The sequence below is a fragment of the Phocaeicola sp. ICN-14070 genome, assembly GCF_037892625.1.
GTDB classification, from domain to species: domain Bacteria; phylum Bacteroidota; class Bacteroidia; order Bacteroidales; family Bacteroidaceae; genus Phocaeicola; species Phocaeicola plebeius.
The window spans coordinates 1-57,671 of record NZ_JBBKBF010000007.1; the positions used below are offsets into that span (position 1 = coordinate 1).

General features: G+C 46.5%; 48 protein-coding genes and 3 pseudogenes (1 of these 51 running past the window's edge). 21 read left to right on the forward strand and 30 right to left on the reverse strand.

Going from position 1 to position 57,671, the window contains the following annotated elements:
• The first annotated feature begins 281 nt into the window (after positions 1–281).
• On the forward strand, positions 282–2,870 hold the full coding sequence (clpB, locus tag WKT20_RS03415; RefSeq protein WP_007561753.1) for an ATP-dependent chaperone ClpB: 2,589 nt from the start codon (positions 282–284) through the stop codon (positions 2,868–2,870).
• Positions 2,871–2,983: 113 nt separating this feature from the next.
• On the opposite strand, the gene WKT20_RS03420 is transcribed toward clpB, so the two are convergent.
• The 4 genes from WKT20_RS03420 to tamL all read right to left on the reverse strand — a co-directional run bounded on the left by WKT20_RS03420 (position 2,984) and on the right by tamL (position 8,370).
• Positions 2,984–3,898: a glycoside hydrolase family 25 protein gene (locus WKT20_RS03420; RefSeq protein WP_040312857.1), complete on the reverse strand. Its 915-nt coding sequence runs from the start codon at positions 3,896–3,898 to the stop codon at positions 2,984–2,986.
• Between the two features lie 161 nt (positions 3,899–4,059).
• Positions 4,060–5,703, reverse strand: a complete 1,644-nt coding sequence (locus tag WKT20_RS03425) for a diphosphate--fructose-6-phosphate 1-phosphotransferase (protein WP_007561750.1) — start codon at positions 5,701–5,703, stop codon at positions 4,060–4,062.
• A gap of 104 nt (positions 5,704–5,807) precedes the next feature.
• A complete protein-coding gene (locus WKT20_RS03430; protein ID WP_117700579.1) occupies positions 5,808–6,044 on the reverse strand; it encodes a DUF6965 family protein in 237 nt (78 codons plus the stop codon).
• Positions 6,045–6,060: 16 nt separating this feature from the next.
• Complete coding sequence (tamL, locus tag WKT20_RS03435) at positions 6,061–8,370, reverse strand: translocation and assembly module lipoprotein TamL (protein ID WP_340416833.1); 2,310 nt, start codon at positions 8,368–8,370, stop codon at positions 6,061–6,063.
• A gap of 104 nt (positions 8,371–8,474) precedes the next feature.
• Between tamL and WKT20_RS03440 the strand changes: the two genes are divergently transcribed.
• Positions 8,475–9,233 carry a TrmH family RNA methyltransferase gene (locus WKT20_RS03440; protein ID WP_340416834.1) on the forward strand — a complete coding sequence of 253 codons (759 nt, stop codon included), beginning with the start codon at positions 8,475–8,477 and terminating at the stop codon, positions 9,231–9,233.
• Here the strand turns inward: WKT20_RS03440 and WKT20_RS03445 are convergent.
• The 11 genes and pseudogenes from WKT20_RS03445 to udk form a co-directional block, all read right to left on the reverse strand.
• Positions 9,228–9,554 carry a hypothetical protein gene (locus WKT20_RS03445; protein ID WP_007561746.1) on the reverse strand — a complete coding sequence of 109 codons (327 nt, stop codon included), beginning with the start codon at positions 9,552–9,554 and terminating at the stop codon, positions 9,228–9,230. The genes WKT20_RS03440 and WKT20_RS03445 overlap by 6 nt on opposite strands.
• Positions 9,555–9,559: 5 nt before the next feature.
• On the reverse strand, positions 9,560–10,420 hold the full coding sequence (locus WKT20_RS03450; protein ID WP_340416835.1) for a DUF4296 domain-containing protein: 861 nt from the start codon (positions 10,418–10,420) through the stop codon (positions 9,560–9,562).
• The gene (locus WKT20_RS03455) at positions 10,417–11,055 is read right to left on the reverse strand and encodes a lipoprotein signal peptidase (RefSeq protein WP_340416836.1); all 639 of its coding nucleotides are present in this window, start codon (positions 11,053–11,055) and stop codon (positions 10,417–10,419) included. The genes WKT20_RS03450 and WKT20_RS03455 overlap by 4 nt, the downstream gene beginning before the upstream one ends.
• A 120-nt stretch (positions 11,056–11,175) precedes the next feature.
• Positions 11,176–11,556, reverse strand: coding sequence for a TraR/DksA family transcriptional regulator (locus WKT20_RS03460; protein WP_007561736.1), 381 nt, complete (start codon positions 11,554–11,556; stop codon positions 11,176–11,178).
• A gap of 63 nt (positions 11,557–11,619) precedes the next feature.
• Positions 11,620–15,108: an isoleucine--tRNA ligase gene (gene ileS, locus WKT20_RS03465; RefSeq protein ID WP_340416837.1), complete on the reverse strand. Its 3,489-nt coding sequence runs from the start codon at positions 15,106–15,108 to the stop codon at positions 11,620–11,622.
• 137 nt (positions 15,109–15,245) lie between these two features.
• A complete protein-coding gene (locus WKT20_RS03470) occupies positions 15,246–15,701 on the reverse strand; it encodes an arsenate reductase ArsC (RefSeq protein WP_270652991.1) in 456 nt (151 codons plus the stop codon).
• Positions 15,702–15,768: 67 nt separating this feature from the next.
• A pseudogene (locus tag WKT20_RS03475) lies at positions 15,769–15,936 on the reverse strand (aromatic aminobenezylarsenical efflux permease ArsG family transporter); the annotation flags it as partial.
• 12 nt (positions 15,937–15,948) lie between these two features.
• Positions 15,949–16,410, reverse strand: a complete 462-nt coding sequence (locus WKT20_RS03480) for a nitrophenyl compound nitroreductase subunit ArsF family protein (RefSeq protein WP_182425063.1) — start codon at positions 16,408–16,410, stop codon at positions 15,949–15,951.
• A 63-nt stretch (positions 16,411–16,473) separates the two neighbouring features.
• Positions 16,474–16,800 carry an ArsR/SmtB family transcription factor gene (locus tag WKT20_RS03485; protein WP_270652990.1) on the reverse strand — a complete coding sequence of 109 codons (327 nt, stop codon included), beginning with the start codon at positions 16,798–16,800 and terminating at the stop codon, positions 16,474–16,476.
• A gap of 348 nt (positions 16,801–17,148) precedes the next feature.
• Positions 17,149–18,525, reverse strand: coding sequence for an MltF family protein (locus WKT20_RS03490; protein WP_118243829.1), 1,377 nt, complete (start codon positions 18,523–18,525; stop codon positions 17,149–17,151).
• On the reverse strand, positions 18,522–19,133 hold the full coding sequence (udk, locus tag WKT20_RS03495; RefSeq protein ID WP_340416838.1) for a uridine kinase: 612 nt from the start codon (positions 19,131–19,133) through the stop codon (positions 18,522–18,524). The genes WKT20_RS03490 and udk overlap by 4 nt, the downstream gene beginning before the upstream one ends.
• Positions 19,134–19,203: 70 nt before the next feature.
• Between udk and WKT20_RS03500 the strand changes: the two genes are divergently transcribed.
• The 6 genes from WKT20_RS03500 to hisB all read left to right on the forward strand — a co-directional run bounded on the left by WKT20_RS03500 (position 19,204) and on the right by hisB (position 24,587).
• Positions 19,204–19,503, forward strand: coding sequence for a Dabb family protein (locus WKT20_RS03500; protein ID WP_007561709.1), 300 nt, complete (start codon positions 19,204–19,206; stop codon positions 19,501–19,503).
• Between the two features lie 12 nt (positions 19,504–19,515).
• On the forward strand, positions 19,516–20,007 hold the full coding sequence (locus tag WKT20_RS03505) for a PaaI family thioesterase (RefSeq protein WP_340416839.1): 492 nt from the start codon (positions 19,516–19,518) through the stop codon (positions 20,005–20,007).
• A 249-nt stretch (positions 20,008–20,256) separates the two neighbouring features.
• Positions 20,257–21,108, forward strand: a complete 852-nt coding sequence (gene hisG / locus WKT20_RS03510; RefSeq protein WP_117700569.1) for an ATP phosphoribosyltransferase — start codon at positions 20,257–20,259, stop codon at positions 21,106–21,108.
• 31 nt (positions 21,109–21,139) lie between these two features.
• Entirely contained in the window at positions 21,140–22,417 is a 1,278-nt protein-coding gene (gene hisD / locus WKT20_RS03515) for a histidinol dehydrogenase (protein WP_340416840.1), read from the forward strand.
• Positions 22,418–22,419: 2 nt separating this feature from the next.
• Positions 22,420–23,469: a histidinol-phosphate transaminase gene (gene hisC / locus WKT20_RS03520; protein ID WP_340416841.1), complete on the forward strand. Its 1,050-nt coding sequence runs from the start codon at positions 22,420–22,422 to the stop codon at positions 23,467–23,469.
• Positions 23,466–24,587 (forward strand): bifunctional histidinol-phosphatase/imidazoleglycerol-phosphate dehydratase HisB, encoded by a 1,122-nt coding sequence (gene hisB, locus WKT20_RS03525; RefSeq protein WP_117700566.1) that lies wholly within the window; start codon positions 23,466–23,468, stop codon positions 24,585–24,587. Before hisC ends, hisB begins: the two co-directional genes overlap by 4 nt.
• A 67-nt stretch (positions 24,588–24,654) precedes the next feature.
• On the opposite strand, the gene WKT20_RS03530 is transcribed toward hisB, so the two are convergent.
• The gene (locus WKT20_RS03530) at positions 24,655–25,269 is read right to left on the reverse strand and encodes a DUF4923 family protein (protein WP_340416842.1); all 615 of its coding nucleotides are present in this window, start codon (positions 25,267–25,269) and stop codon (positions 24,655–24,657) included.
• Between the two features lie 67 nt (positions 25,270–25,336).
• Entirely contained in the window at positions 25,337–26,191 is an 855-nt protein-coding gene (gene nadC / locus WKT20_RS03535) for a carboxylating nicotinate-nucleotide diphosphorylase (protein WP_007561694.1), read from the reverse strand.
• Positions 26,192–26,302: 111 nt separating this feature from the next.
• Here nadC and WKT20_RS03540 point away from each other — a divergent pair, with 111 nt between their 5' ends.
• Together WKT20_RS03540 and rlmH are read left to right on the forward strand one after the other, a co-directional pair.
• Positions 26,303–27,199 (forward strand): DMT family transporter, encoded by an 897-nt coding sequence (locus WKT20_RS03540; protein ID WP_118243837.1) that lies wholly within the window; start codon positions 26,303–26,305, stop codon positions 27,197–27,199.
• Between the two features lie 32 nt (positions 27,200–27,231).
• Positions 27,232–27,705, forward strand: a complete 474-nt coding sequence (gene rlmH, locus WKT20_RS03545; RefSeq protein ID WP_340416843.1) for a 23S rRNA (pseudouridine(1915)-N(3))-methyltransferase RlmH — start codon at positions 27,232–27,234, stop codon at positions 27,703–27,705.
• A 5-nt stretch (positions 27,706–27,710) separates the two neighbouring features.
• On the opposite strand, the gene WKT20_RS03550 is transcribed toward rlmH, so the two are convergent.
• Positions 27,711–28,601, reverse strand: coding sequence for a glucosaminidase domain-containing protein (locus tag WKT20_RS03550; protein WP_117700562.1), 891 nt, complete (start codon positions 28,599–28,601; stop codon positions 27,711–27,713).
• A gap of 141 nt (positions 28,602–28,742) precedes the next feature.
• Here WKT20_RS03550 and WKT20_RS03555 point away from each other — a divergent pair, with 141 nt between their 5' ends.
• Entirely contained in the window at positions 28,743–29,222 is a 480-nt protein-coding gene (locus tag WKT20_RS03555) for a cytidine deaminase (protein WP_117700561.1), read from the forward strand.
• 6 nt (positions 29,223–29,228) lie between these two features.
• Here WKT20_RS03555 and WKT20_RS03560 read toward each other — a convergent pair whose 3' ends face one another.
• From WKT20_RS03560 to WKT20_RS03575, 4 genes and pseudogenes are all read right to left on the reverse strand, one after another.
• Positions 29,229–30,380 (reverse strand): acyltransferase, encoded by a 1,152-nt coding sequence (locus tag WKT20_RS03560; RefSeq protein WP_340416862.1) that lies wholly within the window; start codon positions 30,378–30,380, stop codon positions 29,229–29,231.
• Between the two features lie 175 nt (positions 30,381–30,555).
• Positions 30,556–32,175: an ABC-F family ATP-binding cassette domain-containing protein gene (locus WKT20_RS03565; protein WP_007561688.1), complete on the reverse strand. Its 1,620-nt coding sequence runs from the start codon at positions 32,173–32,175 to the stop codon at positions 30,556–30,558.
• A 118-nt stretch (positions 32,176–32,293) separates the two neighbouring features.
• Complete coding sequence (locus WKT20_RS03570; RefSeq protein WP_259323498.1) at positions 32,294–33,184, reverse strand: LytR/AlgR family response regulator transcription factor; 891 nt, start codon at positions 33,182–33,184, stop codon at positions 32,294–32,296.
• Positions 33,159–34,925 (reverse strand): annotated as a pseudogene (locus WKT20_RS03575) (efflux RND transporter permease subunit); the annotation flags it as partial. The gene WKT20_RS03570 and the pseudogene WKT20_RS03575, both read right to left, overlap by 26 nt.
• Before the next feature lie 277 nt (positions 34,926–35,202).
• Between WKT20_RS03575 and grpE the strand changes: the two are divergent.
• The 7 genes from grpE to galK all read left to right on the forward strand — a co-directional run bounded on the left by grpE (position 35,203) and on the right by galK (position 43,061).
• Positions 35,203–35,808 (forward strand): nucleotide exchange factor GrpE, encoded by a 606-nt coding sequence (grpE, locus tag WKT20_RS03580; protein ID WP_117700559.1) that lies wholly within the window; start codon positions 35,203–35,205, stop codon positions 35,806–35,808.
• A gap of 15 nt (positions 35,809–35,823) precedes the next feature.
• Positions 35,824–37,008 (forward strand): molecular chaperone DnaJ, encoded by a 1,185-nt coding sequence (gene dnaJ, locus WKT20_RS03585; RefSeq protein ID WP_340416844.1) that lies wholly within the window; start codon positions 35,824–35,826, stop codon positions 37,006–37,008.
• Between the two features lie 281 nt (positions 37,009–37,289).
• Entirely contained in the window at positions 37,290–37,937 is a 648-nt protein-coding gene (locus tag WKT20_RS03590) for a hypothetical protein (RefSeq protein ID WP_302462542.1), read from the forward strand.
• 73 nt (positions 37,938–38,010) lie between these two features.
• Positions 38,011–39,297 carry a bifunctional folylpolyglutamate synthase/dihydrofolate synthase gene (locus WKT20_RS03595; protein ID WP_340416845.1) on the forward strand — a complete coding sequence of 429 codons (1,287 nt, stop codon included), beginning with the start codon at positions 38,011–38,013 and terminating at the stop codon, positions 39,295–39,297.
• 94 nt (positions 39,298–39,391) lie between these two features.
• Positions 39,392–40,486, forward strand: a complete 1,095-nt coding sequence (locus WKT20_RS03600; protein WP_117700654.1) for an aldose epimerase family protein — start codon at positions 39,392–39,394, stop codon at positions 40,484–40,486.
• A 49-nt stretch (positions 40,487–40,535) separates the two neighbouring features.
• On the forward strand, positions 40,536–41,819 hold the full coding sequence (locus WKT20_RS03605) for an MFS transporter (RefSeq protein ID WP_007561670.1): 1,284 nt from the start codon (positions 40,536–40,538) through the stop codon (positions 41,817–41,819).
• Between the two features lie 87 nt (positions 41,820–41,906).
• The gene (gene galK, locus WKT20_RS03610) at positions 41,907–43,061 is read left to right on the forward strand and encodes a galactokinase (RefSeq protein WP_007561668.1); all 1,155 of its coding nucleotides are present in this window, start codon (positions 41,907–41,909) and stop codon (positions 43,059–43,061) included.
• 73 nt (positions 43,062–43,134) lie between these two features.
• Here the strand turns inward: galK and WKT20_RS03615 are convergent, their stop codons facing one another.
• Both WKT20_RS03615 and WKT20_RS03620 read right to left on the reverse strand, forming a co-directional pair.
• Complete coding sequence (locus tag WKT20_RS03615; protein ID WP_118163210.1) at positions 43,135–44,304, reverse strand: DUF3843 family protein; 1,170 nt, start codon at positions 44,302–44,304, stop codon at positions 43,135–43,137.
• Between the two features lie 17 nt (positions 44,305–44,321).
• The gene (locus WKT20_RS03620) at positions 44,322–45,509 is read right to left on the reverse strand and encodes an MFS transporter (RefSeq protein WP_340416846.1); all 1,188 of its coding nucleotides are present in this window, start codon (positions 45,507–45,509) and stop codon (positions 44,322–44,324) included.
• A 419-nt stretch (positions 45,510–45,928) separates the two neighbouring features.
• On the opposite strand from WKT20_RS03620, the gene WKT20_RS03625 reads away from it, so the two are divergent.
• The gene (locus WKT20_RS03625; protein ID WP_340416847.1) at positions 45,929–49,105 is read left to right on the forward strand and encodes a TonB-dependent receptor; all 3,177 of its coding nucleotides are present in this window, start codon (positions 45,929–45,931) and stop codon (positions 49,103–49,105) included.
• A gap of 85 nt (positions 49,106–49,190) precedes the next feature.
• A complete protein-coding gene (locus WKT20_RS03630) occupies positions 49,191–50,378 on the forward strand; it encodes an alkaline phosphatase family protein (RefSeq protein ID WP_340416848.1) in 1,188 nt (395 codons plus the stop codon).
• Between the two features lie 169 nt (positions 50,379–50,547).
• On the opposite strand, the gene ettA is transcribed toward WKT20_RS03630, so the two are convergent.
• The 4 genes from ettA to WKT20_RS03650 form a co-directional block, all read right to left on the reverse strand.
• Positions 50,548–52,236: an energy-dependent translational throttle protein EttA gene (gene ettA, locus WKT20_RS03635; RefSeq protein ID WP_022053055.1), complete on the reverse strand. Its 1,689-nt coding sequence runs from the start codon at positions 52,234–52,236 to the stop codon at positions 50,548–50,550.
• 19 nt (positions 52,237–52,255) lie between these two features.
• Positions 52,256–53,377, reverse strand: coding sequence for an MFS transporter (locus WKT20_RS03640; RefSeq protein ID WP_278614383.1), 1,122 nt, complete (start codon positions 53,375–53,377; stop codon positions 52,256–52,258).
• Between the two features lie 107 nt (positions 53,378–53,484).
• On the reverse strand, positions 53,485–54,306 hold the full coding sequence (panB, locus tag WKT20_RS03645) for a 3-methyl-2-oxobutanoate hydroxymethyltransferase (RefSeq protein ID WP_340416849.1): 822 nt from the start codon (positions 54,304–54,306) through the stop codon (positions 53,485–53,487).
• A 64-nt stretch (positions 54,307–54,370) separates the two neighbouring features.
• Complete coding sequence (locus tag WKT20_RS03650; protein WP_340416850.1) at positions 54,371–55,018, reverse strand: HAD family hydrolase; 648 nt, start codon at positions 55,016–55,018, stop codon at positions 54,371–54,373.
• An 87-nt stretch (positions 55,019–55,105) separates the two neighbouring features.
• On the opposite strand from WKT20_RS03650, the pseudogene WKT20_RS03660 reads away from it, so the two are divergent.
• Positions 55,106–56,147: pseudogene (locus WKT20_RS03660) on the forward strand (MATE family efflux transporter).
• Here the strand turns inward: WKT20_RS03660 and WKT20_RS03665 are convergent.
• Positions 56,144–57,406 (reverse strand): Nramp family divalent metal transporter, encoded by a 1,263-nt coding sequence (locus WKT20_RS03665; protein WP_117700550.1) that lies wholly within the window; start codon positions 57,404–57,406, stop codon positions 56,144–56,146. The pseudogene WKT20_RS03660 and the gene WKT20_RS03665 sit on opposite strands and share 4 nt — an antisense overlap.
• 77 nt (positions 57,407–57,483) lie before the next feature.
• Positions 57,484–57,671, reverse strand: the final stretch of a protein-coding gene (locus tag WKT20_RS03670) for a clostripain-related cysteine peptidase (protein WP_340416851.1). Its footprint extends 1,081 nt past the window's final position; only the last 188 of its 1,269 coding nucleotides appear in the window; the start codon falls outside the window, past its right edge; the stop codon is at positions 57,484–57,486.

Here is a 57,671-nt window from a genome sequence, read left to right on the forward strand (position 1 = left end):
AACGCAAGTGCGTTTCAGGTAAAATGTAAAGGCGTTTGAAGTAAAACGTACTTGCGTTTCAGGAAAAACTCTTTGACGTTTCAAACGCAATGTACTTACGCCAGGACCGACTGACAAAAAGCGAACCATAAATGACAGATTTTCAGTATAGAAGCGCAGTCAAGTGACAAATCGTCAGGTTTTCGTCTCCGGCAGACGCTGGCAAAGAATTTGAATAACACTAAGCGTAAAAAGTGAAAATAATAAGAAACCACAACTAATAACGAGAAAGGAGACCATTTATGAACTTTAACAACTTTACAATCAAATCGCAAGAGGCAGTGCAGGAAGCGGTAAACCTGGTACAGAGCCGCGGACAGCAGGCCATCGAGCCGGAACATTTGATGGCAGGTTTGCTGAAAGTGGGCGAAAATGTAACGAACTTCATTTTCCAGAAACTCGGCATAAACGGCCAGCAGATAGAAACCGTACTCGACCGGCAAATCGCCTCACTGCCGAAAGTTTCAGGTGGGGAAGCTTACCTGAGCCGGAGTGCCAACGAGGTATTGCAGAAAGCCGTGGAAGTATCTAAGGAACTGGGTGATGAATATGTGTCACTGGAAGCCTTGCTGCTGGCACTGCTGAACGTGAAAAGTACGGTGGCCACCATCCTGAAAGATGCGGGCCTTACCGACAAGGAACTGCGGGCTGCCATTCAGGAACTGCGTCAGGGACAGAAAGTCACCTCACAGTCGAGCGAAGATACCTATCAGTCATTAAACAAATATGCCATCAACCTGATTGAAGCTGCACGAAGCGGAAAACTTGATCCGGTTATCGGCCGTGACGAGGAAATCCGACGGGTACTGCAGATTCTGAGCCGACGTACGAAGAACAACCCGATTCTGATTGGTGAACCGGGTACGGGTAAGACGGCCATCGTAGAGGGACTGGCACAGCGAATCCTGCGTGGAGATGTGCCGGAGAACTTGAAGAACAAGCAGCTGTTCTCACTGGATATGGGTGCGCTGGTTGCAGGTGCCAAATACAAAGGTGAATTTGAGGAACGTCTGAAATCGGTTATCAACGAAGTGACGAAGTCCGACGGAAACATCATCCTCTTTATCGATGAAATCCACACGCTGGTGGGTGCCGGAAAAGGGGAAGGTGCCATGGATGCCGCCAACATTCTGAAACCGGCCCTGGCCCGTGGTGAACTGCGGAGCATCGGTGCCACTACCCTCGATGAATACCAAAAGTATTTCGAAAAGGATAAGGCATTGGAACGTCGTTTCCAGACAGTTATGGTAGACGAACCGGATACGGCCAGCTCTATCTCCATCTTGCGTGGACTGAAGGAGCGTTACGAGAACCACCATCAGGTGCGTATCAAAGACGAAGCCATCATCGCGGCAGTGGAACTGAGCAACCGTTACATTTCCGACCGTTTCTTGCCGGATAAGGCCATCGACCTGATGGATGAAGCGGCTGCCAAACTGCGTATGGAGCGTGATTCGCTTCCAGAAGAACTGGATGAAATCGAACGTCGGTTGAAGCAGCTCGAAATTGAACGTGAGGCTATCAAGCGTGAAAAGGACGAGGCTAAACTGGCTCAACTGAACAAGGAGATTGCAGAACTGAAGGAACAGGAGACTTCTTACAAGGCTAAATGGCAGAGTGAGAAAGAACTGGTGAACAAGATTCAGCAGAACAAGAAGGAAATCGAACAACTGAAGTTCGAAGCCGACAAGGCAGAGCGTGAAGGTGATTACGGACGGGTGGCTGAAATCCGCTACGGAAAGCTTCAGGCACTGGAGAATGAAATCAAGTCTATCCAGGAAGACCTGAAGAAGAAGCAGGGTGACAGTGCCTTGATTAAGGAAGAGGTAACGGCTGAAGACATCGCCGATGTAGTTTCCCGCTGGACGGGCATACCGGTAAGCAAGATGCTGCAAAGCGAAAGAGAGAAGCTGCTTCACCTGGAAGATGAGCTGCACAAGCGGGTTATCGGACAGGACGAAGCCATCGAAGCCGTGGCCGATGCCGTACGCCGTAGCCGTGCCGGATTGCAAGACCCGAAACGTCCGATTGGTTCGTTCATCTTCCTGGGTACGACGGGTGTGGGTAAGACCGAGCTGGCCAAGGCACTGGCAGAATACCTGTTCGACGATGAATCGCTGATGACGCGTATCGACATGAGTGAGTATCAGGAGAAGCATACCGTGTCACGTCTGATTGGTGCGCCTCCGGGATACGTAGGTTACGATGAAGGTGGTCAGCTGACCGAAGCCGTGCGCCGGAAACCGTACTCTGTGGTGCTGTTCGATGAAATCGAGAAGGCTCATCCGGATGTGTTCAACATCTTGTTGCAGGTACTGGACGACGGACGTCTGACCGACAACAAGGGACGTACGGTGAACTTCAAGAACACCATCATCATCATGACTTCTAACCTGGGAAGTGCCTACATTCAGAGTCAGTTCGAGAAGATTAACGACCAGAATCACGACCAGATTGTAGAAGAGACCAAGAAAGAGGTGATGAACATGCTGAAGAAGACCATCCGTCCGGAATTCCTGAACCGTATTGACGAAACCATCATGTTCCAGCCGCTGAACAAGCCGCAAATCGAACAGATTGTACGCCTGCAAATCAACGGTATCCGGAAGATGCTGGAAGGCAACGGAGTGACTTTGCAGATGACAGATGCTGCTGTAGACTTCCTGGCTACTGCCGGTTACGATCCTGAATTCGGTGCACGTCCGGTGAAACGTGCCATCCAGCGCTACTTGCTGAACGATTTGTCAAAGAAGCTTCTGTCACAGGAAGTGAACCGCGAAAAACCGATCATCGTAGAACGCGAAGGAGATGCATTGAAGTTCCGCAACTAAGTCAGCGGGGTTTCCCTATCTTCTATATAAAAACAAACCCTCCGCAGAGATTTCCTCAAAAGGATACCTGCGGAGGGTTTTTGTTTGTCTGTATGGTAAGAATTTTTTCTGAATCAGGGTATCGTCATGCGCTTCAGCTCATCCAGCGTGCCGTTGAACACATTCAGGTCCACATCCTCACGGATGCCCGGCAAACGTCCCACATCGGTATGCTGCCAGAAACGCCACTGCCCTTTGTATTCCACCGAGTCGGCATAATAATGGGCTATCCAGTACGGATAAGAGTTGAAAACGGAATCGTTCAGGTAACGGGTCTTAAATTTGTAAGAGGTATAGAGAATCGGTTTTACGCGATAATAGTTTTCGATTTTATCCAACCAGACTTTCAAGTCGCGGCGAAGCTTTTTCTCATCTTCTCCCCTCACCTCGATGTCGAGCACCGGAGGCAGGTCGCCCGATTCCAGTTTCACGGAGCGGATAAAGAAATCGGCCTGGCGGGAAGCGTCTGTCTTGGGATTGTAAAAATGATAGGCTCCGCGGATAAATCCGTGCTTGCGGGCCTCATCGAAATTATGGATAAAGGCTGTATCGCTGAAATCACCTCCCTCGGAAGCTTTCATAAATACGAAACGTACAGGGAAAGGGGCTGTCTGGGTTTTCTGCAGTTCGTTCCAGTCTATCTGTCCCTGATGGTGGGATACGTCGAAACCGTGCACCTCAAATCCGTATGGCAGACATACTCCGTATGCTTTCATGCCATAGCAGGGTTTCCAGCGGTAGGCGTACGGACGAATAAAGAAATAGTAAAAACAGATGACAAAACAGGCTCCAATGAAACCGAGCAGCAGATAGTAACACCACGAGGGCATCTGCCAGCGACGGATGGTTTTCTTCCCTTTGGAATTCCTGCCCGACGTTTTTCCGGAAGCGGTCTTCTTACTGCCTGTCGCTTTTCGGGGCGCAGGACGCTTGCGGGTTGTTTTTTTCACGGGCTCGTTCACCGCGAGAATGGGTGATTTCTTTGTCATCTCAAATAAGGTTTATAGAAAATTTCAACAGATGTACCGGCAGAACCGGTTGAGCTTGTTTCAACAAATAGCGAAGAATCCGGCCCTCTTTCGGTCGGCCTGATTCTTCGCTAAATTAATTTTCCTATAGAAAGTTCCCTTCCGGGAATTCAGGAATCAAATTATTTTGCCTGTTCGTACTGCAGCGTCTTAGTAGGCTGGTCGCAAACTTCTGTAGGACCGAAGTACTGGATAGGACCCGGATATACGTAAGCTGTTTCCTTAGCCCAAGTGTCGCGTACGGCAGCGAATGCCTTGAACGGAGCACCATCCAGTTTCACCAGTGCTTTCTGGATAACCGGTTTCATTTCACCGTGACGACGTTCCATGTTCATCATCATAGTGATAGGCACACCACCTGCAATCCATTCTGCAGCAGGAGCTGTAGTGTTACGTACAGAAGACATGTAACCAGTCTTACCGTTAGCAATCAGCATAGATGCAGTGTAACCCAAAGAGTAGCAGTAGTCAGCATCGAAGTTAGAAGGAGCAGCGCAACGTCCTTCGTAACCGAAGAAGTGGTGCTGAGCAGCAAACTTACCTACGAACTTGCCTTCTTCTTTCCATGCAGCCAGCTTAGTAGCTACCATTTCAGACAACAGCTTTTCAGTTTCAATCAAAGAAACCTGTACGTTTCCGTGCGGGTCACGGTCGAGTGACAACTGACGAGCTACGCCTTCCGGCAGAGAAGCATAGATAGCAGCATTTTCAGGAGACAGCTTGCTGATGATGTATTCGCGCTGTTTAGAACGCTTGATGCTGTTGAATTCTTCACCGTTAGCAGCCAGGAAGTCGTTCAATTCAGCAATCAGACGCTTCATGGCAGGGATGAATTCAATCAAACCTTCCGGAATCAATACAGTACCGAAGTTGTTTCCGGCAGCAGCACGGTCGGCAACTACCTGAGCGATGTAAGTAACAATGTCATCCAAAGACATGTTCTTAGCTTCTACTTCTTCTGAGATGATACAGATGTTCGGCTGAGTCTGCAAAGCACATTCCAGTGCGATGTGAGAAGCAGAACGTCCCATCAACTTGATGAAGTGCCAGTATTTACGAGCTGAGTTACAGTCGCGTTCGATGTTACCGATAACTTCTGAGTAAGTCTTGCAGGCAGTATCGAAACCGAATGAAGTTTCAATCATGTCGTTCTTCAAGTCACCGTCGATAGTCTTCGGACAACCGATTACCTGTACGCCGTAGTTCTTGGCAGCATAGTATTCAGCCAATACGCAAGCGTTAGTGTTAGAGTCGTCACCACCGATGATTACCAGTGCCTTGATGCCCAGTTCTTTCAGGATTTCGTATCCTTTTTCGAACTGTTCTTCTTTTTCCAGTTTGGTACGTCCTGAACCGATAATATCGAAACCACCGGTGTTACGGTATTCGTCGATGATATCAGCTGTCAGTTCCATATAGTTGTGGTCAACCAAACCGCCAGGACCCAGGATAAAACCGTACAGTTTGTTAGCCGGATTCAGCTTCTTGATACCGTCGAACAAACCTGAGATTACGTTGTGGCCACCAGGAGCCTGTCCACCAGACAAGATTACGCCGACGTTCATCGGAGCAAATTCTTTTGCTTCACCTTCCACGAACTGGATCAACGGCATGCCGTATGTGTTCGGGAACAGCTTCTTGATTTCTTCCTGATCGGCTACAGACTGAGTCGGTTCGCCTTCCTTAGCTACTACAGCACCAGTCAACGCTTTCGGCAATTTCGGCTGGTAAGCAGCTCTTGCGATTTGTAATGCACTTTTTGTCATAATTGTTATTTTTATAAAGGTGTATGAATTAATCTTTATTATTGCTGTGCAAATTTCGTATTTTTTTTGCAAATATGAAAGAAAGCCGGCAATTTTAGCCGTATCTAGCTTCTTTTCTCTTCTTCTATCCGTGCCTTGATACGCTCCAGCAAACGAAGACAACCCTGCAAGCGCGGATTCTCATAACATACGTAGGCCTGCATGACTAACCGGCGTACGGTTTCTTTGACATCGGGTATATAGATAGCCTTGTCCAGCTGCATCTCTGCCGGAAACTCGGTCTGCTCTGCCCAGGCTTTCAGCTGGTCTACTTCTTCAATGGTATATACATTCTTGTCCATATAATAATAGATGATATTAAAAGGGATAACCTACTGCAAAATGAAACGCAAAGTCGCGTTTGAAATCAGGAGAAATAATCGGATAACGGTCGCGCCCGGTGTACATCGGATTGATGGCCTTCATACCTCCGTCGAAACGGATAATCAGGAAGTCCAGGTCGAAACGCAATCCTAATCCGTAGGCCACGGCCAGCTGCTTATAGAAACGGTTGAACTTGAAGAGTCCTTCGGGCTGCATTTCCCGGTTACGGATGGTCCACACGTTTCCGGCATCCACAAATGCCGCACCGTTCAGTTTCCAGAACAGATGGGTGCGATACTCCAGGTTCAGGTCGAGCTTGATGTCACCGGTATGGTTCACATAATCCAGACTGTTTCCGTCGCCACGGTAACCGCCCGGTCCCAGCGAGCGGACGCTCCATCCACGCACACTGTTGGCACCTCCGGAAAAATAGAGCTTTTCAAACGGAAGACTCTTGGAGTTTCCGTACGGCACGGCCACTCCCACTCCCACATGGAACACCAGGGCATTACGGTCGTCAATCATAAAGTTCTTGGCATAGTCGAAATCTGTCTTTACATACTGTGCAAAGCTGATGTTGGCCATCTGATAGGCTTCTCCGTTTTTCGGACGGCCGTTAATCATCCGCGAAAACAGATACAACAGGTTACCCGACTCTTCGATATTGAAACGAATGGAGTAAGAATTGCGTTGCGACGTTTTCAGTGTGGTGGCACCCGAGCTGTTGTAAGTATACGTATACCCCAGGCGCACAATGAACAAATCTTCATAGCTATAGCGCAGCAAGGGGTTTCTTTCGTCCATATAGTCCAGGTATTCACGGAAAGTTTCCGAACGATAGGGCATGTAGATGTAGTTCAGGTCGAACACATCGAAACGATGGGTCGCTCCCCGCTTTCCCCAACGGTAACTCCAGGCCGCAGAAGCTACCGTACGCTCAAACTCCGGGCGAATCTGCCAGTTGTATTTCATCGTCACCTCGGAAGTAGCACGGCTCCGACGGCGGAAATCAGACGAAAGGAAGGGAAACATGAATTCCGGAAAGCTCAAGCTGGCTTCCACTCCATATTCCAGGTAGTTGCTGTTGGCATATCCTTCCAGGCCCGTAACGGCTTCGTATGCTCCACGCAACTTAAAGGTGAAGGTTTCAGACCCCTTGAATAGGTTCCGGTGAGAATAAGCTACGGAAGCGGCAGCTCCCAAGTCGCCAGCCGAGTTGGTTCCTTCAATTTCAAAGGAAAGCGACTTGTTCTTGTTGCGGGTAAGCATGACATAGGCATCCAGATAAGCCGAATCAGCCTCCAGCTCTTCACGGAAACGGATGTTGGAATATTTCAGGATATTAAGACGTCCCAATGCAGAATAGGTGCTCTGCACATCGCGGGTACGATAAAGATTTCCGGATTTCAGATAATTATAGTCGCTGATGACCTGCGGACGTAAGAACAGCTTATCCTTGTAGAAGAAATTCACCCCGCCCGAACGAAGAGAATCAATTCCTTTCAGTCTGCCGGAAGTCAGTTCTGCAAAGTCCACATCGAACATGAAATCTACATTGCGTACATAATACTGGCGATGCGGTGAAGGGGGATCTTCCTTTTTCCGGCGATAAGGATGCAACTTCATAATCAAGTCGACATTGCGCGAGTTACGCATGGTATCTACCTGATACGTAATGAAGTCTTTGTTGAAACGATAATAGCCCCGGTTCTGAAGATACTGCGTGATGCGGTCGCGCTCCTCATCAAGCTTGTTTACGTCGAGACGGGAACCGGACTTCAGATAAGAACGGGCTGAATCTGCCATCAGGTAATCATGTATTTGGTAGTCGGCAATATCGTATGCCACATGCGAAATCAGATAAGGCTCACCGGAATGAATCTGATAGCCGACCTTGATTTTTTTCCCCTTCACCTGCGTGTGCATACTCACCTGTCCGCTCATATATCCCATGTTGCGCACCGCCTGTTCTATCTGCAAGCGGGTTTCTTCGGCCAGTTTCGGGTCATAAATACGGGGAGCATCTCCCATACGGTACAGGAAACGGTTGATCCACTTTGTGGAATCCTTGCCGGCTGCTCCGTAAATGTACATAGGGAGCTTCACCAGACTGAACCACTTGGCATTGGGTGTCTGGCGAAGATACACATTCATCTGGGATGACTTGATTTCCTTGTTGTCTGATTCTACTTTTACATTGTCCAGAAGATAGTGCCCCTCAGGAATGAATTTACTGACCGAACATCCGCTCAGAAAAAGCAACAGAACAAGCAGGCCGATATAGATACGGGGGATTATCTTCATACAAACTGAAACTATATGCAAAATTTTATATGCAAAGATAGGCAATATTAAAAATATCTTCTTAGCTTTGTTCTTAAAATATAATTAAAAATCCCCGTCACACTATGCTGAGCAAAAACAGAATCAAATATATCCGGTCATTGGAGATGAAAAAATACCGGAAAGCAGAAAAAGCTTTCTTAGCCGAAGGTAACAAACTGGTCAACGACCTGCTGGGACACTTTTCATGCAAGCTGTTGATTGCTACGGCACAGTGGCTGGAAACTCATCCGCTTCTGCTTGCTCAGGAAACCATTGAAGTAAGCGCGGAGGAACTGGCACGTGCCAGCCTGCTGAAAACTCCGCAAGAGGTGCTGGCCGTATTCGACCTGCCTTCTTATACCTACGACGATTCTTTGCCGGGCCATTCGCTCTGCCTGGCACTGGATGACGTGCAAGACCCGGGCAACCTGGGTACCATCATCCGCATTGCCGACTGGTTTGGCATAGAGGATATTTTCTGTTCGCAAGGTACTGCCGATGCCTTTAATCCGAAAACCGTACAAGCCACAATGGGAGCTCTGGCACGTGTCAGGCTACATTACTGCGATTTGAAAGAGTTCATTCGCGTGCAGACAAAAAGAAACGTGCCGGTATTCGGTACTTTCCTGGACGGGAAAAACATCTATTCGCAGAAATTATCGGCACAAGGGGTTATCGTGATGGGTAATGAAGGAAACGGGGTGTGCAAGGAAATTGAAAATCTTGTTTCTCAGAAACTGCTGATTCCCAACTACCCGCAAGGAAAAGAAACCAGCGAATCGCTGAACGTAGCGGTGGCTACTGCCATCGTGTGTGCGGAATTCCGTCGCCGTCTGTCATAAACGTACCAGGCGGCTCCGGTCGGTGAATGCCATCTTCTGCAAGTCAAAAAACGACACATGGAAAGCATAAAGCGGCTGGTCTCCTACCACTGCAGAAGCCGTCCGCGCACGAAATTCCTGAAATGTTTCGTCTTTCCTTAATTCCGGAGCAGAAGCTGCCAGAATAATCAGCCCGCCCAGCCACTGGGTATTCCGGACTTCTTCTTCCAAAGGCTCCATCGACACCCAGGTATGCCCCGATACTTCCAGCCCTATACGCTGCATGCGGAACAGTTTGTCCTGCCCCGCATGCCAGAGATAATGAGATGCATAATACTGCATAAGTATCAACGTTTGGTAATTTCCTGCCGCTTCACCCTACGAAGGGTATCGTTCGGAGCAAGCGTATCGGCCTTCACAGCCACAGAATCGTTCTGCTGCGGCAAGTTCTCTTCACGCATGCGATAACGCATCAGACGTATATCGCTGATCAAAGCTGATGAGTGGTCTTTTCCGGTGTAATACATGAATCCGGTCACGCTCTTGTACTTGAATGCGGAATCCGGACGAAGCATCAGACGCTGTATGCCCGAAGCCTCTACCACCCGACTGATTCCTTGCGTACTGTCGTTATCAAATGCCAGGTTCACTGCCATCACGACCTTACCTTCACGCTTGCCTTTGGGCAGGAAAGAGAAATTAGCTTCCAGCACCATCTTGTCCCTCTCGTGGAACGAAGTGTCGGCCTTCAAATCGAAAGTCACCTTATTGGTAAGTGAAGAAGAAGTCAGCCAATAAATGGTACGGTCTTGCCATAGGTCCACCGTATCACCCGACAATGAAACCGTCACCTCCCCGCTGCTGCGTACTGTCTGTTTTTTCAGCAGCTCGGCAGTAGTCTCCATGCGCTTCTGCAGATTCTGATAAATCGTATTCATCTCGTCGCTGTGGCGCGAATACCACACCATGGACGAATCAAACTCTGCCTCCGTTACTCCATGCTTTTGAAACACGTATGCCAGATAAGCCTGTTTCTTGTAATTCTCATCGTAAGGCAAATCATTACTCATCGTAGTCGCCAGATGATAATCATAAAGCAGGTTCTCCATGGCTTGCGGCTGGATAATATCTTCCGGCACTTTCTTGCCACAACTCCACATGCCGCACAACGCCAGCATGGTCACTCCTATAAGCGATATTCGTTTCATTTTTTGACCTCTTTATGAGAAGTTTCCGTATTCAGGTAATGCGAATAGAAAATAAGCAAGGCGATGATGCCGCAACTGATAGCCGCATCGGCAAAGTTAAAAATGGGACTGAAGAAAATAAAGTGATCACCTCCTACAAAAGGCATCCAGTCTGGCCAGTAGGTATCGATAATCGGGAAGTAGAACATATCGACCACCTTGCCATGCAACCAGTCGGAATATCCCTGGCCCAGCGGAACCCACGAAGCAATCTGCGAATGCGTGCTCTCGCTGAATATCTCTCCATAGAACACACAGTCGATGATGTTACCCACCGCACCGGCCAGAATCAAGGAGAGACAAACCAGGTAGCCATTCTTCGCCTTGTCCGTCCGTTTCACCAGTTTCACCAGATAAACCGTAATCAATATGGCAGCCACGATACGGAAAAGTGTCAGGAACAGTTTGGCAAAAATCTCCAGACCAAAAGCCATACCGTTGTTTTCCGTGAAATAAATATAAAACCAGTCGGTCACATGAATGTTTTCATGCAAATACATGTTTGTCTTCACCGCAATTTTGATAAGCTGGTCGATAATCAGCACTCCTGCCACCACAAGAGTAACCAGACGTCCCTGAGTGAAAAATCTTTTCATCTTCTTCAATTTGCAATTTGTATTCAAAAAAATTGAGAACTGAAAATTGAAAATGGATCACTTTGAAAAGTCCCGTTTCTCAATTTTCAACTCCCAATCTTCAATTAAAAATTCATTTCGTTACTTCTTTCCCTGCTGCTTGGCCTCGATGCTCAATGTAGCATGAGGAACAGCACGAAGGCGCTCAGCGGGAATCAATTTACCAGTTTCGCGACAGATACCGTAAGTTTTGTTTTCAATACGGACCAGTGCCGCACGCAAGTTTTGAATGAACTTCAGCTGACGGGCAGCCAGACGAGTAGTTTCTTCTTTCGATAAGGTATTGGCACCTTCTTCCAGCACTTTATATGTAGGAGATGTATCGTCAGTATCGTTACCATCTGTGTTCATTATACTACTTTTCAGTTTCTCATAGTCGCGTTCCGCGAGCTGAAGTTTCTCCATGATAATGGCGCGGAATTCCTCAAGTTCTGCGTCAGAATACCTTGTTTTTTCAGCCATAGTGCTTAAGTTTTAAGTTAATAATAGTATCCACCCGACTAAAGCCGGGTGGATGGGTTCATATTACAGCTTCGTTACATTTACATACAACGAGAAGTCATCAAAGTTAAGTTCAGTGCCGTCTGCCACTTCATCGGCCAGTGTCAGTGAGTTAGCCAGCACTTGGTTGCAAATATAAGTATTATATTCATTTATCGCGTCATCGGTATTTGATTTTTTTGACAGCACGATGGCAATCTTGTCAGTAATTTCAAAACCGCTGCTCTTACGGATATTCTGAATACGATTCACCAGTTCGCGGGCAATACCTTCACGTTTGAGCTCATCGGTCACAGTCACTTCAAGTGCTACGGTCAGTTTGCCTTCGTTGGCTACCAGCCATCCCGGAATATCTTCGCTGAAGATTTCCACGTCAGCAGCTTCTACCACCGCATCAGCTCCGTCAAGCTGGAAGGTGTAACTTCCGTTCTTTTCCAGTTCAGCAATAGCTTCCTGCGACATACCTGCCACAGCTGCAGCCACAGCCTTCATCTGTTTTCCGAATTTCGGGCCCAGTTTCTTGAAGTCGCATTTTACTTTCTTCACCAGTACGCCTGCCGCACCATCCACGAACTTGATTTCTTTCACGTTCACCTCGTTCATGATCAGATCCTTCACGGCTTCGATATACTGCTTCTGCGCTTCATCTACTACCGGAATCATGATACACTGCAACGGCTGACGAACCTTGATGTTGACCTTACGACGCAAAGCCAATACCATAGAAGTCACATCCTGTGCCATCTGCATACGAGCTTCCAGTTCTGCATTAATCAGGTTTTCATCGGCTACCGGGAACTTGGCAAGGTGAACAGATACGACCTGGTCACGTCCGGTCACCGCAATCAAATCCATGTACAGACGATCTGCATAGAACGGAGCAATCGGCGCCATCAGCTTAGCTACCGTTTCCAAGCAAGTGTACAAGGTCTGGTAAGCAGACAACTTATCAGTTGACATGGCACTACCCCAGAAACGTTTACGGTTCAGACGCACGTACCAGTTACTCAAGTTATCGTTTACGAAGTCTGTAATCAGACGGCCAGCCTTTGTCGGTTCGTAATCGGCAAAGCAAGCATCCACATTCTTAATCAATGAATTCAACAGTGAAAGAATCCAACGGTCAATTTCCGGACGTTCGTTCATCGGCACGTCTTCTTCAGCGTATGTAAAGCCGTCTACATTGGCATACAGTGCAAAGAATGAGTAAGTATTATACAATGTTCCAAAGAACTTACGACGTACTTCATCCACTCCGTCTGTATCGAACTTCAGGTTGTCCCATGGAGAAGAGTTGGTAATCATGTACCAGCGCAACGGGTCAGAACCAAACTTCTCGATGGCACCGAACGGATCTACAGCATTACCCAGACGCTTAGACATCTTGTTTCCATTCTTGTCGAGTACCAGACCATTTGAAATCACGTTCTTGTAAGCCACACTGTCGAACACCATTGTAGCGATGGCATGCAATGTAAAGAACCATCCACGAGTCTGGTCCACACCTTCCGCGATGAAGTCGGCCGGATAGTAGCTGCGTGAATCTACCAGTTCCTTGTTTTCGAACGGATAGTGCAACTGTGCATACGGCATAGCACCTGAGTCAAACCATACGTCAATCAAATCTGATTCACGCTTCATCGGTTTGCCTGAAGCAGATACCAGGATGATGTCGTCTACATACGGACGGTGCAAGTCAATCTTATCGTAGTTTTCCTTGTTATATACACCCGGCTGGAATCCTAATTTCTTATACGGATTTTCTGTCATGAAGCCAGCTGCAACAGATTTTTCAATCTCGTTGTACAGTTCTTCTACTGAACCAATGCAGATTTCTTCGCCATCCTCACTTCTCCAGATAGGCAGCGGAGTACCCCAGTAGCGTGAACGGCTCAAGTTCCAGTCATTCAGGTTTTCCAACCACTTGCCGAAACGTCCAGAACCAGTTGATTCAGGTTTCCAGTTGATCGTCTTGTTCAACTCAATCATACGGTCCTTGCAAGCAGTAGAACGGATAAACCAGCTATCCAGCGGATAGTACAACACCGGTTTGTCGGTACGCCAGCAGTGCGGATAGTTGTGCACGTGCTTTTCAGTCTTGAATGCCAGTCCCTGCTGTTTCAGCATCATGCAGATATATACGTCGAGCGATTCAGCAGCCTGTGCAGCCTTTTCATCGTATTTTCCGTCTACAGTGAACTGCGGGTCGTATGCATTCTTCACCCAACGGCCTTCATATTCCTTGTATTTTTCTACATCGACACATTCTTTTACGAAAGCCTCATCCAGTTCCTCCATCAGGTAGAACTTACCGGTCAGGTCAACCATCGGACGAGTTTCGCCTTTCTTGTTAATCATAAACAACGAAGGAATACCTGCTGCACGAGCCACGTTCGCATCGTCCGCACCAAATGTCGGTGCAATGTGTACGATACCCGTACCGTCTTCTGTAGTGACATAATCACCCGGGATGACACGGAATGCTTTAGCCGAAGCTTCTTTCCAGGAACCGTCTTCTGCAGCTTCCACTGGTTTCACCCATGGGATAAGCTGCTCGTATTCCATACCAACCAGGTCAGTACCCTTGTACTCGCCTACCACCTTGAACGGAATCAGTTTATCACCCGGCTTGTAGTCTTCCAGTGCAATGTCTTCTGCTTTTTTATTGAAATGCGTATAGAGCAAAGGTTTGGCAAGTACCACCGTCATCTTTTCTCCATTATAAGCATTGTAAGTCTGAACAGCTACGTAGTCAATCTTCGGGCCCACACAAAGTGCCGTATTTGAAGGCAATGTCCACGGAGTAGTAGTCCATGCAATGAAGTAAGGTGTACCCCACTCTGCCATTTCCGGCTTCGGATTCTTCATCTTGAACTGACCTACCACGGTAAGGTCTTTCACGTCGCGGTAACATCCCGGCTGGTTCAACTCATGTGAGCTCAAGCCTGTACCTGCTGCCGGAGAATACGGCTGGATGGTATATCCCTTGTACAGCAAACCTTTCTTATAAAGTTGCTGCAACAGCCACCACAAAGTTTCAATGTAACGGTTATCGTAAGTAATGTACGGATTTTCCAGGTCTACCCAGTAACCCATCTTATGGGTAAGGTCAGTCCATTCTTTGGTGAACTTCATGACATCCGTGCGGCAATGCTTGTTGTAATCTGCCACCGAAATCGTTTTACCGATATCCTCTTTGGTGATTCCAAGTGCCTTTTCCACTCCCAGTTCCACCGGAAGTCCGTGTGTGTCCCATCCAGCTTTACGCTTCACCTGGAAACCTTTCATGGTCTTGAAACGACAGAATGTATCCTTAATTGTACGTGCCATCACGTGGTGAATACCCGGCATACCGTTAGCCGAGGGAGGACCTTCGTAGAACACGAAAGAAGGATACCCCTCACGTTCTGTCATACTTTTAGAGAACACATCGTTTTCATCCCATTTTTTCAGCACCTCCTTGTTTATTTCTGACAAGTTGAGCTGAGAATATTCAGTAAACTTCTTACTCATAATTATGTGGTTTTTATCTAATTTCTAATCATTCAGGAAGTAACCTCCCAAATTTAGGCTGCAAATTTATAAGAAAAAAAGGTTATATAAAAGAAATAAGAAAAAAATAGAGTAAAATGGAAACCGACTGACCACAATTAACAGCCACCCCCGCAAGAACAGGCGGGCAAGTCTTCTTTTCTGATTTCCGTAATGTAGAAACGGGCGAAGGCATTCTTAATCTCATCCCGCACACGGCGGAATTCTGCTTCAATAAATTCCGGAGTCCCGGTGGCATGCGAAGGGTCGTCAAAACCGATGTGAAGACGCTTGCCGACTTTTCCGGTAAATGCCGGACAACTTTCATTCGCCCCTCCGCAAACGGTAATCACATAATCCCACTCCTGGTCAAGGTAGGTATTCACGTGAGTCGGCACATGCGAACTGATGTCAATTCCGACTTCTTTCATTACCTCCACAGCCTTGGCATTTACCTGTGCGGCAGGCTCTGTTCCACCCGAATACACTTCTATATTTTTATCGAACGACTGCAAAAAGCCGTGGCCCATCTGGCTACGGCAACTATTTCCTGTACAAAGAATCAATACTCTCATATATGTAACAATGATAAATTAAAGAAAAAAATTAAACAAATAACCCGACAAGATAATGAAAAAAGCCACCGTTCCGAAAAATACGCTTCCGGTTCTCTATGTCTTTCCCGATAAAGCCAATGGCTGCAATGTTGGTCGCCAGCGGACAAGGCGAAAGTGCGGTCAGCAGCCCAAGCAGAAACGCCGTCCATACAGGAGTGGAACTGTTGTCCAACAATGTCTGTAACCAGTCCATAGTTTCTCCTTATTATTTCAGCATGTCATTGACAGTCTTCACCAGTCCTTCCTTGAACACCTCCGGCGATTTACGGGCATTCCCGAAAGCAAACTGAGTCATATTTTCCGCAGTCTCCTGCCCGTTCTTGTAGCGCACCACAAACAGTGACGACCAGGTAACCTCATATTTTTCGGCTATCTTCTCATTTTCCTTCTTGCTGATGTCTATCACCTTGAACACCACTTCCCCCTTCTTTACCTGTTCCGAAAGATTCTCTTTCATCACAGCCAAAGTGTTATTTTCAATGGCTATACATGTGGCACAACGCTGTTTCCCATGAAAATACAATACTTCTACATGATCTTTAGCAGTTACCTCACTGTTTTCGACCACCACTTTGTCACTTGTTTGAATTTCTTTTTCACTTCTGCCCTGCATCCCACATGCGGCCAATGCCAAGCATACCGACAGAAGACATACCATCTTTTTCATCGTTCTTCAATGTCTATTATTAGTAATTCGCAAAACAACGAACAAACACAGCAAAAAAAGAGCTTATTCGCAACAGCTCTCTTTTTTACATATCGGCTGGTCCAGGAAATCGGCAAACATTCTTTTAACCAGTTTCCAGTTCTCCTTATTAATACAATACCTCACCTTAGGTGCTTCAATCTCTCCCTGAATCAGCCCGGCTTCTTTCAATTCCTTCAAGTGCTGTGACACCGTAGCCTTGGCTATGGGCAGTTCTTCGTGAATATCGCCAAAAAAGCAACATTCCTGCGAAGCCAAAAATTGAAGTATGGCTATACGAGCCGGATGCCCCATGGCCTTGGCAAAGCGAGCCATTTTCTCCTGTTCTTCTGAATAGTTTTTTCTTACCATTTTCACCTCTTCCGTTTGTTGTTCGCAAAATCACGAATAAAATTATAGAATGCAACAGAAAAAGCAATTTTTATCAAGCATACCCTCCATTTTAGCTATCTGCTTACTAAAACTAAAAAAATTTAGGAGAGACAATGACTCTTATTATATTTTGCAAACTTCCTAAAAGAAAAAGCAGACTGCTGAAAAGTTTTCTACGTTTCCCCCACATAAACCGTACGGTTTCCGATAGGGAAACCTATATTTCCGCACTGAGAAACTTACGTTTCCGCAACGGGAGACACAAAAAATAGCCTGAAGCTTCCGCAAAAACTTCAGGCTATTTATAAAACCCAACTTTTCAGTTGCTTATTTCCTTATCTTCTTTCGGTAAAGCTCCGCACGTGCCAGTATTTCATGCACAAACTCATAGGTATCGCTTCCACGCACATATCCGTTCTTACAGACAGGGTCCTGATAGTACTCCTTGTTGCTTTTCAACAACATAAAGTGAGCCACATGATGCTCCCAGATATAGCGGTTGCGCCCGTATTTCTCGGCCAATGCCATAGCATCAGTCACATGGCCGATACCAGAATTATAAGCGGCCAATATGAACTTGGCCTGTTCTTCCTTATCCGTGATTTTACTAAACGTACGCTGCATTCCGGCAATGTATTTTACAGCAGCCTTGATACTTTCTTCCGGGTCCTGCTCTTTGCCCGGCGGCACTCCCATGGCACGTGCCGTAGCCGGCATCAGCTGCATCAGCCCCTTGGCTCCGGCCCATGATACGACATTCGGATTAAAGTTCGATTCGGTATAGGCCAGCGAGGCTAACAGTCGCCAGTCCCAGCCTATTTCCTTGGCATAATGCCGGAACAAATCATCGTAGTGGGAAATCTTACCGTCTTTTACGGAAAGAATGGCTCCGTGTGCCGGACGCTTGGCCAGTTCAAAATAACGGCGGGCACTGGCACGAAACTCCGGTGAATTGATGTTTTCGCGATGCCATTTATCAGCAGCCTCTGCCAGCAAAGGAGAAGTTTTCCGCACAGCCCACGAAGAACGCTGGTCGAAGCTGATGGCCAGGTTAATGTCAAGCACCGGATAATAGGTGCGGTTGATGCGGGCAATCTCATCTGTAGCCACCGTGTAGTCAATACGCCCCTCTGCCACCCAGGTAATCAGGTCTTCCGAAGACACACTGTCGGAGGAAATCTCACAAATATCGATTCCTCCTCCCAGTTCGCGGTTCAGATTCTCCAGACGGGTACGGTATTTTCCGGAGTTGACATAGACTTTCTTTCCTACCAGTTCCGTAACGTCTTTCAAGGCTTTTTTCCCTCTTCGCTGTATGATTACCTGCCGCGTAATGTCTTCTTCACCGCAATAAATCAAACTGTCTTTCAGCGGGTTGGTAATAATCAGGTTGTAGGCAACCAAATCACCTTCTCCTTTGAGCAGACTGCTGACCAGTTGCTCTTCGTCTTTCACAACCTTCACCTTCAGATCGAGTCCCAGCGACTTGGCAAACTGCTGGGCCAGTTCGTACTGGAATCCCATGGGTTCACCACGATAATGGAAATAAGACACGGAACTGTTGACAGTCAGCACCACCAGTTCCTTTCTTTCCTGAATCTGCGGTAAATCGACGGCAGTCTCTTCCGCTTTTTTCTCAGAGCCGCACGAAAAAAACAAAAAAAGGGCCAGCACACAGCACAGCCCCGTTATCCAGCCTTTCATTTGTCTACGATTCGTTCAATGTACATCTTCAGAATCTCGATGGCCTTTTCATTATGACCTCCTTGCGGCACAATCAGGTCGGCAATTCGCTTGGCCGGTTCGATAAACTCCAGGTGCAGGGGTTTCAACACACGCACATAACGTTCCATCACTGCCTCAGCCGTACGTCCGCGTTCTATCACATCCCGCTGGATGACACGAATAAGACGTTCGTCCGGATCGGCATCCACAAAAATACGCAGGTCCATCTGCTTGCACAACCTGCGGTCGCTCAAGGCCAGAATACCTTCGATGATGATGACCTTACGGGGTTCTACATGCACGGTTTCTTTCTGGCGCGTACAGGTAAGATAGGAATATACAGGCTGTTCAATGGCTTCTCCCTTACGCAGCATGGAAATATGCTTGGAAAGCAAATCCCAGTCGAACGCCGAAGGATGGTCAAAGTTGATATTCTGTCGTTCTTCCACGGGCACATGACTGCTGTCCTTATAATATGAATCAAGCGGAAGCACTGCCACTTCATTCTCCGACAGACTTTCGATAATCCTTCTCACTACAGTTGTTTTACCGGAGCCTGTTCCTCCTGCAATTCCAATGATAATCATAACTTGTTTCAATAATTAATTTCTATATTTGCAATATTCAAAGATACGAAAATCATAAAAACAAACAAACATGGTCAAGCACATTGTTTTATTTAAATTGAAAGAAACCCTTTCTCCGGCAGAAAAAACCGACATTATGAACCGTTTCAAGACTGCCATCGAGGCTCTTCCGGCCACTATTCCCTTTATTCGTGACATTCATGTAGGACTGAATGAAAACCCGGCAGAAGTATGGGACATCTGTCTGGACAGCAGTTTCGATACGCTGGACGACGTGAAGGCTTATGCCATCCATCCGGCACACGTAGCCGCAGCTGGCATTCTGAAAGAGGCCAAGGAAAACCGCGCCTGCGTGGACTATACTATCTAAAACTCAGCCGTCATGGAAAAAATCATCAATCCATGGGAAGGAATGGAAGGATACTTCTGTTTCGGCTGTGCGCCCAACAACGAGTCGGGCCTGAAAATGGAGTTCTATGAAGACGGAGACGAGATTGTGAGCAAATGGGTGCCTGAAGCCCGCTTTCAAGGCTGGCTGAACACCCTGCACGGAGGTATTCAGGCCACCTTGCTGGATGAAATATGTGCCTGGGTGATTGCCCGCAAGCTTCAGACAGCAGGAGTGACTTCGCGCATGGAAACTCAATACCTGAAACCCATCCACACGACCGACTCTCACCTTACCCTCAGAGGAAGAATCAAGGAGCAGAAACGGAACTTTGTGTTCATTGAAGCCGAAATCTACAATGCACAGGATGAAGTCTGCACCAAGGCCGTCTGCACCTATTTCATTTTCCCAAGGGAAAAAGCAGAAAAGGAAATGTACTTCAAAGGCTGTTATACAGAAAAAGAAAAGGAATCTTTACAAATTTGACAGCAAAAGCGAGTTTTTTCTGATAAATATTTGCTTTTTTAATTCTTATCCAATATTTTTGTCGCAACAAAAGAACGATAATTATGATTTTAAATACTGTACATCATCGCCATCATCATTACCTAACGGTTCACACGGTAGGCTGACGACGCGTGCAGTTACAAGAGATAAGATTACACAAAGGCTTGCCGTAAGAATTTATTCCTCGGTAAGCCTTTTTTATTTGACACTTTAAAAACTTAGAACAATATGTTAAGAATTGCCGTACAATCCAAAGGGCGCTTGTTCGAAGACACAATGGCCCTGTTTACTGAAGCAGACATCAAGTTATCTACCTCCAAACGCACCTTGCTGACACAATCCAGCAATTTTCCGGTAGAAGTACTGTTCCTGCGCGACGATGACATCCCACAATGTGTGGCCAACGGCGTGGCCGACCTAGGTATTGTAGGAGAAAACGAATTCGTGGAACGTGCCGAAGAAGCGGAAATCGTGCACCGCCTGGGCTTCAGCAAATGCCGTTTGTCACTGGCTATTCACAAAGAAACGGAATACAACGGACTGGAATGGTTCAATCAAAAAAAGATTGCCACCTCCTATCCCAATATCCTGAAAAACTTCCTGACACAACAGCACATTGAAGCCGACATTCACGTCATCACCGGTTCGGTGGAAATTGCTCCGGCCATCGGTCTGGCAGATGCCATCTTCGATATTGTCAGCTCCGGCTCTACCCTTATCAGCAACAACCTGAAGGAGGTGGAAGTGGTAATGAAGAGCGAAGCGCTGCTCATCGGAAACAAGCACATGTCAGACGAAAAGAAGGAAATACTTCAGGAACTGCTGTTCCGCATCAATGCAGTCAAAACCGCTGAAGACAAGAAATACGTGCTGATGAATGTACCGACCGACAAGGTACAGGAAATCGTAACCGTTCTTCCCGGTGTGAAGAGTCCGACCATCATGCCATTGGCTACAGAAGGCTGGAGCAGCATTCACACTGTTCTCGATCAGAAATGTTTTTGGGAAATCATCGGCAAGCTGAAAGCCATCGGTGCACAAGGTATCCTGGTGCTGCCCATAGAGAAAATGATACTTTGATTTTCAGAACCTCATCACAAAGATTGTTACTATGAACATCATTACTTATCCCGAAAGAAATACATGGGCGGACTTACTGAAACGTCCGACGCTTCAAACGGAATCATTGCGGGAAACCGTACTCGAAATATTAAACCGCATCAAATTTGAAGGTGATAAAGCCGTGCTGGAATACGAAGAAAAGTTCGACAAGGTGCGACTGAACTCCCTGTTGGTAAGCGAGGAAGAAATTGCCGAAGCAGAAAAGAAAGTCAGCATCGAACTGAAGGCGGCCATCACACTGGCTTATAACAACATCCGCACATTCCACACCGCACAGGTATTCCAGGGAAAGAAAATCACCACACTTCCGGGTGTAACTTGCTGGCAGAAAGCGGTAGCCATTGAGAAAGTGGGATTGTACATTCCCGGTGGAACAGCTCCTCTTTTCTCCACCGTCCTGATGCTGGCTACTCCGGCACAGATTGCCGGATGCAAGGAAATCATTCTCTGCACTCCTCCTGACAAGGAAGGAAAGATTCATCCGGCCATTCTCTATGCAGCCAAACTGACAGGTATCAGCCGTATCTTCAAAGCCGGCGGGGTACAGGCTATCGGAGCTATGGCCTATGGCACGGAAAGTATTCCCAAAGTATACAAGATATTCGGTCCGGGCAACCAGTATGTCACTGCCGCCAAACAACAGGTTTCCTTGCGCGACGTAGCCATCGACATGCCGGCCGGGCCTTCTGAAGTAGCGGTACTGGCCGATGAAACAGCCAATCCGGTCTTTGTTGCTGCCGATTTACTTTCACAGGCAGAGCACGGCACTGACAGCCAGGCCATCCTGATTACTACCAGCGAAACTTTGCTGAAGGCGGTGACAGAAGAAGTAGAACGCCAGCTGGCCCAACTTCCCCGAAAGGAAATTGCCAGTCGCTCCTTAGCTGCCAGCAAACTGATTTTAGTAAAGAATATGGATGAAGCCGTAGAAATGACCAACGAATATGCTCCCGAGCACCTGATAATCGAAACCAAGGACTACCTGGAAATCAGCGAACGCATTGTCAATGCGGGTTCCGTATTTTTAGGCTATTATTCTCCGGAAAGTGCGGGCGACTATGCTTCGGGCACCAACCATACTCTTCCTACCAACGGTTATGCCAAGGCCTACAGCGGAGTTAGCCTGGACAGCTTCATCCGCAAAATTACCTTCCAGGAAATTACACCCGAAGGTATTGCCATGATTGGTCCGGCCATTGAAGTCATGGCAACCAACGAACAACTCGACGCGCACAAAAATGCAGTATCCGTACGTTTAAATAAGTAACTATGAAACCATTGAAAGAACTTACGCGACCGAATATCTGGGCTCTGAAGCCTTACTCTTCGGCACGCGACGAATATAGCGGGAAAGAGGCTTCCGTATTTCTGGATGCCAATGAAAATCCCTACAATACCCCCAACAACCGTTATCCTGATCCGCTCCAGAGAGAATTAAAAGGCTTGATTGGAAGAGTAAAAAAGGTATCGCCAGACCGCATTTTTTTAGGCAATGGAAGCGACGAGGCTATCGACCTTCCTTTCCGTGCTTTCTGCCGTCCGGGCATTGATAACGTAGTGGCTATCGACCCGACTTACGGTATGTATCAGGTATGTGCCGAAGTAAACGATGTAGAATACCGGAAAGTACAGTTGGATGAAAACTTTCAGTTCAAAGCTGCCGACTTGCTGGCCGCTGCCGACGAACACACTAAACTGATTTTCCTCTGTTCGCCCAATAACCCGACGGGAAACCGTCTGTACCGGGAAGAGATTCTTACCCTGCTTCGCTCATTTGAAGGACTGGTTATTCTGGATGAGGCATACGCTGATTTCTCCAGTGAGGCATCGTTCCTGCAACAACTCGATGAATTTCCAAACCTTATTATTCTTCAGACTTTCTCCAAGGCATGGGGATGCGCCGGTATCCGTCTGGGCATGGCTTTCGCTTCTCAGGAAATCATCAACCTACTGAATAAAATCAAATATCCATACAACGTGAACCGGCTGACCCAGCAGGAAGCCATCCACATGATTGAAAAGCATTATCAGGTACAGCAGTGGGTAGAATCCTTACTTCACGAACGTACCCGTCTCATGCAGGAATTCCAGAAGCTTGCTTGCTGCCGACGTATCTATCCTACTGATGCCAATTTCTTTCTGACACGAGTCAGTGATGCCAAGAAAATCTACAACTACCTGGTGGACAAGGGTATCATCGTCCGCAACCGTAGTAGTGTCACGCTTTGTCAGGACTGTCTGCGCATCACCATCGGCACACGTCCGGAGAACGATACTCTGCTGGAAGCCCTGAAAAACTACAAGGAGGAGGAAGCATGAAAAAAGTATTGTTCATTGACCGCGACGGTACTCTCGTCATCGAGCCGCCCGTAGATTACCAGTTGGATGCATTCGAGAAACTGGAATTCTATCCGAAGGTGTTCCGCAACCTTTACTTTATCCGCCAAAAACTGGATTTTGAGTTTGTCATGGTGACCAACCAGGACGGATTAGGTACTGACTCTTTTCCGGAAGACACATTCTGGCCCGTACACAACCTGATACTTCAGTCATTCAAAAACGAAGGTATTGAATTTGACAACATCCTTATCGACCGGAGTTTCCCGGAAGACAATGCTCCTACCCGCAAGCCACGCACCGGTATGCTCACGGGCTACCTGAACAATCCGGAATACGACTTGGCCGGAAGCTTTGTAATTGGCGACCGCGCAACCGACGTAGAGCTAGCCAAGAACTTAGGCTGCAAGGCCATCCTGCTGCAACCGGATAAAAATCTGCTGAGTGAAAAAGGACTGGAAGACACGTGCGTATTAGCTACCACCGACTGGGACCGCGTGGCAGAGTTTCTTTTTGCCGGTGAACGTACTGCTGAGGTATGCCGCAAAACCAAGGAAACCGATATCCGTATCCGGGTGAACCTGGACGGAAACGGCACTTGCCATATCCATACCGGATTGGGATTCTTTGATCACATGCTGGAACAGATTGGTAAGCACGGCGGCATCGACCTGGACATCCACGTAGACGGTGATCTGGAAGTGGACGAACACCACACCATTGAAGATACAGCCATCGCCCTAGGAGAATGTCTGTACAAAGCATTAGGAAGCAAGAGAGGCATTGAACGTTACGGCTACTGCCTGCCCATGGACGACTGCCAGTGCATGGTTTCGCTCGATTTCGGAGGACGAGCCTGGCTGGTATGGGATGCCACCTTCACCCGCGAAAAGATTGGCGACATGCCTACCGAGATGTTCCTCCATTTCTTTAAATCGCTAAGCGATTCTGCCCGCATGAACCTCCATATCAAAGCCGAAGGAACTAACGAGCACCACAAGATAGAAGGTATCTTTAAAGCCCTCGCCCGCAGCATTAAGATGGCCATACGGCGCGACATTCATCATTTTGAGATTCCTTCCAGCAAAGGATGTATATAAAAAGAAGAAGCATGGAAACCTACAATCGGAATCCATGCTTCTTTGTATTGGTTACGCAAACGTGAAATTACTGTTTCTTAAGCTCCACACCCAGTTGCAGCCCATCATACTGGCTTAACAGCGAACTAGCCGTACTCACCGCAGAATTAGACGACTTGCTTGCTACAGCTCCTGTAATGGTCTGTGCCAGAGACATCAATTTGTCTGCCTTAAACAGCAGACTCATGGCATTTCCTGTAAGACCTTTCGAAACTGTCGCATTTACCTTCAGTCCTAAACGAGTTTTCATCGTCAGTTCCTTGGTATCTGCATTGTAGCTATAAGTTCCATTAACTGTTTTTCCGCCAATCACAGAGGTATACGTACTGTCTTCATTGAAAGTATAAGTCGCCCCCTCTTTGAAGCCCAGTTTTTCCAACACTCCACTCATTTTTTCCTCTACTTGCTTAGTGGCGACTTCACCACCAGCCTTGGCTAACAGGTTATCACTTTCAAATTTACAATCGGGACCCGCATAAGTCCACGTACCTGTCAATGAAGCACTTTCACCCGTTACCTTATTCGCTACCGCATTGGCTACACCCGAAAGAATTGATTTCAGGTCCTGAGCCATTCCATTGGCTGTTCCGGCAATACACAATGCCAGTACCAGCACACTTCTCCATAAAACACTTTTTTTCATCACTCTTCTTATTTTCATTTGGTAGATTCTTCTTCAACAAGTGACTTGCTTCACATGCTTTTCCATCTTAGCAAGCCTTGAAACTCATGTCAAGACCTTTTACAGAATGCGTCAGGGCACCAACAGAGATGTAATCCACTCCACATTCTGCATAGTCACGCAAAGTATCGAAGGTAATACCACCCGATGACTCCAGTTCCACGCGTCCGCCTACCATTTCCACAGCCTTGCGTGTATTTTCCGGAGTAAAGTTATCCAGCATGATACGGTCTACTCCACCCAGGTCGAGTACCTGCTGCAGCTCATCGAAGTTGCGCACTTCAATTTCAATCTTCAAGTCCTTTCCTTTTGCCTTGCAGTATTCCTTGGCACGAGTAATCGCCTTGTCAATACCTCCGGCAAAATCCACGTGATTATCTTTCAACAGAATCATGTCGAACAATCCGATACGATGGTTTACTCCTCCACCGATCTTCACCGCCATCTTTTCAAGGATACGCATGCCCGGAGTTGTCTTACGCGTATCAAGTACCCGAGTCTTCGTTCCTTTCAGACGTTCCACATACTTGTTTGTCATGGTAGCAATACCGCTCATACGCTGCATGATGTTCAGCATCAGACGTTCAGTCTGAAGCAAAGACTGAATCTTTCCTTCTACCACCATGGCCACATCACCCGGTTTTACGTGCGTACCATCTTGAATGAATACTTCCACCTTCATTTCCGGGTCAAAACGATGAAATACTTCTTTGGCCACTTCAATACCAGCCAGGATACCTTCTTCCTTTATCAAAAGTTTTGATTTTCCCATGGCGTCTGCCGGAATACACGACAGTGTAGTATGGTCACCATCACCGATGTCTTCTGCAAATGACAAATCTATCAAACGGTCTATCAAATCTTTTACTACTTTTTCATCCATTGTCTTTCTACTTTTTAAAATTCTAGCATTGGCAAAGGTAGAATTTTATTCGTACTTTTGCAACACAATTATCCGACAAGTATTTTGACTTTTCCCAATCTGAGATTATTTATGTCATTATCATTTTGTACACAATATCCCACAGGCAAATATCATTTGCTAGCTATACTGACAGTAGGTGTTTGGGGAACTACTTTTATTTCGACGAAAGTGCTAATCGAAAACGGACTTTCACCTCATGAAATCTTTTTTCTCCGCTTCCTCATCGCCTACCTGGGTATCTGGAGTATTTCTCCACACAAGCTGCTGGCCAACAGTTGGAAAGACGAACTGCTTTTTCTTGCTACCGGATTGACAGGAGGGGCCCTCTATTTCCTGACGGAAAATACAGCACTCAGCCTGACTCAAACCACCAACGTGGCCTTTATTATCTGCATGACTCCCCTGCTCACAACGGCCCTATCTTTACTTACCGATCGGAAGGAGAAAGCCAGCAAACAACTGATGGCCGGTTCGGTAATCGCACTGTTAGGAGTTGCCCTGCTCATCTTCAATGGCAGCTTTGTATTGAAACTTTCCCCGTTAGGTGATTTTCTTACACTATGCGCAGGCTTGTCGTGGGCCATTTACAGCCTGATTATCCGTAAACTATCAGGACGCTATCCGGCTGTATTCATCACCCGAAAGGTATTTTTTTACGGGATACTGACCGGACTTCCGACCTTTCTCGTACATCCTTTCCAATTTCCACTATCCGGATTTGCTAACCCGGTAATATGGGCTAACCTTTTGTTTCTGGCAGTACTGGCCTCACTCATCTGCTTTGTCGCATGGAACATCGTATTAAAGCAACTCGGTGCCATTCAGTCCTCCAATTATCTTTATTTGAATCCCCTGTTCACCACCATAGCCGCTTCACTCATTCTTGAAGAACAGCTTACGGTGTTTGCCGTGGCAGGCGTCGGTCTGGTATTGGGAGGTGTATACTTTGCAGCCCGTAAATCCTAATTTTTCATCAATATCCAAAAACAGAGACTTCAATGAAATTTGTACTTTTAGTTGTAGGTAAGACAGTAGAGAAACATTACATCACGGCCATTGCTGACTATGTGGAACGTGTGAAACATTACGCTTCATTCGATATGGAAGTAATTCCTGAACTCAAAAACACCAAGAGCCTCAGCATGGACCAGCAAAAAGAAAAAGAAGGTGAAGCCATTCTGAAAGCCTTGCAACCGGGCGATGTAGTGGTACTACTTGACGAACATGGAAAAGAATTCCGCTCCATCGAGTTTGCCAACTGGATAGAGCGGAAAATGCATACCGTAAACAAGCGGCTGGTGTTCATCATAGGCGGACCTTACGGATTCTCTCCTTCCGTCTATCAGGCTGCCCAGGAAAAGATTTCCCTTTCCCAAATGACATTTTCGCACCAGATGATACGGCTTATCTTCGTAGAACAGCTTTACCGGGCCATGACCATTCTGAACAACGGCCCTTACCACCACGAATAAACCGGTTATCTCAACCGCAGAATATCGCCTACTTTCGGAGCCGGTGAATCTGGCTCCATCTTATTCAATTTATACAGATTTTTCAAACGGATACCGAATTTCTGGGAAATAGAATACATGGAATCTCCCTGACGCACCACGTACACAATGTATTCCTTTGTCGCCCGACGACGTTTCTTCTCCAGATACACAATTTCTCCTCCCATGAACTGGTAGTCCTTCGGCAGTTCGTTGTAAGTGCGCAGTTTCTTTTTGCTGATGCCCAATTCATCCGATAGTTTCTCAAACGTATCCCCCCGACGGGCGATAATGTACACCATATCATTAGCCAAATACGGCTGATGCGGATTAGGAAATTCTTCTGCCCATTCTAACCCTTTCTTACTATCATAGCGATCCAAATCGTACAACTCAATAATATTTATCAGACGATCAGCATAACGCGGGTCAGTGGCATAACCTGCCTTCTTCAAGCCACGTGCCCATCCCTTGTAATCCGTAATCTTCAAACGAAACAAAAAGGCATAACGTGCTCCCGTACGCAAGAATTTGGAATGATCACGATACGAATCCTTGGCATGACGATAAGCCCGGAAACACTCATTCGGCGCATCATCATCGGCACGTACTGTCCGTCCGTCCCAGCTCCGTCCACATTTGATACCGAAATGGTTGTTCGACTTGCGAGCCAGTTCACTTCGTCCGGCTCCTGACTCCAGCAGTCCCTGTGCCAGCGTGATACTAGCCGGAATATGATAACGCTTCATCTCCTCCACTGCAATTTTATGATACTGCCGGATGTAATCTTCGTACGCCTTATTCTTGCGCTGAGCTGCTCCCAAAGAGAGTGCCATCCCTGCCAGACAGCACACCAAAATATATTTCAATGATTTCATGCAGTTCTTCTTTACCGTTTAACGTACAAAGATAAACGATTCACCACAGAAGCTTACGGGCAAACACTTAAAAATACAGAAAAACAGGGAGAAAAGCATTTTTTTACTTATATTTGTTTACCAACTACAAAAACAAAAGCCATGAAAGAAATCAAACTTGAAATTCGTATCTACTCCTTGCAATACGATGAACTTACCCCACAAGACCGTGAACTGATGGACAAAGCCAAAGAAGCCACCTCACGCAGTTATGCGCCTTACTCCAAATTCTCAGTCGGTGCCGCTGCCCTGCTGAAGAACGGGGTGATTGTGACGGGCACGAATCAGGAGAACGCGGCCTACCCTTCCGGTTTATGTGCCGAACGCACTACACTGTTTTATGCCAATTCCCAGTATCCCGACCAGCCTGTGCTGACACTAGCCATCGCCGCCCGAAGTGAATCTGGCTATCTCGATACACCGATTCCTCCTTGTGGAGCCTGCCGGCAGGTATTACTGGAAACTGAACAGCGCTACCAGCAGCCTATGCGTATTTTGCTATATGGAGAAAAAGCGATTTACGAGATAGACGGAACCAAAGATTTATTACCCTTATCTTTCGGCGGGGAGTTTTTGAAATAAACTCCCTCACCCTACCACATAACGGGCATACTTTCCAGTCAACCGGCGAAGCAAAATCACCAGTCCCCATGATACAAGGAAAGCAACTACCGCAGCAAACGGTATCTGCAATCCGACAGGCACGTGACACATACGGGCCAGCACTACGCTCGGACCGGTGAAGAAATAATGAATCATATACACTCCAAAACCGCATACCGTCAGATTGGCAAGGGCTTTCTGTATTGGCTGACTATTTACTCGGACTTTCTTGCAAAGCATGAACAACGGAATGGTTATCAGCACCACGTTCGGTGAACAATAATAGAAGAAAAGTTCGAGCTGTTCTTCCGTGCAGTCGGGTGATGCGGTCATGTGACGGAAACCGAAGAACGTGACACAGAAACCTACGACAAACATGGGGATTCCCCATCCCAGTGTTTTTGCCAGACTCCATTCCGTGTGACGGAGATAATGTCCTAACAGCAGATAACCGTTGAATCCTGCAAACATATAGAGCATATAAAACTCGTTCCAGGAACAGGAACCCCAAATGTAAGGCCCTACAAATTCTCTGTAATAAGGAACGAAAAGCGTCACACCCCAAGCCACAAGGAACCACCGCTGTGCTTTCCGACTGGCTTTTTCCACCCAGGCAGAAAATACCGGCATGTACAGATACAGCCCGATAAGCAGATAAATGTACCACATGTGCACGTCCAGCAAAGAGAAGTTGAACGGCATCTGTGCAATGTATCCCAACGATACATCGAGCGACTGGCGCATCACTTCCTCACCCGAATACGGGAAAAAATCAAGAATAACTTCCGGAGCGACTCCCATCAACCCTGTAATCCATGGGAAAAGATTGTAAATGACCGACCAAATAAGGAAAGGCCAGAACACACGCCCGATGCGTTTACGATAGAACGGAGCCACCTCCCCTTTTACCGGCAACAGCAAGGCTCCTGTAATCATCACAAACAAAGGCACACACGGACGAAGTAAGGAACTGTACACGGCACCCCACCACTTGATTTCCGCAATATTGGCCGGAGGTTCTCCCGGATAGAAGTTAAACGGGTCTGCCGAATGGCAGCATACTACAGTGAACATGGCTACCAGACGAACCACGTTGAGCCCATAATAACTAACTGATAATTTGAAGATTATACCTATATTTTCATAATATCCCAAAGGAGTCCTGACGAACAGAAAAAAAACGCAAGTGCGTTTCCACAAAAACGTACTTGCGCTTTAAGTAAAACGCCTAAGCGTTTTGATCAAAACGTCCTTGCGTTTCGGATAAAACGTACTTACGTTTTCTTCCAAACGCAAAGGCGTTTTTTGAGTCTTATTTATCGCCGTACATACGGGCACGCATTTCCTTGATATGGTCGGATGAAATATACTCGTCGTAGCTCATCATCTTATCGATGATTCCGTTCGGAGTCAGCTCGATGATACGGTTGGCCACGGTTTCGATGAACTCATGGTCGTGTGAGGCAAAGAGCACATTTCCCTTGTAAATCTTCAGGTTGTTGTTGAACGCCTGAATAGATTCCAAGTCCAGGTGGTTGGTCGGAGTATCCAGAATCAGACAGTTGGCATTACGTAACTGCATGCGGGCAATCATACAACGCATCTTCTCACCTCCCGACAGCACGCTGACTTTCTTCATCACCTCTTCACCGGAGAACAACATACGGCCGAGGAAGCCTTTCATCTCCACTTCATTGCCCTGACCGTACTGACTCAACCAGTCTACCAGGTTCAGGTCGCAGTTGAAATAATCCGTATTATCCAGCGGCAAGTAAGCCGTAGTAATGGTTACTCCCCAGTTATAGTGTCCGGCCTGTGCTTTACGGTGTCCGTTGATAATCTCAAACAAGGCCGTCATGGCACGCGGGTCGCGGCTCAGGAAGACAATCTTGTCGCCCTTCTCCACGTTGAAGTTCACATCATTGAAAAGCACTGTTCCTTCTTCCGTTTCGGCACGCAGTCCGGAAACCTCCAAAATCTGGTTACCCGGTTCACGGTCCATCGTAAAGATGATACCCGGATATTTACGAGAAGACGGCTTGATTTCATCCACATTCAGTTTCTCCAGCATCTTCTTACGGCTGGTAGTCTGCTTGGATTTCGCTACATTGGCAGAGAAACGACGGATAAATTCTTCCAGTTCCTTACGTTTTTCTTCTGCCTTGGCCTTCTGGTTCTGCTGCTGACGGAGAGCCAGCTGGCTGGATTCATACCAGAAGCTATAGTTACCGGCAAAGAGGTTCACCTTGCCGAAGTCGATGTCCACCGTATGCGTACATACAGAGTCAAGGAAGTGACGGTCGTGGCTTACCACCAGCACGGTATGTTCAAAGTTAGAAAGGTATTCTTCGAGCCAGGTCACCGTATCCATATCCAGGTCATTGGTCGGCTCGTCGAGCAACAGGTTGTCCGGATTTCCGAAAAGCGCCTGTGCCAGCATCACGCGCACCTTTTCCTTACCACTCAAATCACCCATCAGCGTGTAGTGCTTGTCTTCTTTTATGCCCAGCCCGCTCAGCAGGATAGCTGCATCGCTCTCGGCATTCCAGCCTTCCAATTCGGCAAACTTTTCTTCCAGTTCGGCTGCCTTGATACCGTCTTCATCGGTAAAATCTTCCTTGGCATACAGAGCCTCGCGCTGCTTCATGATGTCCCAAAGGATGGTGTGTCCCATCAGTACGGTATCGAGCACCGTGTGGGCATCAAACTTAAAGTGGTCCTGGCTCAACACCGAAAGACGTTCGCCCGGTCCCAGGGTAATGCTACCCTTAGTAGGGTCCAGCTCGCCTGAAATCACTTTCAGGAACGTAGACTTACCGGCACCATTGGCTCCGATAATACCATAGATATTACCATTCGTGAACTTCAGGTTCACGTCATTATACAACACTCTTTTACCAAATTGAACGGCTACATTTGAAACTGTTATCATCTGTTTTTTCTACCTTTTTTGAATTATGGCACAAAGATAATATAAAAATATGAGATACAGTATAAAGGAGAAGAGGAGGTTTCATTTCAGATTGACAAGTACCGCACACCTTACGAAATCAGAACCAGTCCTTCAATTCCGAAGCCTTGGCCTTGCTGATGATGATTTTCTCGGGCACCGGCACTTTCAGGTTGATGGCCAGCCGTCCGTTGAACCACAGGCTGATGTCGGATACGGCCTTTCGCGACACGATAAACTGTCGGTTGGCCCGGAAGAAATCGTGCGGATTCAATTGCTCGGCCAGTTCGTCGAGCGACTGGGAGAAGACAAATTCTTTTCCCTCACTGTCTACCGCCTTGACCAGCCCGTTGGAAATATAGAAATACTGGATGGCCTCCACCGATACGGGCAGAAGTTTATCCCCCTTCACCGGCACCAGAAAATGCGTCTTGTAATTCTCTTCCTTTTTCAAGCTACGGATGATGGCCGACAAGTCAGGCTGTTTTTCTTCCTTCACCTGTCCGCCCAGCAATTCCAGTTTGTACATGGCCTCCCGCAAATCAGTCCGGCTGATGGGCTTGAGCAGATAGGCCACACTGTTCACCTTAAAGGCGCGCAAGGCATATTCATCGCAGGCCGTAGTAAAGATGATGGGGCACGTAATGTCTACCTGCGCACAGATGTCGAAGGCTGAGCCGTCTGCCAGATGGATGTCCATAAACACCGGCTCCGGCATGGGATGCGTGCGAAACCACTCCACCCCGTCGAAAATACTGTCCACTTCGCCGACGATTTCAAAATCGGTGTCCACTTCCTGCATCACGGCCTTCAAGTTACGCAAAGCCGCTTTCTCATCTTCTATAATCAAAGTCTTCCCTCCCCGTTTGGGCTGAAGCGGATTACTCACCTCCACCGTGTCACCTTCGGCTATCACAGACACTGTCAGCGGACGGCGGTTACTGATTTCATTGTGCTTCACGGCATTCTCCACCAATAACTGCAGAGCCATGGGTGGCAGTTTCCGTAACATCAGTTCCGGAACGGGCTATTTTAGAGCGGTCATACTTCACCAACAATTGCGGAAGTCCCATGGTCTGCTCCACCAACACATCAGCAGCTCCAGGCACCTGTTCCACAAATTTCGCAGCTTCTTTGGCCTTGGCATACAACTCAGTCATATCCTCTCCATACAGTTTGATAGCAATGTCGGCTTTGGCACCCGTCATCAACTCATTGAAACGCTGGCTGAAGTTGAATTCTGTCCCTTCTACTGTTTCCAATGACTTCTTCATCTTCTCTACCATCTCTGCCCGACTGCCGGCCGATGTCCATTCGCTGAAAGGCTTCATCACAATCATCACATCAGCATCCTCTACCGCCATCGGGTCGGTCGGGACCTCTGCAGTACCAATCTTGGCGACCACATGCTTGATTTCCGGGAAATCCTGCTTCAGTTTCTTTTCAGCCTCAAGCGACACCTCGATGCTGCGGCTCAATGAACTACCTGCCGGAAGCGTCATCTGCATGGCAAAGTCACCTTCGTCAAGAGTTGGAATAAACTCGGCGCCCAAGCGGGTAAACAGGAAGAACGAGAGTATTAATAAGGTAAAGGCTGACACCAGCGTACCCCATACATGCGAAAGGCAGAAGTCCAGTGTACGGCGATATACACGGTTCAATTTCTCAAAAAAGCGGTCGGCCAATGTCGGTTTTACCGATACCGTACGCTTCAGGAGCAAGGAAGCCATCATCGGCACATAAGTCAGCGACAGCAGCAAAGCACCGATAATACAGAACACCAGCGTCTTGGCCATCGGCGTAAAGTATTTTCCTTCGATTCCGGTCAAAGTCAATATAGGGAAGAACACAATCAGAATAATCAAAACGGCAAACGTGGCGCTTCGTACGACATTGCCAGCTCCTTTCTCCACCTCTGCATCCATTTCTTCTTTGCTGAGGGTACGTCCCATCAACCGACGACCGTAGATATGTGCCAGAATTCCTTCCAATATCACAATGGAACCGTCTACCACAATACCAAAGTCGGATGTAATACGCACGGTTTACCTTTTCTATATAACTACCTCCGGTATTCTGGTTGTTGCGGCTCAATGCATCGTACACATCGCTGATGGTGATATTGAGCGAATACAAAGTATCCGGGTCGACAGCCACTTCATATTGCTTCAGGTATCCTCCGAAACTGTTGATTTCCACAATACCCGGAATACCCGAAAGCTGTCTTTTCACAATCCAGTCTTGAATGGTACGCAACTCCATGGCATCATACTTGTCTTCATACCCAGGAGCTACTTTCAGTACATACTGGTAGATTTCACCCAAACCGGTGGTAATGGGCATCATCTCCGGCACACCCAACTCCGAAGGTATTTCTCCGGCCACGGTTTGTATCTGCTCATTCACCAGCTGACGGGCATCCAGCGTGGGCACACTTTCCTTAAACACCACGGTCACCAGCGACAAGCCGAAACGGGAACGGAACGAATTTCCTCCACATTCATGATGTTGCTCATGGCCACTTCTATCGGAAAAGTAATCAACTGTTCCACCTCCTGCGGGGCCAAAGTGGGCGACACGGTAACAATCTGTACCTGATTATTGGTAATGTCGGGCACTGCATCGATGGGCAATGTCAGCATTGAATAAATGCCCCCAATCATTAAAAACAAGGTTGTCAGCACGACAAACAGTTTTTTTCGAATTGAAAAACGGACTATTTTCTTAAACATTTTCTTGTGTATTGATTGATGATGGAAACAAAATTACCTCACACCGCCCGATAAAAACCCAACAAACGTACGAAGCTGACAAATCAAGGGTTGAACTAACCTATCAGAATGATGAAATGCCAAAACCGGGAGTGCACGTGTAATCTTCGTCTTTTCTATGTCAGTGTGGCAGTTTTTTATTATTTTTGCAGCCAATTTGAATAAAACTGCCATTAAGGCACGAAATTTGTTGGAAGGGAAAGAAAACTATTCAAACGAAAATAAAAACCATTAAGATATGAACAACGAAAATAAAAATCCGAACGTGGAAGAAGAATTGAAAAAGCAGTCACAAGAAGCTACCGAGAATGAACAAACGACTTCCGAAGCATCAGAAGCACAGGAAAATGCCTCTTCAGAAGAAAAGGAACTGACCGCAGAAGAAAAGTTGGGAAAAGAACTGGAAGAAGCTCAGAAAGTCATCGACGAGCAGAAAGACAAATACCTGCGTCTGTCTGCTGAATTCGACAACTTCCGCAAACGTACCTTAAAGGAAAAAGCCGAATTAATCAAAAACGGAGGAGAAAAGGCCATCAATGCTATCCTGCCGATTCTGGACGACTTGGAACGTGCACTGCAGAACATGCAGAAGGCAGAAGACGTGAAAGCCATTTACGAGGGAGTGGAACTGATTTATCAGAAGTTCCTGAAGAACCTGCATCAGGAAGGCTTGGAAAAGATGGAACCTGTGGGCGAAGCATTCGATACTGACTTCCATGAAGCTGTGGCTTTGGTACCTGCTCCAAGCGAAGAACAGAAAGGCAAGGTCTTGGATTGTGTACAAACCGGATATAAACTGAACGAAAAAGTCATCCGCCATGCAAAAGTGGTGGTTGCCCAATAATAAACAGGTATAGTCATGGCGAAAAGAGATTATTATGAAGTGCTGGGGGTTGCCAAAACAGCCACGGCAGACGAAATAAAGAAGGCCTACCGAAAGAAGGCCATCCAATATCATCCGGACCGCAACCCGGGTGATAAGGAAGCGGAAGAGAAGTTCAAGGAAGCCGCAGAGGCTTACGAAGTATTGAGCAACCCGGACAAGCGTTCACGCTATGACCAGTTCGGTTTTGCCGGCGTAGACGGTGCAGCCGGAGGTGGAAGTGGCTTTGGCGGATTTGGTGGCCAAGGCATGTCTATGGACGATATTTTCTCTATGTTCGGCGATATTTTCGGCGGACACGGAGGATTCGGCGGATTCAGCAGCGGATTTGGTGGCGGAGGCCAGTCACGTCAGCGGAAATTCCGTGGTTCTGACTTGCGCGTAAAGGTCAAACTGAACCTGAAGGAGATTTCAACTGGGGTTGAAAAGAAATTCAAACTGAAGAAATACGTAGAATGCAGCCACTGCCATGGTACAGGAGCGGAAGGTGACGGAGGTACAGAAACTTGTCCTACCTGTCACGGAACGGGTAGCGTAACTCGCACACAGCAGAGCATTTTCGGCATGATGCAGACACAGTCTGTATGTCCGCAGTGCGGCGGTGAAGGTAAAATCATCAAGAACAAGTGTAAAGAATGCAACGGTGAAGGAGTGGTTTACGGTGAAGAAGTGGTAACCGTGAAGATTCCGGCCGGCGTGGCTGAAGGCATGCAGGTGACCATCAACGGAAAAGGTAATGCCGGAAAGCACAACGGGGTACCGGGCGACTTGCTGGTATTGATTGAGGAAGAAAAGCATCCGGAGCTCATCCGTGACGAAAGTGACTTGATCTACAACCTTCTGCTGAGCGTACCAACCGCAGCATTAGGAGGTACGGTAGAAATTCCGACCATCGATGGAAAGGCAAAAATCAAGATTGAGTCTGGCACACAGCCGGGTAAAGTACTTCGCTTACGCGGCAAAGGTCTGCCCAACATCAACAGCTACGGCTACAACACCGGTACAGGCGACTTGCTGGTAAATATCAGCGTCTACATTCCGGAAACGTTGACAAAAGAAGAGCGTCAGGCACTGGAAAAATGGCAGGAAGCAGAGAACTTCAAGCCAAATACAAGCCTGAAAGAAAAAATCTTCAAGAAATTCAGAAGTTTATTCGATTAAGCAACTGCTTTTCAGATACAAGAAAGGACTGTCTCCCCTACAGGTGGAGTCAGTCCTTTCTGCATTTAAACACGATTCCTGCAAGTCGCCGATTTCGGCCAGAAGCCTTTTCCCAGTACCTCCGAAGAAGTACTGAAAAGAGAACAAGACATTTCAGATTCTGCCCAGTCCACACCGTCTTTTTTATCCAAATAAAATTTAAACCAAAACTAAAAAGAGATAACAGCCTAAATAGCAGTGACATTTTTTGTATTTTTGAAGTAACAAAAAAAATGAAAGTCATGAAAAAATATATCTTGCTGCTGACATTGTTCTGTCCGTTACTCGTTTGGGCACAGACAGAAAATCCGAAGTCGCTTCCTTCCGCCTCCCTTTCCACGACATTGCATGCAGAACAGCTCATGGCTAAGGATACACTCAGTGTACCCCTACCCGCTCCTGTTCCGCAGCATTACCTATACTCTCCCTTCGATATGTATGGCATTACTCCGTTCAATTACGGCTATGCCACCTGGGAGCTGCATAAAGGATTCAATGCGTCCATCGGCATGAGTGTCACTTTCAGTCCGAGCAAATACGCTCCTTCCGGAGTGGGTTTCGGTCAGGATGCCGCATTCTTGTACGCCGTACCGTTGAACAAGCGTTTCAGCGTAGCAGGCGGATTGTATGCCAGCAACTTCAACTGGGGGGGCATCAACTACCGTAATGTAGGAATTACTGGCATTGCTGCGTTTAAAGTCAACGAGCGTATCAGTCTGTATGCCTATGGCAACAAGTCGCTCATGCCGAAACGTTCACCCTATTACTATCCCATGCCTAATTTCGCTCCCGACCGGATTGGAGGAATGATCAATTTCAAGTTTAATGAAAGCAGCTCCATTAGTATCGGAGTGGAAGGAATCAAGTATCCACAAGGGGCTTACTGGTAAATGAAATCGTAAAAAGATAGGTTATCCTGATAAAAATGATGATATTTGCAGCTGTTTTTAAAAAGCAGAAATCATGAATTATCAGGAAACACTTACCTACTTATATAATAGTGCCCCTCTGTTTCAGCAAGTGGGCAAAGATGCCTACAAAGAGGGGTTAGACAACACGTATGCGCTGGATGACTACTTCCATCACCCTCACCGCAAATTCCATACGATTCACGTGGCAGGAACCAACGGGAAAGGTTCTTGTTCGCATACATTGGCTGCCATTCTACAGGCTGCAGGCTATAAAACCGGACTTTATACTTCTCCTCATCTAGTGGATTTCCGTGAGCGTATCCGCGTAAACGGTACTCCGGTAAGCCAGGAATTTGTCATCGATTTTGTAGAAAAGCACTGTGCTTTCTTCGAACCGCTCCACCCTTCTTTCTTTGAACTGACCACCGCCATGGCATTCACTTATTTCGCTGAACATCAGGTGGATGTAGCCGTTATAGAGGTTGGCCTTGGAGGAAGACTGGACTGCACCAACATCATTCAGCCCGACCTGTGTGTCATTACCAACATTAGTTTCGACCATGTACAGTTTTTAGGCAATACCCTGGAAAAAATTGCTTCAGAAAAGGCAGGCATCATTAAAGAAGGTACTCCGGTTGTAATCGGTGAAACCACCCCCGAAACCCGCCCTGTCTTCCAAGCTAAGGCAACTGCCGTAGGAGCGCCCATTGTATTTGCCGAAGACGAACGCCTGCTCATCCATGCGACCCGCAACGAAGCGATGCATTACGTCTACCAAACAGCTGATTACCCTCAACTGGAGGGTGAACTGGGAGGCTTATGCCAGCTAAAGAACACCAATACCCTACTCTCAGCTATCCGCCAGCTTCGTCATGCAGGGTATAATCTGTCAGAAGAGAATGTGCGTGAAGGCTTCCTTCATGTCTGCGAACTAACCGGTCTGATGGGACGCTGGCAGAAATTAGGTGAGAAACCGACCATTATCTGCGATACCGGACACAATACGGGAGGCATGCAATACATTACCGAACAACTCAGACATCAGACTTATAAAACCTTACATATTGTCATCGGCATGGTGAACGATAAGGATGTGAGTGGCGTATTGTCCATGTTGCCTAAAGATGCACGATATTATTTCACGCAAGCCAGCGTGAAACGAGCTCTTCCCTACCAGCAGATGAAAGCACTGGCCGAGACCTTCAATTTGCACGGAGAAGCCTACCCCCATGTGAAAGAAGCCTTCGAAGCAGCCAAGGAACAGGCCCAGCCGGACGATCTTATTTTTGTGGGAGGAAGCAGTTTTATTGTGGCCGATTTACTTTCTTTAAACAATTAAAGAACGTTCTTTCTTCGGAAATGTTTGGGTATATTGAAGAAAATCTTTTTATTTGCACAACAAAATAATGTGTGAACTAAAAGATTTTAATAATATGAACAACACATTTTACAAAGAAAATAATTTAAGTGGCTTAAAAAGAGCAGATTTTCAAAAAATTGTAGACGGCAAAGAGACAGATTTGTTTATTCTTTCTAACCAGCAAGGTGCCGAAGTAGCAATTACAAACTATGGGGGAGCAATCTTAACTGTGATGGTACCGGACAAAAACGGTAAACTGGCCAATGTGGTACAGGGACATGACAGTATCGACAATGTAATCAATAGTCACGAACCTTTCCTGAGTACATTAATCGGACGCTATGGCAACCGTATTGCGAAAGGCAGTTTCCTGATGAACGGACAAGAACATAATTTGACCATCAATAATGGTCCTAACTCCCTGCATGGAGGTCCGACTGGTTTCCATGCCCGTGTATGGGATGCCAAACAGGAAGATGAACATAGCGTAACGCTGCACTATCTCTCTAAAGATGGGGAAGAAGGTTTCCCAGGCAATCTGGATGTCACAGTTACTTATACGCTGACAGGACAAAACGAACTGGTCATCACTTACGTAGCCAACTGCGACAAGAAGACCATTATCAACCTGACAAACCACGCATTTTTCAGCCTGGCAGGTTTGAACAATCCAACTCCGACCGTAGACAATAACATCGTCACAATCAACGCAGATTTTTATATTCCAATAGACGAAGTATCTATCCCTACAGGAGAAATATTGAAGGTAGAAGGTACTCCGATGGACTTCCGTACACCGCACACAGTGGGAAGCCGTATCAATGAACCGTTCCAGCAGCTCATCAACGGAGCCGGATACGACCATTGCTACGTGCTGAACAAACGCGAAACGGAAGCTTTGGTATTTGCGGCTAAATGCGTAGAACCGGAAAGCGGACGTTCACTGGAAGTTTATACTACAGAGCCGGGGGTACAAGTATACACAGCCAACTGGCACAATGGTTTCACTGGATACCACGGTGCTACATTCCCGGCAAGAAGCGCCATCTGCTTTGAAGCACAGCACTTCCCTGACTCACCCAACAAAGGACACTTCCCGTCAGTCGTACTGAAACCGGAAGATACCTACCATCAGGTAACTATCTATAAGTTCGGAGTTGAAAAATAAAAATCTAATTCTTTAATTAACCTATAACAAACTAACACCTTTAAACAACATGTCACAACAACAAAAAAGCTATTTGTTACCCATAGTAATGATGTTCGCATTGTTTGCTATGATTTCTTTCGTAACCGGTTTGCCGGCTCCATTCGGAGTTATCGTACAGAGTGAATTTGGAGCTACCAATCTGGAAGCTACACTCGGATTCGCTGCGAACTTCATTGCATACGCATTTATGGGTATTCCTTCGGGACTTCTTTTACAGAAAATCGGATACAAGAAAACAGCATTGATTGCTATTGCTGTAGGATTCATTGGTGTAGGTATTCAGGCATTGGCCTCTAAAGGCGGATTCTCTGTATATTTGGCTGGAGCCTTCATCTCTGGTTTCTCTATGTGTATGCTGAACACAGTGGTTAACCCGATGCTGAACACTTTGGGTGGCGGCGGCAAGAAAGGAAACCAGCTTATCCAAACTGGTGGTTCACTGAACTCTTTGTCAGCTACTATCGTTCCGGTATTGGTAGGTTACCTGATGGGTGCCAACGTAGAAGAACGTACTATCGCTAAGGCTTTGCCGGCACTTTACATTGCCATGGCTATCTTCGCCATCGCGTTCCTGGTACTTTTCTTCATGGCAATCCCTGAACCAAGCTTGTCTAAGGCAAACAAGAGCAAAGGCGAACACAGTCCGTTGTCTTTCCGTCACTTCAAGTTAGGAACTATTGCCATCTTCGTTTACGTAGGTATTGAAGTAGGTGTTCCTCACTTTGCAAACTTGTTTATGACTGCACAAGTGAATGAAGGTGGTCTGGGTATCGATCCGGCCATTGCAGGTTCTATCGTAGGAACTTACTGGTTCCTGATGCTTATCGGTCGTCTGATTGGTGCTTCACTCGGAGCTCAGTTCAGTAGTAAAGCCATGTTGACCGTAGCTTCTATTCTCGGATTGATTTTGATTGGTATTGCTTTCGTAACTCCGTTGAGCAGCGTAGTCAACATGCCGGTATTCAAAAGCGGAGCTAGCCTGTCATTCGGACTGGAAGCTGTTCCTGTCAGCGTAATGTGTATGGCACTCTGCGGACTCTGTACTTCAATCATGTGGGGTGGTATCTTCAACCTGGCTGTAGAAGGACTGGGTAAATACACAGAAGCTGCTTCCGGAATCTTCATGGTAATGGTTTGCGGTGGTGGATTGCTTCCGTTGTTACAAGGTGGAGTAGCCGACTCAGCAGGTTACCTGAACAGCTTTATCGTAATTGCAGCCGCATTGGCATACTTGTTGTTCTATGCGTTGATCGGATGCAAGAATGTGAACAAAGACATTCCGACTGAATAAAAAAAGACATAAGGATGAAGGATGGATTCATTCTTCATCCTTTCTTGTTTATATACCAGAATTTATTAACCTTTAATTTTTATCATTATGGACATAGAATTTGTAAGAAGCCGCTTTATCAAGCATTTCGACGGTACAACAGGCTCAGTATATACTTCTCCGGGACGAATCAACCTGATTGGTGAGCACACTGACTACAATGGAGGTTTTGTATTCCCGGGAGCTGTAGACAAAGGTATGGTAGCTGAAATCAAACCGAACGGAAAAGATAAAGTTTGCGCTTATTCTATCGACTTAAAAGATTACGTAGAATTCGGATTGAACGAAGAAGATGCTCCGAAAGCAAGCTGGGCACGTTATATCTTTGGTGTTTGCCGTGAAATGATCAAACGCGGAGTTGACGTAAAAGGCTTTAATACTGCATTTGCAGGTGATGTACCTCTGGGTGCAGGTATGTCTTCTTCTGCAGCATTGGAATCTACATACGCATACGCATTGAACGATTTGTTCGGCGACAACAAAATTGATAAATTCGAACTGGCTAAAGTAGGTCAGGCTACAGAACACAACTACTGTGGAGTAAACTGCGGTATCATGGACCAATTTGCTTCTGTATTCGGTAAAGAAGGTCACCTGATTCGTTTGGACTGCCGCTCACTGGAATACCAGTACTTCCCATTCAGACCGGACGGATACCGTTTGGTATTGGTTGACTCTGTAGTAAAACATGAACTGGCATCTTCTGCATACAACAAACGCCGTCAGAGCTGCGAAGCTGTTGTAGCTGCTATCAAGAAGAATCACCCGACTGTAGAATTCCTGAGAGACTGCACAATGGATATGCTGAACGAAGTAAAAGCTGAAGTTTCTGAAGAAGACTACATGCGTGCTGAATATGTAATCGAAGAAATCCAGCGTGTACTCGACGTATGCGATGCATTGGAAAGAGGCGACTACGAAACAGTAGGACAGAAAATGTATGAAACTCACCATGGTATGAGCAAACTGTATGAAGTAAGCTGCGAAGAGCTCGACTTCCTGAACGATATTGCTTTTGACTGTGGAGTTACTGGTTCACGCGTAATGGGCGGTGGATTCGGTGGATGTACCATCAACCTGGTTAAGAATGAATTGTACGAAACATTCATTTCTACAGCAAAAGAACGCTTCAAAGAAAAATTCGGTCGCAGCCCGAAAGTATACGATGTAGTTATCAGCGACGGTTCACACAAAGTTTGCTAATCTATATCCATCATAACATAAAAAAAGCACGAATTTCGGTTCGTGCTTTTTTTATGATATATACTCGACAAAATCAATCGCCACGATAATAATACAGTAATGAATGCCGTGCAATAAAGTCCGCATTCAGTTTCACCAGCATCTTCTCTCCTACTTCAGGCAATTCTGCATCGGGCAGCAAGTTTTTCTCAATGCAATAATGCAGTAAATCAGGTGGGCAAAGCATCTCTTCCGTCAACATACGGAATGCATTTTGCGAAGCCTCTTCCTGATCGTAATAAGGATTTTCCGTGTCAGCGATGTATTCACACACATCCTTTGCCAGTAAGAGTCCTTTCTGTTCATCCACCATCAACACAAAGTTCCGGCAATTCTTCATCTGCGGCAAGGTGTGATTCTCATCATCCGGCCACTGCAGAATCTCTACCAGAAAGCGTTTCAATGACGCATAGCCATTGAGATAAATAATTTTCCGTCCGCCAGTCCACAAGGTAAATAGACGATAAATCTCCGCATTCTTCTGCAGAATACTTTCCGGCATTTCCTTTTCCTCCTGATACAGACGAGGAAACGATTTCCAGCACGCCGCCTGCTTACCAGCCAACAACTCAATCCATTCGTGAAGGAACAACGCCAAAGGACCCGTAGGGATAATAAAACGGTCATCCGGTGCCACCCGTTCAATATAAGGCAGCATAGAAGGTTCCGTAAGGTAAGTGTGCCCGAAAAGCCATGACAAATTCCGGTCAGCCTCTTTTTCATCTGCATAGCCGGCAAAATAATCCTTCAGCAACTCATTCTCCGGAGCCACCTCATAAGCTTCCTCCAGTAAAGGCAGAAAAGCCTGTGCCAGTTTTAAGATTGAGGTATCCAGCGGATTCACATACCCATGCGAGTAAGGAGCCTTTTGCCATGTATTCCAGATAATGAAACGTACGTCCTCCAGGTTTACCTCTCCTTTTATATAATCTGTTCCCGTGGGATAGAATGGAAGGCACCTGCCATATAAACGGGCATGAGCAGTGGCAAATCCTTGCCACAATCCCAGGCCGGAAATGATGTCTTCCAGATAAGCCGCCACATACAAACTTAAATTCTTGCGAAACGTCTCAGGCAATTCCTCCAAATGACATGCCGCATAAAGTTTGTTGGCCAACTCCACAAAAAACGTATCTGAAGAACAAACTGTCGTATACGGATGAATAGCCAGCCAGTCGTTCAAATAAATCACATTCTTTTTCATATATATTCGTTGAATAATCAGTTTCGAGTAAAAAGCGTCACAAGCAGTGAAATCAGTGTCAGGCCGATTCCTACACATACCACTCCGGTCCAGCCCCAAGCGTGCCAGAATGTACCGGCCAGAAAGGTTCCCAGTGAGCCACCCACAAAATAAGTCGTCATAAAGATGGTATTCACCCGGTTGGTCGCCTTGGGAGCCTGCGACAACGCACAGGTTTGGTTACCTATCTGCACACATTGCATACCGATATCTATCACAATAATTCCCACAATAATTCCCACAATAAAACCTAAATAAGAATTCTGGAAAATAAACATGATTATCCAGGCTGCAATGATGAGCGAACAACCAACAAAAGTAAAGAACCGCACTCCAAACTTATGTACCAGACTCCCAACAAAAGAAGCTGTCAACGCACCGGCCACTCCACACAGTCCCAACATGCCGATGATGTTATTTCCTGCATAAAACGGTTCTCCACTCAACTTAAAGGCCAGGCACGCCCACAACGCCAGAAAACTACCAAAACAAAGTCCGGCCCGTGCAGAAACCAAACGGATAGTAGAATTGTCCCGATACAGCGTAAAAAGCGATTTCATCAGTCCTTTGTACGTACCTTTGAAATTTAGCGGCATATCCGGCAACACCCGAACTACCACAAAAATACAAAGCAACATGATGACGGCTGCAATATAATACATCGTACGCCATCCCCAATATTCTCCTACAAAACCACTGATTACCCGTGAGCCTAAAATTCCTGTCAGCAGACCGCTGACCATCATCCCCACGTTACGTGCTTTATTCTGTGGCAGTGAGAACTGTGCAGCAATCGGAATAAAAATCTGCGGCATGACCGAACAAATTCCTGTCACCAGCGAAGCCAGCAGGATGTAAAACACATTCACAGACATGGCAATGCTACAAGTTGCCACCGACAACAAGAGAAAGTTAATAACAATGATATTCTTCCGCTTGTACAAATCCCCCAAAGGGATAATAAACAACAATCCCAGCGCATACCCAATCTGTGTGGTCATAGGTATCAGGTTAGCTGTAAACTCCGAAATACCCAAATCCTCACTGATACGATTCAGTAACGGCTGATTATAATACAAATTTGCCACTGAAAGTCCTGATATAATGGCCAGTATCCACAGTAACGAAGCCGGAATTCCATTATTCTCTTCCAATTTCTGTTTCATATTGATAAACTCTTACTTTCATTCTGCAAAAATAGACAAAAAAACAAATGTCCATAATAAAGTCAACCACTAAGCAAAATGAAAATAAATTCAGGATTCATACAATAACCTTGTTCAATTCGCCTCCTTTGAACTCAAAAGCTACAAATATATTACGTTCAGTTACAACGATGCAAGTCACACAAAATCAGCCCCAAACATTCTACTCCAGAAATAAATTTACTTCTATTGTAAAATAAAAAAGTTAATTATTTACAGCCTAATTTGTTAAATCGTCCACTCTCCAATTATTCGCTGAAAAGATTTTTTAACTTTGCAACAGAAAAAGAGGAATAATACAAAAAGAATCAACGAACTTAACTACAAAGTATTAAGCGAATTAAAACGCGAAAATAGATTTACAATTTAATTAAAAATTTATGGTACATCATTCCAAATTCCTGTATTCCGCATTGGTCGTTTCAGCCATGGCTGTCAGCGCAAATGCTCAGGTAACGACTTCTGCTATCAGCGGAAAAGTTTTAGATGAAACCAAAGCCCCGGTTATCGGTGCTACAGTGGTAGCTATCCACGAACCGTCAGGAACTCTCTACGGTGCAGTGACAAACGTAGATGGACGTTACACCATCCAAGGTATGCGTACAGGCGGTCCCTACAAAATTGAAGTTTCTTATGTAGGCTACAACAAAATGGCTTACACGGGCATTTCCCTTGAACTGGGTAACACGTTCAATCTGAATGTAGACATGAAACCCAGTGCAGAATTATTGGATGAAGTTGTAGTCGTAGCCGATGCAAACGCAAATGCAGGAGCTTCACAGAACTTCTCTACTCAAAAAATTGAAAGCACTCCGACAGTCGACCGTAACGTGTACGACATCGTGAAGAACATGCCGATGGCCATGACTTCAAAGAACGGAGGTATCACATTCGCCGGTTCAAACAACCGTTACAACAGCTTCCAGATTGACGGTACAGTAAGTAACGACGTGTTTGGTTTGTCTGCATCTGGAACTAACGGCGGTCAGACAGGTGCCAACCCTATTTCTATGGATGCAATCCAGGAAATCCAGGTGGTAGTGGCTCCGTTCGACGTACGTCAGAGCGGATTTACCGGCGGTGGTATCAACGCCATTACCAAGCAGGGAACCAACACTACTCACGGTTCGGCTTACACTTACTTCAACAACCACAACATGTATGGTAAATACAGTGCGGTGCGTGACTATGAAAAGTCACCGCTGAACCAGCAGTTTACCCGTACCTTCGGTGGAACATTGGGTGGTGCCATCATCAAAGATAAACTGTTCTACTTCGTAAGTGCAGAAGCGAAGAAAGAATCTTATCCTTCAAGCATCTATCCGGGATATACAGACAGCTATATTACCAATGATGTAGCTAAACAGATTGCTGACCAATACAAGAAGCTGACAGGCTTCGATGAAGTTTATAACCAGCGTGATGTAGAAAGCAAATCATTCGGTTTGTTGGCTCGTATCGACTGGAACATCAACAAAGATCACAAGTTGGCTTTGCGTTACCAGCACAACAATTCATACGATGACAACTCTGGCTTGAAGTCATCTACTTATACTTTCGGAAACAGTGGCTACCGCATGAACAACAAGACCAATGCCATCGTAGCCGAATTGACTTCTCACTTGGGACAGAATCTGTATAATGAATTGCGTGCTTCTGCCAGCTTCATCCGCGACCACCGTGATGTAGCTTACCAAGGTCCTACCGTACAGATTAAGAACATCTTAGGAGGGGACCAAAAAACAACAAACACTGTTAATATCGGTACTGAGTTCTCATCAGGTGCCAACTACCTGGATCAGGACATTTATACCTTTGAAGACAACTTGTCTTGGTACTTAGGCAACCATACCTTGACCTTCGGTACACACAATGAAATTTACCGCATGAAGAACTTGTTCATTCAGGCAGTAAACGGTTCATGGTACTATACAGACTTGAATGACTTCATGAACGATAAGCCTTACGAGTACACTTACAAATACACCGATCCAAAACTTACCGGTGGTGATACACAGTGGGCTCCGGTTATGAAATCAGGTCAGTTCGGTTTCTATGCACAGGATAAATGGGATGTAACTACCAACTTCAACCTGACTTACGGCTTGCGTATCGATATTCCGGTGGTATTCAATGACCCAACCGAAAATCCTAAATTCAATGAATACGCTGCTCAGCAAGGCTTCGGTGTACGCGTAGGTGAAAATCCGAGTGCGAAAGTATTGTTCTCACCGCGTGTAGGTTTCCGCTGGTATACCAACGATTCTCACAAGACCTTGATTCGTGGTGGAGTAGGTATCTTTACCGGACGTGTGCCTTTCGTATGGTTATCAAATGCTTTCACCAACACAGGTATGGAAAGCAAAGGTACAACTATCAATGTTAAAAAGAATAAAGTTCCTTCATTAGGAGAATATGCTAAAGATCCGATGGGAGCTGCTAACTCAGCCAATGGAGCTTTAAGTCCTGACATCGTAACCGTAGATAAAGACTTTAAATATCCGCAAGTATTCCGTGCTAACCTGGCAGTTGAACAAATGTTGCCGGGTGATGTAAAACTGACCTTGGAAGGGGTGTACTCAAAGACTATGAACAATGTGTTCTTTGAAAACTTGGCTCTGACTAACAACGGAGAAAAAGTATATGCGATTCCGGGTGTAGAAGCTTCTGCCGCTCCTCGCTATAGCAAAGAAAAAAGTGACTATTGGACTATCATCAACTTAAGAAATACCAACAAGGGATATACCTATGCTTTATCTGCTTTGTTGGAAAAGAAGTTCAACTTCGGTCTTGACCTGTCGGCTTCTTACACCTTCGGACATGCCAAATCGGTTAACGACGGTACCAGCTCAGTAGCTAATTCAAACTGGAAGTACAACTACTCCGTAGATACCAACTCAAAGGACGAAGTTAGTTTCTCTAAGTTTGATGTTCCTCACCGCGTGATGCTTCAGGCTTCTTATAACAGTCCGAAGTACTGGAACGGATGGACCAGCACTACCATCGCTGTTATCTATAACGGATTCTCTGGAAGCCGCTACAGTTTGACGATGAACGAAAAATCTGACTTCAATAGTGACGGACAATATGGTAACTCGCTGCTATACATCCCGACTGAAAAGGAATTGAACGAAATGCTCTTCACCAGCGTAGACTCAAAAGGCAACACATTGAAAATGAATGCCGAAGAAAGCCGTGCAGCTTTCAAACAGTGGCTTGAAAACGATAGCTACGCCAAGAATCACAGAGGTCAGTTTGCTGAACGCAACTCGAACTTGAGCAAATGGGAACACCAGATTGACTTGCACTTGGCACAGCATATTTACAATGTACAGGGCGTAGGTAAACTGGAATTCACTGTTGACATCATCAACTTTGCCAACATGCTGAACAAGAAATGGGGAGCAAGCTATGATTCGGCATTCAACTTGTCACCGGTTACTTTGGAATACTTCAAAGACGGAAAGGCTTATTACTCATATAACAAAGCTGAAATCAAGAAGAGTGATATCGGCTCACGCTGGCACTGCCAGGTGGGTGTAAGACTTACTTTCTAATGAAAAATTAATTCTATCCTCTATAAAGGTGTATTGCCCCACACGGCAATGCACCTTTATTGTTCATACCCAATCACACATCGTTATGAAAAAACAAATCATCTTATGCATTCTGTGGTGTATTTGCCTCTTCGCCCAGGCAGAAAAGCATTATACAGTCATTGTCTCGCTCGATGGATTCCGTTGGGATTACCCGCAAATGTACGAAACTCCTTTCTTTGACCAAATGGCACGGGAAGGCGTAAAGGCTACCATGATTCCCTCCTTCCCTTCCAAAACCTTTCCGAATCATTATACCATGGCTACCGGACTAGTCCCCGATCATCATGGCATTGTAGCTAATTCGTTTTGGGATCCGGAACGAAAGGAGGTCTACAAGATGAATAAACCTGCAACCCGCAATGACGCTTCTTACTATGGAGGCGAGCCCATTTGGGTCACCGCCCAGAAACAAGGTATAAAAACCGGAAATGTATATTGGGTGGGCTCGGACATTGCTGTAAAGGGAGAGCACCCCACTTATTATCAGGTATATGACAAGAAACCCCGTCTCTCACAAACCGAACGGGTGGCAGAAGTACTGCGCATGCTCCGGCTTCCGGAAGCAGATCGGCCTCAGCTCGTTATGCTCTACTTTGAAGATTCAGATACCTATGGACATACCTACAGTCCGTTTAGTCAGGAAACTCGAAAATGCATAGCCCGCCTGGATGCACTGATGCGTTTTCTGTGGGAAGGATTACAAAGCCTGCCGTTCGCCAAGGATGTCAACCTGATTGTGACCTCCGACCACGGAATGGCCACCGTCAGTGCCGACCGCTTCGTTCCCATCAAGCACCTGCTGAAAGAAGAATGGTATACCCTGATTGACGGGAATCTTCCGGCCCAGATCTATACCCAACCGCAATTCCGCGATTCTGTTTATCACGCACTGAAAGACTTGAATCATGTACGCGTATGGAAGAGAGAAGATATTCCTGCTTATTTGAACTATGGAAGCAATCCACGTGTGGGCGACATCATTGTGCTGCCTGATTTAGGCTGGCTGGTGGAAGAAGGAAACAAGACACTTCCGGGCGCCCATGGATTCGACCCGACCTACGACGATATGCAAGTGATGTTCCGGGCATGCGGACCGGATTTCAAGAAGGGATACGAGGCTCCGAAATTCCGTAATGTATCGATTTATTCCCTGCTGGCTCGTCTGCTACATATCACCCCAGAGAAGACTGACGGATGCCTGGAGGAGGTTGAAAATATGTTGATTCAGTAAAGTTCACTGATTCATTCCAAAACGTAAGTACGTTTTAGGTCAAACACAAGTGCGTTTGAATCAAAACGCACTTGCGTTTCAAGTAAAACGCAAGGACGTTTAAACAAAGGCTTCGACGTTTTTCGGTGAACGTCGAAGCCTTTTTTCATCCTGTATAATTTACTGAAAATTAGTCTTCCATCAACTTGCGATAACGTACGCGTTTCGGCTCTACATTACCCATACGCTTCATCTTGTTTTCTTCGTATTCCGTGTAAGAACCCTCGAAGTAGAACACCTGACTGTCTCCTTCAAAAGCTAAGATGTGGGTACAGATACGGTCGAGGAACCAACGGTCGTGGCTGATAACTACGGCACATCCGGCAAAGTCTTCCAAGCCTTCTTCCAGCGCACGGAGGGTGTTTACGTCAATATCGTTAGTCGGCTCATCGAGCAACAACACGTTACCTTCTTCCTTCAGTGCCATGGCCAGGTGCAGACGGTTACGTTCACCACCAGAAAGCATACCGCAAAGTTTTTCCTGATCAGAACCGGAGAAATTGAAGCGGCTCAGGTAAGCACGGGCATTCACATCGCGGTTACCCATACGAATCAGGTCGTTACCGCCACTGATTACCTGGTATACAGTCTTGTTCGGGTCAATGTCCTTGTGCTGCTGGTCTACATAGGCCACTTTCACAGTCTCTCCTACTTCAAACTCACCTTTATCCACACTTTCCAGTCCCATAATCAGGCGGAACAACGTCGTCTTTCCGGCACCGTTCGGACCGATAACTCCCACAATACCGTTAGGCGGCAGCATGAAGTTCAAGTCGTCGAAAAGCAGTTTGTCGCCATACGCCTTGGCCACGTGCTTGGCTTCGATAACCTTGTTTCCCAGACGCGGACCGTTCGGAATAAAGATTTCCAGTTTTTCTTCCTTCTCCTTCACATCTTCGTTCAAGAGCTTGTCATACGAATTCAGACGAGCCTTACCCTTGGCCTGACGAGCCTTAGGAGCCATCCGCACCCATTCCAACTCACGTTCCAGCGTCTTACGACGCTTGCTGGCCGTCTTTTCTTCCATTTCCATACGCTTGGTCTTCTGCTCCAGCCAGCTTGAATAATTTCCCTTCCAAGGAATACCTTCGCCACGGTCGAGCTCCAAAATCCATCCGGCCACATGATCCAGGAAGTAACGGTCGTGTGTCACGGCAATTACCGTTCCTTCGTACTGCTGCAAGTGCTGTTCCAGCCAGTCAATACTTTCTGCATCCAGGTGGTTGGTCGGCTCGTCAAGCAACAGGATGTCTGGCTTCTGCAACAACAGACGGCACAAAGCCACACGGCGGCGTTCACCTCCCGAAAGGTTCTTCACCAGTTGGTCTTCGGGCGGACAGCGCAATGCATCCATCGCACGTTCCAGTTTGCTGTCAAGATTCCACGCATCAGTAGCGTCAATAATATCCTGCAGTTCAGCCTGACGCGCAAAGAGGGCGTCCATCTTTTCCGGATCTTCATAATATTCCGGCAAACCGAACTTCTGATTGATTTCTTCGTATTCAGCCAGCGTGTCTACCACCTGCTGCACTCCCTCCATCACGACTTCCTTCACGGTCTTCGTGTCGTCAAGCTGAGGTTCCTGTGCCAGATAACCTACAGAATATCCCGGTGAAAATACCACTTCACCCTGGTAGTTCTTTTCGATTCCGGCAATGATTTTCATCAAAGTAGACTTACCGGAACCGTTCAAACCGATGATTCCGATTTTCGCGCCATAAAAAAAGGATAGGTAGATGTCTTTCAAAACCTGTTTGTTGTTCTGGAATGATTTGCTCACTCCCACCATTGAAAAGATAATTTTCTTGTCGTCTGCCATATTCTTTATATTAGTTAAGTTATCTATTCTTCATTCGTTTCATGAAATAGCCGTGCACCACTGCCTGATAAATCAACAGGCCTGCCAGCAGAATGAGCGATGCTGCCCGGAACTGTTGTCCGGAGATGTCTTCTGTATATTTCCCGAAGAACACGCCCAGCATGACACCCGACTCCCAAAGCAACTGATAGGTGTGATAGCCCGTTCCGCGCTCACAGTGCAAAGGAAGACGTATCATCATCCGCAAGAACTGAAGCAGGGAGAACCCCATGCCTAATCCGGTCAGAAGACCGGCTCCCATTAGCATTTCTTTTTCGGTGGAACAGCCCAATATCCATACTGCCACACACATCAATACCAGTCCGACACCATTCAGCAAACGGCCGTTCACTTGCTTACGAACCACGCGGTCCAGCAGCAGGAAAACGATAAATCCAGCTATGATACAAATGTAGAAAAAAGTATCGAAAATCGAACTGAACAGGACCCCTAAAATGAAGGGAACCACCATCATGTTCAAACCCGGGATCAAGGTACGGAAAAGCAGAAAACGGTCGAACGACAGCAACGGAAGGTCCAACGGAGCACGGAAACAGACTTCCACCATGGACACCAGTACGACCGGAAGGGCGCAAAGTCCCACAAACAGATAAATCTGTTGCTGGAAAGAAAGATACCAGCCTGCATTATATCCCAACAGGATGCCGCACAGCATACCGAGTACCCCCGACCAGGTGAAAACCACACTGGCCTTGTTTCTATACTGACTGGGAGTTACATCGATGACCAGGGTACTGCCCATGTCCATCAGTACCACCCCAAACAAGGCTCCCTGAAGCACACGCAAAAGGAAGATCATCCCCCACTCTCCGGCGTATGGATACAACAGTCCCAAAAGCGCCAGCAGCAGAAGACTACGCGTACACACATTCTTACGCTTAAACGTATCGACCAGGTAATTATTGAACGCTCCCAAAAGGAAAAGAGAAGCTCCAAAAATAGCTATGGCACCTCCGGCCTGAAATCCCGTATACCCTCCTTCTGACACCATCCAGTGATGAAGTGCAGGAAACAGCATATACACTGCCGTATACAGGAAAAAATTAGCGATGAGCAAAAGATTAAAATTCTTGTTCCACATTTTTTCTACATCTGATAGAAAACACAGATGCACAGACTGCGACTTTTAAATTGTCCGGAAGAACCGGACTTTGCAGTCCATGCATCTGCGGCTTATAAGTGATAATCTTAGTATTGTTCTGACTCGTTAGGGAAGTCACAAGCTTTCACGTCGGCTACATAATGTCCGATGGCGTCGGTCATCACGGTATTCAAGTCGGCATAGCGACGAAGGAAACGCGGACTGAATCCTTTGGTCATACCCAGCATATCAGTCACTACCAATACCTGTCCGTCTACTCCTCCACCGGCTCCGATTCCGATAACCGGAATAGTCAGTTCCTGAGCCACACGGGTTGCCAGTGCAGCCGGAATTTTCTCCAGCACCAGTGCAAAGCATCCGGCTTCTTCCAGCAGACGTGCATCCTTAATCAGCTTTTCAGCTTCAGCATCTTCTTTGGCACGCACACCGTAAGTTCCATATTTATTGATAGACTGAGGCATCAGTCCCAGATGTCCCATCACGGGCATTCCGGCACCGATGATACGGCGAATCACGTCAATGACTTCTTCACCGCCTTCCAGCTTCAGAGCATCAGCATGTGTTTCTTTCATGATGCGGATAGCATTGCGTACCCCGTCAAACGGGTCTGCCTGATAAGAACCGAATGGCATATCCACCACTACCAATGCATGCTTCACACCGCGCATCACTGACTTTCCGTGATAAATCATCTGCTCCACGGTAATAGGCAAGGTCGTCACGTTACCCGCCATCACATTCGAAGCTGAATCACCTACCAGAATCACATCCACACCTGCGCCGTCTACAATCTGCGCCATCGTATAATCATAAGAGGTCAACATGGAAATCTTTTCACCTCTCTGTTTCATCTCAATCAAACGGTGAGTCGTTACTTTACGAGTATCACCAGAAAGATATCCTGCCATAGTTTTCTTCTGAATTTACTAAAATTTCCGCAAAAATAGCCGATTTTTCCGAATCAGACAAGCCTTACAGCAAGTTCGTCATTTCTTCATACGTAAAACAGGTGAAATCTGGAATCACCCGGGCGCACTGATTTTGAATGGCTTCCGCCGGATTGGTGGTGCTCAGTCCCACCACAGGCATTCCTGCTGCGTTTCCCGCCTGAATACCATGGAACGAGTCTTCAAACACGACGCAATTGGCCGGGAGCGTCTCGAAAACTTTGGCTCCAAGCAAAAAACAATCGGGGTCCGGCTTGGATTTCTGAAACATCTCGGCTGTGAGTATCCGGTCCACCATATTCTTCAATTCAGGATGTGCCGCATACACATTGGCCATTTTCTTCTCGTTCGAGCTGGTCACTATGGCTATTTTCACTCCATGAGCACGAAGAGTCTGCATGAACTCTGCCACTCCCGGCACATATTCATAGCGCATCTCCGTCTCGAAACGGTTCAGGCCTTCTGTAATTTCAGCCTGCTCATGCTCCATTCCCTGAAAATAACGGTCGTAAATCTGCCGCAACGTCTGTCCTTTGATGATTTTTCCGAATTCCTCGTATTCCGGATGGTATTTTTTTCCTACCTCATTCCAGAAGATGCTGTACTGTGACTCAGTGTCCATCACCACTCCGTCAAAATCAAAAAGTGCTGCTACGCATTTAGTTTTGCCCATTGGTATGTTTAGTTTGATTTAACGGTGCAAAGTTCTAAAATATTGCTTCATATTCCTAACTTTGGAAATTAAAATAAACAAACGTACATGAAAGAAAACAATCCGCACATATTGGGAGAGGCCCCTATCGGGAAACTGCTGGTGGAATATTCCATTCCTGCCATTATCGGAATGACACTGACTTCCTTGTACAACATCATCAACAGTATTTTCATCGGTCACGGTGTGGGAGCCCTGGCTATCTCCGGTCTGGCCATTACCTTTCCGCTGATGAACCTGCTGGTAGCCTTCTGTACACTGGTGGGCGTAGGAGGTGCCATCTTCTAGGGCGGACTGGCATTTATCTTTCTGGAACCAATTCTCTTTTTCTTCGGAGCCAGCGAAGCTACCCTGCCGTATGCCCGCGATTTTATGCAGGTAATTTTATTGGGCAGTCCGATTTCAGCGTCACAGCATGCGACTGAAACAGCACATCATAGCCAACATTTTTGCCATCGGCATGTCGCCCTTCGTTATGAATGTGTGCGCCTGCTACATCGTGATTTTCATCAACAACCGTCTGCTCAACTATGGAGGTGATATGGCCATCGGTGCATTCGGTATCCTCAACCGTATCCAGATGCTCTTTGTCATGATTGTAATGGGTATCACCATGGGAATGCAGCCCATTACGGGATACAACTACGGTGCACAACATTTCGACCGCGTAAAAAGAACCTTGAAACTGGGAATCACGGCAGGATGTATCATTACTACCTTAGGATTCATAATCGGTGAACTGTTTCCCGGTATATTTGTCGGCATGTTTACCAACAACCACGAACTGACTAATGAAGCGACACTGGCCCTGAGAATTGGCATTCTATCCTTCCCGGTGGTAGGTGCACAGATTGTCATCACCCAGTTCTTTCAGTCCATCGGAAAGGCCCGGACTTCCATCTTCCTGTCTCTTTCCCGCCAGCAGCTCTTCCTTCTTCCGGGACTGGCTTTTCTCCCACCCTTCTATGGAGTAAAAGGAGTATGGTTCAGCATGCCGTTATCCGATGCATTGGCCTTCGCCGTGGCAGCTTTGATGCTGGCATACCACTATAAGAAAAAGATGTCAGGCACCGATTTACGGACATCTTAAAAACTTTCTGAGAAAAGAAGAGCCAGATTCAGCACAGATACAATCACTGCCATGGTGTAAAGCACAAAACTGCTCCACCGGGAGTTGGCATATTGCCCCATCACCCGTTTAGAGGAGGTCAACCCTACCTGCAAGAATATGGTAAACGGAAGCTGAATGCTCAGTATCATTTGTGAGATAATTAATCCCTGAAAAGGATTCTCGATGAACAGAATGACAACCAGTGCTATTCCTAATGAAAGTAGAATTCCGACACGAGAGTGCACATCCTTTACATGATAGGATTCACCAAACATGCCGGCAAAAATGGAACCGGCGGCCATCCCGCTTGTCACAGTGGAAGAAACACCTGCCATCAGCAAGGCAAGAGCAAAGATAGTAGCAGCCTGATTGCCCAGCAAAGGCTCCAACAAGCTCTTGGCCTGCTGCAACTCTTCTACTCCGATATGATTGGCAAAGAAGGTAGCCGCAGCCAGTAGAATCATCGCGCTGTTGATGGCCCAGCCTACTCCCATAGAGAACAGGGTATCATAAAATTCATACTTCAACAGCTTTCGGATAGAAGCATCGTCCTTCTTGTTGTACTCCCTACTCTGTACCACTTCCGAGTGCAAGAACAAGTTATGAGGCATCACCACGGCTCCCAGCACACTCATTATCACCAACAGACTTCCTTCAGGAATGGAAGGCGTCACCCATGAACGGGCAGCCAAAGGCCAGTCAATGTCAACCAGGAAAAGTTCATAAAGGAATGACAATCCAATCACTGACACGAATGCAATAATGGAGCGTTCAATCCGCTTGTAGGAATTGGTAAACAACATGATTGTGACAAAGAATGCTGTGAGAAGGGAACCCCAGATAACAGGAATATCGAATAGCATTTCCAGGGCAATGGCTCCTCCCAAAATCTCCGCCAGAGAAGTGGAGATAGACGCCAGTACGGCTGTTCCCAAGATAGGGCGTGACACCCATTTCGGCGTATATTTAGTGGCAGCTTCGCTCAAGCACAGTCCGGTAACAATTCCCAAGTGAGCCACATTATGCTGCAACACGATGAGCATAATAGTAGACAATGTAATCACCCACAACAAGGAGTACCCGAAGTCTGCTCCTGCCGCAAAATTAGAAGCCCAGTTGCCCGGATCAATAAAACCAACGGTCACAAGCAAACCGGGACCAATATATTTAAAGAAATCCAGCCCACCAAGATAACGCTGGTGGTCCTTACGTCGTAATTCTTTGATGAAATTCCACATATCAATAAATCTGTTTTAATAAGTAAAAACACATTTAGCCAATAGAATGTTCACACAAAGAGTAAAGAAATTTGTAATTAGTTCAAATTTAAATCTACCCAACCTACAGCACGATACCAAGAGATGGACTGTTTGTAATAATCATTCCAATTATTCCAAGAAATATTATCAGGCACGTAATCATTAACCTCCTTCGGAATATACATACCGATTCCACAAAAATGGGCTTCATCAACCCTAAAAGTAGAGTTAGAAGGATTTGGGA

Bases quoted from the DNA above. Each gene is read 5' to 3' on its own strand.
- clpB (WP_007561753.1), top strand. From the start codon at position 282: ATGAACTTTAACAACTTTACAATCAAATCGCAAGAGGCAGTGCAGGAA.
- WKT20_RS03420 (WP_040312857.1), bottom strand. From the start codon at position 3,898: ATGACAAAGAAATCACCCATTCTCGCGGTGAACGAGCCCGTGAAAAAA.
- WKT20_RS03425 (WP_007561750.1), bottom strand. From the start codon at position 5,703: ATGACAAAAAGTGCATTACAAATCGCAAGAGCTGCTTACCAGCCGAAA.
- WKT20_RS03430 (WP_117700579.1), bottom strand. From the start codon at position 6,044: ATGGACAAGAATGTATATACCATTGAAGAAGTAGACCAGCTGAAAGCC.
- tamL (WP_340416833.1), bottom strand. From the start codon at position 8,370: ATGAAGATAATCCCCCGTATCTATATCGGCCTGCTTGTTCTGTTGCTT.
- WKT20_RS03440 (WP_340416834.1), top strand. From the start codon at position 8,475: ATGCTGAGCAAAAACAGAATCAAATATATCCGGTCATTGGAGATGAAA.
- WKT20_RS03445 (WP_007561746.1), bottom strand. From the start codon at position 9,554: ATGCAGTATTATGCATCTCATTATCTCTGGCATGCGGGGCAGGACAAA.
- WKT20_RS03450 (WP_340416835.1), bottom strand. From the start codon at position 10,420: ATGAAACGAATATCGCTTATAGGAGTGACCATGCTGGCGTTGTGCGGC.
- WKT20_RS03455 (WP_340416836.1), bottom strand. From the start codon at position 11,055: ATGAAAAGATTTTTCACTCAGGGACGTCTGGTTACTCTTGTGGTGGCA.
- WKT20_RS03460 (WP_007561736.1), bottom strand. From the start codon at position 11,556: ATGGCTGAAAAAACAAGGTATTCTGACGCAGAACTTGAGGAATTCCGC.
- ileS (WP_340416837.1), bottom strand. From the start codon at position 15,108: ATGAGTAAGAAGTTTACTGAATATTCTCAGCTCAACTTGTCAGAAATA.
- WKT20_RS03470 (WP_270652991.1), bottom strand. From the start codon at position 15,701: ATGAGAGTATTGATTCTTTGTACAGGAAATAGTTGCCGTAGCCAGATG.
- WKT20_RS03480 (WP_182425063.1), bottom strand. From the start codon at position 16,410: ATGAAAAAGATGGTATGTCTTCTGTCGGTATGCTTGGCATTGGCCGCA.
- WKT20_RS03485 (WP_270652990.1), bottom strand. From the start codon at position 16,800: ATGGTAAGAAAAAACTATTCAGAAGAACAGGAGAAAATGGCTCGCTTT.
- WKT20_RS03490 (WP_118243829.1), bottom strand. From the start codon at position 18,525: ATGAAAGGCTGGATAACGGGGCTGTGCTGTGTGCTGGCCCTTTTTTTG.
- udk (WP_340416838.1), bottom strand. From the start codon at position 19,133: ATGATTATCATTGGAATTGCAGGAGGAACAGGCTCCGGTAAAACAACT.
- WKT20_RS03500 (WP_007561709.1), top strand. From the start codon at position 19,204: ATGGTCAAGCACATTGTTTTATTTAAATTGAAAGAAACCCTTTCTCCG.
- WKT20_RS03505 (WP_340416839.1), top strand. From the start codon at position 19,516: ATGGAAAAAATCATCAATCCATGGGAAGGAATGGAAGGATACTTCTGT.
- hisG (WP_117700569.1), top strand. From the start codon at position 20,257: ATGTTAAGAATTGCCGTACAATCCAAAGGGCGCTTGTTCGAAGACACA.
- hisD (WP_340416840.1), top strand. From the start codon at position 21,140: ATGAACATCATTACTTATCCCGAAAGAAATACATGGGCGGACTTACTG.
- hisC (WP_340416841.1), top strand. From the start codon at position 22,420: ATGAAACCATTGAAAGAACTTACGCGACCGAATATCTGGGCTCTGAAG.
- hisB (WP_117700566.1), top strand. From the start codon at position 23,466: ATGAAAAAAGTATTGTTCATTGACCGCGACGGTACTCTCGTCATCGAG.
- WKT20_RS03530 (WP_340416842.1), bottom strand. From the start codon at position 25,269: ATGAAAAAAAGTGTTTTATGGAGAAGTGTGCTGGTACTGGCATTGTGT.
- nadC (WP_007561694.1), bottom strand. From the start codon at position 26,191: ATGGATGAAAAAGTAGTAAAAGATTTGATAGACCGTTTGATAGATTTG.
- WKT20_RS03540 (WP_118243837.1), top strand. From the start codon at position 26,303: ATGTCATTATCATTTTGTACACAATATCCCACAGGCAAATATCATTTG.
- rlmH (WP_340416843.1), top strand. From the start codon at position 27,232: ATGAAATTTGTACTTTTAGTTGTAGGTAAGACAGTAGAGAAACATTAC.
- WKT20_RS03550 (WP_117700562.1), bottom strand. From the start codon at position 28,601: ATGAAATCATTGAAATATATTTTGGTGTGCTGTCTGGCAGGGATGGCA.
- WKT20_RS03555 (WP_117700561.1), top strand. From the start codon at position 28,743: ATGAAAGAAATCAAACTTGAAATTCGTATCTACTCCTTGCAATACGAT.
- WKT20_RS03565 (WP_007561688.1), bottom strand. From the start codon at position 32,175: ATGATAACAGTTTCAAATGTAGCCGTTCAATTTGGTAAAAGAGTGTTG.
- WKT20_RS03570 (WP_259323498.1), bottom strand. From the start codon at position 33,184: ATGGCTCTGCAGTTATTGGTGGAGAATGCCGTGAAGCACAATGAAATC.
- grpE (WP_117700559.1), top strand. From the start codon at position 35,203: ATGAACAACGAAAATAAAAATCCGAACGTGGAAGAAGAATTGAAAAAG.
- dnaJ (WP_340416844.1), top strand. From the start codon at position 35,824: ATGGCGAAAAGAGATTATTATGAAGTGCTGGGGGTTGCCAAAACAGCC.
- WKT20_RS03590 (WP_302462542.1), top strand. From the start codon at position 37,290: ATGAAAAAATATATCTTGCTGCTGACATTGTTCTGTCCGTTACTCGTT.
- WKT20_RS03595 (WP_340416845.1), top strand. From the start codon at position 38,011: ATGAATTATCAGGAAACACTTACCTACTTATATAATAGTGCCCCTCTG.
- WKT20_RS03600 (WP_117700654.1), top strand. From the start codon at position 39,392: ATGAACAACACATTTTACAAAGAAAATAATTTAAGTGGCTTAAAAAGA.
- WKT20_RS03605 (WP_007561670.1), top strand. From the start codon at position 40,536: ATGTCACAACAACAAAAAAGCTATTTGTTACCCATAGTAATGATGTTC.
- galK (WP_007561668.1), top strand. From the start codon at position 41,907: ATGGACATAGAATTTGTAAGAAGCCGCTTTATCAAGCATTTCGACGGT.
- WKT20_RS03615 (WP_118163210.1), bottom strand. From the start codon at position 44,304: ATGAAAAAGAATGTGATTTATTTGAACGACTGGCTGGCTATTCATCCG.
- WKT20_RS03620 (WP_340416846.1), bottom strand. From the start codon at position 45,509: ATGAAACAGAAATTGGAAGAGAATAATGGAATTCCGGCTTCGTTACTG.
- WKT20_RS03625 (WP_340416847.1), top strand. From the start codon at position 45,929: ATGGTACATCATTCCAAATTCCTGTATTCCGCATTGGTCGTTTCAGCC.
- WKT20_RS03630 (WP_340416848.1), top strand. From the start codon at position 49,191: ATGAAAAAACAAATCATCTTATGCATTCTGTGGTGTATTTGCCTCTTC.
- ettA (WP_022053055.1), bottom strand. From the start codon at position 52,236: ATGGCAGACGACAAGAAAATTATCTTTTCAATGGTGGGAGTGAGCAAA.
- WKT20_RS03640 (WP_278614383.1), bottom strand. From the start codon at position 53,377: ATGTGGAACAAGAATTTTAATCTTTTGCTCATCGCTAATTTTTTCCTG.
- panB (WP_340416849.1), bottom strand. From the start codon at position 54,306: ATGGCAGGATATCTTTCTGGTGATACTCGTAAAGTAACGACTCACCGT.
- WKT20_RS03650 (WP_340416850.1), bottom strand. From the start codon at position 55,018: ATGGGCAAAACTAAATGCGTAGCAGCACTTTTTGATTTTGACGGAGTG.
- WKT20_RS03665 (WP_117700550.1), bottom strand. From the start codon at position 57,406: ATGTGGAATTTCATCAAAGAATTACGACGTAAGGACCACCAGCGTTAT.